We start from the raw sequence: 57,671 nt of genomic DNA on the forward strand, positions 1-57,671 counted from the left end.
AACAACGTTGACTTGCTAAAGGCTTTCGTTCCTACGTTATAGCAAAACGATACCAATGCCGCGAATTGATTATCCGTTAACGAAACCGTTACCGATTCCTCAACCGTCTTCTCAAATTGCTTTAAGTCCTCACAAAGGATTGTTTCTGCTTCCTCTTGACTAATACGCATGCCTTTTTTGACAAACAAAGGACACATGAACCTTGCCATCAGCCCCTTCCTGTAAATGCTTTTCTTCCTCTGGCGTTAAGTAATGATATAGTGGCTGTGGATTTCCATGGCTATCTCTTATAGGATTTCCATTTTCATCTTTTGCATAGATGACATTGCCATCTTTATCATGTTCAACGGTCGCCAGGTGATGCTCTTCGTAAAACATGTTTTCGAAGCCATGATCAACGATTTTAATTCCTTCTTCCAGTATTCCTACTGGTCCACGGCTCATTGTAGTGGCTATATTTTCAAGCTTTGCTACGTCTATTGGTACGACAGCCTGATGGGCTGTTGCAGTATTGCGGTTGAGAGAGCCAATGATTTCTCCAGCATCTTGCCCCATCGCTCTTTGGTTGCTTTTACCCGTTAGGATGATAGTCCAATCACTGATAGCAGATTTGGTTTCTCCTTCTGCGCCATCCTTGGCTTTGCCATGGTTTAAAACATTCTTGGTAATATTTTTTATCGTGTCATTTCCAGAAAGGCTAAAACCATGGCTGCTGGCTGTCGCATGGGCACTGTTGGTGATATCACTGGTGCTGATGCTTCCGGTGGTCAGACTATTTTTATCCGCTGAGGCACTGCTCGCAATAATGCCTCCGGTCAAGTTTGTTGTCCCCGTGACTGTAATATGAAAGCCGCCTGCCTCTGCTTTAATGCCTGATTGCTCTACAACACTGTGATAATCACTAGAGGATTTATCCTTTTGGAAAGAGGCGCTCATTGAACCTTCACTACCCGTTGCTCCAGTACCAAAGCCAACATTCTCATTAAAGTGCTTTGCGAATGATTTTGCGTTGTTAAAGTTTGCATTCAGGTTGTACTGGACTTCTTTTACAAAACGGGCTGTTTAAACGCTTCTCAACACTTCGCTTCGGAATAACAGCACCAGGACGACATATGGGAAGATCGTCCAATTTATGGTTCTCACACCATTCTTGTATGGTAAAGCTAGGGCGAAAACCTGATTGCCCCATACAAATTTCAATACTGGCAAATTGATTCAAATCTAGCGCCACAACCTTATCAAGGTCCGGTACGCCACATTCTAAAAGTATTTTCTGTCTCCATAATACTGGAGAAAGTGAGGGAATTTGATTAACACGTCCAACCGTACTTAAAAAAGCTATGCAGCTCAATAGTTTTAAAGTTTTCTTCATTTTCCCCTCTTTCAATGGATTGCTTGAGGTAACAATCCCACATGAGTATGGGAATACATAAATATGGGAATTGTTTTCATCAGCAGTAAAATTTAAGGATAGCATTCATATTGTTCCGGATGCTTTTTACAAAAAGGGCTGTTTAAGCGCCTCTTAACACTTGGCTGTAGGAAGACAACGCCAGGACGACAATTGGGAAGGTTGTCTTCTTTAAAAGTATAACACCACCCCCCCCTCAACTCTATTTTTATTGCGAAAACCTGATTGAACCATGCAAGCATCAATGGCGACCATGTCATTAGGAGTGAGCTTTTGAGTCTCTGGATCAACATCATAAGGGGTTGGTATACCACATTCTAACAATGCTTTTCCTACCTCCGTAAAATCTGCTCCTGGTTTCTTCCACATAGCTATGTACCCTGGAGCAGGCTTACCTAAATTACATGCAGTCATGCTTAACAGAATTAGCCCACTTAATAGTTTTAAAATTTGTTTCATTTTTTACTCCTTGATTTACTTACATCAATTTGTATACTGTGAGGCATCCCATAATCGCTTTGACACTCTTTACTTGCATAACCATAACACGCATGGACATTGGGATAGCTTGTCATCATTTTCCATGCCTCTTTCCACCAATTACTGCCAGAGGGAACCTTGTAGAAAGTACTTGGATTGCCACCAATCCCAACACCAACAAAGTCATCTACATGATTTTCCAACTTAATAGAGGTTTGTTCGCCATCACTCAAATAAGATAACAGACCGGCTGTAGCCCAAGCATTAGCCGCTGGACCAACAAATTTGATTGTTGTGTTTTTAGCTATTCCATGCACGCCTTCTTGTTTTAAAGAATTCATCATATTCAAGTTTATCAAACTGCCACGACTATGGGCATCAAAATGCAATCCTGTGTTCCCATAGCGAGACATCAGATCTTTTGCTTCTTGTGTGGAATTGGTCAGACCCCCAAAATTATTTTCCAGAAACTTCTGATAGCCTGCTACCAGAAATTCTGAAATGGCAGAATCGGCTTGGGGGAACACAACAAAATAAAGTGGTTCATTTTTATCCTTGGCATGTTGCTCTGCATAAACAGCAGCTTCATAGGGTGGCGTAAAGATGCCATTAAAGGAGACATGCACCCTGCCATCAGCCCCTTCTTGTAAATGTTGCTTGTTGAAGGAACAATCCCGTACAAACATGAGAACACATGGAGGTGGAGATTGTTTCCATCAACAGCAAAACTTAAGGTTTACATTCAGGTGCGTTTTTATACTTTTTACAAAACGGGCTGTTTAAGCGCTTTTTGACACTTCGCTGTGGGATGACAGCGCCTGGACGACAAATCGGCAAGTTTTCAGCTTTATGATTTTCACACATAGTCCCCCCCCACTTTATCACGGAAACCTGCTTGAATCATGCATGCTTCAATGGTTCCTATTGCATTGTTACTTAGCTTGCTGCTTTCTGGATCGCGATCATAAGGAGTTGGCATGCCACATTCTAACAAGGCTTTTCCTATCTCTGTAAAATCTTCACCCTGCTTCTCCCACACACTTAAATACCCTCCAGGAGGTTTATTAAATTGGCATCCAGTTATGATCAACAAAGTTATTGTGCTTAATAATTTTAGAATTTGTTTCATTTTTTACTCCATAATCTAATTCAAGGTTTTTGTTCTAGATGAGATGAGCCGTAAAGTATCCTACACTTATTTCCCGCATCTCCAAGACAAGTATAGACACTGTTGGGATTTGTGAACATTTTCCATGCTTCATTACAAGCGTTACTGCCAGCAGGTGCTGTCTCGTAAGTATAGCCATTGCCGCCAATCCATCGGCTTACAAAGTCATATTTATGTCCATCACAAGCAATGTTTAAGGTTCGCACTCAGGTGCAGTTTTATATTTTTGACAATAAGCACTCTTTAAACGTCTCTCAACACTTCGCTTTGGAATGACAGTACCTGGCACACAAATGGGAAGATCTTCGGCATTATAATTTCTACACCGATCTCTCCAATCCCATCCTAATTTACTATGAAAGCCTGCTTGGCTTAAGCATGCATAAATAGATGTATTCGCATTTATGCTTAACTCTCTATTATCTATCATATAAGCGTCATGAGGATTTAGCATTCCACATTCTAAAAGTACTTTTTTAATCTCAACCTTATCTGCTCCTAGCTTCTCTAATGCATCCAGAGCCTGATGAGGACCTGGAGCACATCCAGCTATAATAAGCAAAACTAATCCACTCAATAACTTTAAAGTTGTTTTCACTTTTCCTCTCCTTCAATGATCTTTTACGAAGTGCTTATAAGCTGTATAAGCTTGTTGATGTTTTTATGTTCCTCCGTCCATACCAATTTGAAAACACGTTGAATGCCGAGACAATCGAACCATACGCTTAGTGCAAAAAATAAAAAGAACTGAGCATTACTCTTAATCATACCAACATCAAGAAACTACGGTAGACATTCAGGTTTGTTTCTATTTATTTTACAATGGGGACTGTTTAAACGTTTCTTAACACTTCTTTGAGGAATGACAGCACCTGGACGACAAATCGGAAAACGAGCATCAAAAAACTCACACGAACTCAAATATCCGGATTTATACCTAAAACCTGCTTGAACCATGCAAGCTTCAATTAATGCGTTCGCATTTCCATCTAACTTCCTGTTGTATTCATCATGAGAATAAGGGGTTGGCATGCCACATTCTAACAGCGCCTTCCCTATATCAATTGTATCGGCACTAGGCTTATCCCATAATTCCCAAGCTGATAAAGGAACCTTAGCTTTATACTCACATCCTGCGACAATAAGCAAAGCTATACAGCTTAATAGTTTTAAAGTTTTCTTCATTCTTCCCCTCTTTTAATGGATTTCGTTACTATAAAAAATGCCTAAGCCTGTTAATCTTTTATCCAACATGTAGGACTGAGTTGAGATAATGTGTTGATGGAAAAATCCCGCACAATTATGGGAACACATGAAAGTGGGGATTGTTTCCATCACAAGCAATATTTAAGGTTTGCACTCAAGTGCATTTTTATATTTTTTACAAAACGGGCTGTTTAAGCGCCTCTTGACACTTCTCTGGGGTATGACAGTACCAGGACGACAAATCGGCAAGTTTTCGGCTTTATAAGTATAACACCACCCTCCCTCATGTTCATTTTCATAATGGAATCCTGATTGAACCATGCATGCATGAATTGTTGCTATTGCATTAATGCTTAGCTTTCTGTTTTCTGGAAAGACATCATAAGGGGTTGGCATACCACATTCTAACAAAGCTTTTCCTACCTCCGTAAAATCTGCTCCTGGTTTCTTCCACGCTGCCACCTCTCCTAGAGGTGGCTTATTAAACTGACATCCTGCAATACCTAACAAAGTTACAGCACCTAATAGCTTTAGAATTTGTTTCATTTTTTACTCCTTGATTTCTTTAAAGGAAATTGTTCTAGATGAGATGAGCCATAATCATATCTACATTTATCACTCGCATTTCCAAGACAAGTATGAACACTGTTGGGATTTGTGAACATTTTCCATGCTTCATTCCAAGCGTTACTGCCAGCAGGTGCTGTGTCGTAAGTATAGCCATTACCACCAATCCATCGGCTTACAAAGTCATATTTATGCCCATCAAAACCAACAGTGGTTTGTTTGCCATCACTCACATAACCTAACAGACCGGCTGCAACCAAAGCATTAAAGGCTGGCCCATAGAGATTGATATTCATGTTTTCGTTGGCTATTCCATGCACGCCTTCTTGTTTGAAAGAATTCAGCATATTCCCCAATGTCATGCCACCGCGGCTATGGCCGTAAAGCTTTAACCCTGTAAGACCATAGCCATACACCAAATCTTTTGCTTCTTGTGTGGAATTGGTCAGACCCCAAAAGTTATTTTCAAAAAACTTCTGGTAGCCTGCTACCAGAAGTTCTGAGATGGCAGAATCGGCTTGGGGAAACACAACAAAATAAAGCGGTGCATTTTTATCCTTGGCATGTTGCTCTGCATAAACAGCGGCTTCATAGGGTGGGATAAAGATGCCGTTAAAGGAGACATGGACCTTACCATCAGCCCCTTCCTGCAAATGCTGCTTTTCTTCATCCGTTAAATAATGAAACTGAGGTATTGGTTGTCCACGAGCGTCTTTTATAGGTACCCCATTTTCATCTGTTTTGTAGATTACATTGCCCTGTTCATCACGGTCGACCACAGCGAGAGGATGTTCTTTAATAAACATGGTTTTATAGGAGTCATCGCTGTATTTAAACCCTTCCTCCAGCAATTGTGTGGCCATTTCACGGTTTTCGTGGACGATTTGTTCCAGCTTGCCTACATCGAGCTGTTGGACACCCTTATGGGCATTGACAGTATCGCGATTAAGAGAAGTAATGGCTTGTTCGCCATTTTGCCCTGTCAGTGCTATTTGCCCTGCTTCATCGGTGAGCACAATGGTGCTATCGCTGATATCCGATTTGGTATAGCCTTCCTCAGAATCTTTAGCTTTGGAATGATCTAAGATATTTTTGGCAATGTTTTTTACAACGCCATATTTGCCTTGATGCATCGGGCCCCCCGCTGAAATGCTATAGCCTTTGCTGCTGGCTTGAGCTTCAGCACTGTTGATGATATCACTGGTTGTAATGGTTCCGGTGGTCAGTTTGTTTTTGTCTGCCGGTGCGCTGCTGTCAATAATGCCCCCGGTCAGCGTTGTTTTGTCTTTAACGTTGATCTCAAAACCGCCAGCACCGGCTTTGATGCCTGATTGCTCCACAACATTGTGATAATTGCTAGAGGATTTATCCTTATTCAAGGCAATATTGGTTGAAGCTTTATCGTCCTTTTTTCCACCATTATAACCAATAGAAAAAGAGTTTTGCTTGCTGGTGCTTTTTCCCCTATCGCTCTGGCTGGTAATGGTGAAATCACCCCCAACACCCATCTCTACACGATTTCCAGAAAGGACTGCCCCATTCAGTGTGGTGTTTTTTCCACTGTTGGTATGAACCGTGCCGGTGCCCACAACATGGCTGTTCTTGTGCTGTACTTCCTCACTAGAGCCCTTGCCTTTCCCAAAAGAAGCATTGCCCATCCAGCCATGACCACTGGTGCCATGAGTGTAGCCAACATTCATGGAAGCACTTTGCGAATGATTTTGTGTGCTTTGCGTGTTTTGTGCACTTTCAAGCGTGATATCTTGGCCTGCGCTCAAATTAATGTTCCCGCTCTGTTCATCATTAATCAGAGGGTTTGTGCCAGCAACTATATCCACCCCTTCACCATAGATGTTGCCCTCATGAGCGTTTATGTTAATAGCATGCCCCCCTACTATGTGATCTGTGACCGCAGTGGACGTTTGAGACGATGCTTCTGCCTTATTCGACTGAAAGCCTGCCGTAATGCTGGCTGAGACATCAAGAGCATTACGAATGTCTTTTTGGGTTGCTCCACCTTTTATCCCACTGTAGAAACCTTTGCCTTTATTATAGAGACCATAGCCTTTCAAGCCACCAATTAAACCATTGCCGATTTTATGTTTTGTATCCCCATGACCAAAACGTGTGCCTGCATCCTTCACGTCTTGTATATCACCTAATATCCCTACATTGAAAGAACCTGTCACACCAGCAAAAAACTTTTCATGTTTTTCCTTCACATTAGAGGTATCATCAGCTGCTGAAAGCTTCACGTTATTGCCTGCATCAATATTCACATCATGCTCTGTCGAAACATTTGTCGCTTGTAAATTTGCATCATTGCCGGCTTTAAAATTCGTATCATTGCCTGCGTGGAAATTGGATGATGTATTGGTCTTTTCCCATTGCTCGCCTTTGTCCTTGCCGCCTGCAACACCAACCCCAACAGAAACACCGGTGTGGCTTTTGCCAAACTGAATGCCAAAGCCTGAGCGTTCTTCTTTTGAGTTTGTGCTATAGCTATTCTGCCACGGTAAAACATTCATATCATGGGCTACTGAAACATTAATATTTTCCTGTGCAGTAAAGTCAGAGCCCACGATATCCACATCTTCTTTTTTAGCGGTAATGGTGATATTTTTTCCATTGAATGAAGAGCCTTGATGTTCAAAACTTTCCTCATTCTTTGTCTTTCCCTCACTGCTATAGATTGAAGCAAAGCCCTTGCCTGACCCCACACCAAAACTCGTTTTATGGATTTCTGAATGGCCCTTATGATGGTCTGTCATGCCATCAACCGTCACACTTTTTCCGCTCACATTGATGTCTTCATTGGCAATCATATGAGAAGCCGTAATCGTGGCTTCTTTTTCGGCATTCAACACAATATTGCCCGTTGCCCCAAGAATAGAGGAAACCGTTGTGGTATGGGATTCAGCCTTATCGGAAGATTTGCTACTCAAAAAGCCACTTTTCGACGATTGTGCTTGTTGATCATAGTTTTCTTGCACACCTTTGATGGTAATCTTTTCCCCAGCGTGAATCGTAATATCCGCTTGTTTCTGATCTCGCGTTTCCCCCGCCTTGCCGGCTGTGAGTATCGAAGCGTCAACTTCCATGTTGTGTCCTGAATCAATGGCAACACCTTTGCCCCCCGATACAAGTGAACCGGAAACTTGGGTAGCATCAATCTTGCTATGCTCAGATTTGCTGCTGCTAAATACTCCACCCTTTTTATGGTATGACATCTCATAATTTAGACTATTTTCTGCATTGTTGATCAGAACATCGTGGCTGGCTTTCAGCCCCACTTTGCCATCCGCTGTAACGGAACTGCCTGTGATAGATAAATCATGGGGGTTGCCATCTTGCCCTGCTACAGCGGTGATATCCCCGCCAGCATTGATGGAAGAGCCAACGGCAATGGACATAGAACTGTCAACTTTCGTATTTTTATTTTGAAAATGTATATCCCTTTCATCTTTTTTCACCCCTATTGTGATCTCCCCTTGGGCACCAAGAGCAACATTGCCTTTCGCATCTATACTGGACGCAGAAACATGGATATCTTTTCCGGATATAACCATGGTATCTTTGCCAGAACTTAAATGAGAGCCATTGTGCACCGCAACATGGGAGTTTTGATCTCTCCGATGCTGATTTGCACTGTTGCGTGTAGCATCAATCGACACATTTTCTTTTGCTTGTAAGTGCAAATCATCATGAGCTTGAACTTCAGAGCTTAAAATATTCAAATCTTTTCCAGAGGAAAGTGTTGTTGAACCACCTAAATGCATTTCCGATTGATGATGCATTGTCGCATCACCCTGTGCATCATAATGATGTGTGGCTGCGGACCCTATGGTCAAGTTTCCTTGTTCTGTCGACATGGCAAGATCACCCCCTGTGGTAACCTTTACCCCTGAGGTTGTGATATCTTGTTTGGCTATCACGGCTGCATTGCCCCCAGCAGACAAGGCATTGGTGTTTAACACTGTCTCCACACCGTCAACGCTTGTGCGCCCTGCCTCCAAACGAATATTGTTCTCTGCAAGCAAAACGGCATCATTTCCGGCGGCAAAATGCCCCCCTTGACCCCAAATATTCTCACCCTTTACAGATAAATTATGGGTAGCACTGATCCGCCCTGAATTGACCAGATCTTTGCTGGTTATATTGACATCATCACCCATCATCAAAGCCCCAGCAGAAACAAAGGAAGCTCTGTCTTTTTCTGGAATGTAAAGCACCGGTGCATAAACATCCATGCCTTTGACTTGTTGACGGACATAAATCACCATCGGGGCTTCTAAGCTTGCCAATTGTTCTTCACTTAAAGGCTCACCAAAGGGGAGATTGTGGGCTTTGGCATAATCTGCCCCTCTATCCAGCAAGGTTTTAACTTGTTCAATCGAATCTTTTCCTGGAATAAACGAGCCTTTGCTTAAACCTTGTCCCACAAGATCACGCATTTGTTTTTCAATCAGTTGCTTTTCAAAATAAGCATCCCCTAAGAAAAAAATCTCCCGATCTGGCTTATAACCAATTCTATTTAAAAAATAGGCTGAACCATAAAACTTACCAACATCAAGAAAGTCTGCTCTGGTTTCATAAATAAAATTCTGTTGAGGCAAAGTCCCCCCAACACCGCCCGATTGGGGCTTTGGCAAAGGGAGCCCATCAGAAAGATCCCCCGCCCCATTGATGTCCACTTTGGGTGTAAAGAGCACCCCTCCTGCAGTCAAACCATTCAATGCCTCCAGCGGATTGCCCGAAACCGCCTTGGCTTCAAAATGCGCCTCCCCCGTAATGGCCCCTTCAACCGCCGTGTTGTTGAGTTTATCGACCTTCAGATTCAACGTGCCTCCTGCCTGAACAAGACCAGAAACCGTATCGAGAACTTCTGAGCCAGTTTGGCGATTCTTGCCATTGGCTATGTCGAGACTCGTATTGCGGCTGTCATCAGCGTTATAGGCATAACAATAAGCATCTGTATTGGCATGACAATGCATAAAGGTATTTTTATAAGCGGTCATCCCTACATTGGTCAGCACATTCGCATGGATATCCGCATTGCCCCCTGCTTCTATAATGCTGTAGTTATTCTCAATATCATCAGCGTTAATAATAAGATTGCCGTGAGATTGAATCATCCCTTGAGCCGCCGGTTTATGCGAAAACCCTTGCGTCACAGTCTCCTCGCTCATGTGGGAAGAACCATTCCATTTATATGTTTGCATATGATCTCGAGCATGCGCCCATCCTTTTACCCAAGTAAAAGCCTTATAAACTGTTCCATCTTGCAAAGTTGCTTTGCCGTATGATCCTTCCTTATTGCCAAAAAGTACTTCGTCCAAACTAAATAATGTATGCTCGATGTTAACACCGAGAAATGATTCTGGCTCTTCAATGTGTCCTTTTCCCCAAAGATTATACTTTGTATTATGATATAATAATCCATCTCTGCTCCAACGAAGCTCTTCCGGTCTTTGAAATGAAATGATCCTATATTCCTCTTTATCCTCCTTTTCAGGCTTGCTATCGGCTTCATTTTTCAACGTTTTGGTTTGGATCAATAAGTTTCCACCGGCTTGAATCAAGCCTGCTTTATTAACAAGGGAAAGGCTCTTTCCTGTGCCATCTGCATTGGTAAAAAATAAATCACCTTCTGCCATAATGGCACCAAAATCATTCAACAAAGTCCCATCAACTTTTAAAGCCCCATTCCCACCAGTATAGATCAGACCCGTTTTGTTGTTGGTCGCATTCCCTGTCACACTAAAGACTAAATTCTGCCCCGCTGCCAATTGACCGCTATTGCCTAACTTTCCTGTTTTGATGATAAAATCTTTCGCCGCTAAAACGGATGTCTCTTTATCAGCCATAACCCCTGGAGCGACAAAAAGAATATCGCCCGTTCCCCCTTCATCGGTAATGGCTTGTAGCCGTGCATGATGAATATCAAGGGCATGGGTGCTGTTAAAATCTAAACCACCATACGTTAATTCGCTCCCCGAAACATCAATATGATCCGCAATTAAATACAGCGTTTGAGGCGTATAAATATGAGAACGATTATTGCTTAAATCCAGTGTCGGTGCTGTCAACCTCACATCCCCCAGAACAGACAGCACATTCTCAACACTGATCCCGCCTGAAACGGATGTTAATGTCGCTGTGCCGTACCCTATGATCTGATCATAATAAATATCGTTGCCAGCAAAAAGTTCAATATTTTCACCACTGATAATATGTCCAACCTTTATACCTTTTTCAGCTGTGATCGAAAGAGAACCTTTATCATAAAAAACAAGATCACCGGAAGGATTCGAAGGGCTTGCTTCAGAGGCAACAAAATCAAAACCTGTCATCAGAGTGCCAGCATCAAGGCTGCCTACCTTCAAAACAGCATCCCCACCTGTCATCAGCGAAGAAAAGTCAACCACCCCGCCACGGATATCAGCTTTTTCATAAGCAATCAGTTGTCCAAAATGAACCCCAGCATTGGGTTGTGTATGAAGAGCTACATCGTGGTGTGAGAGAAGAGATTGAGAAACAAGTATCCCCTTATGAGAGCCTAAAGTAATATCTCCAGCGCCATAAATATTTTCTGCGGCAATACCCCCACTTACACTTTGAAGATCCACATCCCCTTGGCTGCCCAAAACAAGATTTCCGGTAGCTTGGGTCGCTGCCATATCAACCCCACCGGCTAAAAAATGCCCTTGTATATCCCCACCAGCATGTGCATTTAAATTACCCCCTGCCAAAACAGTGCCACCAATGGTCAAATCACCACCTGTTTCAAACGCCATATCAGCCCTTGCCCCTAGACCAGAGACATTAATAGCATGGCGCGCAGACAACTTCATATTGCCTCCAGAGGTCGCTTGTCCGGCAATGGTTAAAAGCCCTTCCCCCGCTTCTGCTGTAAAATGACCCTCAGCTCCAACAGTTTCTAACGTCATATCCTTGTGAGCCGCAATATCAATATTCTTTTTGGAGCTGATGTGCTTTGCCAACACACTCTGGCTTTTCGATTTAAGGACAACACCCCCGTGACCAAAAGCACTTTGTAGGGAAATTTTTCCATCAGCCGAAAGATGCAATTGCCCAGCATTGGCCGCCATATCATGGCGCATGCAAACCCCAACACCTTTTTCGGTTGCCACAAGTTTAATCTGATCCGCCTGGAGTGCCCCCAAAGCAGACCCATCTATCGCATATTCTGGTTTACCAGTAATATCGGTCAGCTCCTTCATCTGGCGAGAAGCATAGTCATAACTTCCCGTTCCAGCAAAAACCCCAATATCCTTTCCCGCAACAAGACCTTCAAAATGCACCGTACGAGAAACAATATCAACGATATCAACAGCCCTTTGGCCTGAGAAAAAATTAGCCCCGTGTGGACCAAAAGTGAGGGCTCCACCTCTGATCACAAAACCTTTCAGAAAACCAGAAGCATCAATTTCTGGAACACCGGTGGTTAATGTCGCATGGGGCGTATTGATAAACCCACAACCATCACAAGTTATTCCATTGGGATTGGCTATAATCACATCTGCGGGGCGCCCAAAAACCTCTCCTGGACCATTCAAAGCACTGCGTTTGCTACTAGTTACTTCATTTAAAATCACCTTCGCTGAACCCATCACACGCAAATGGGGATTGCCCGGCATAATGCCCCCCAATTGTGATTGCCCTACTTCCTGCGCATGATTGTTCCAAATAACCCCGGAATGACCAATATTAAAATCATTATATTTATTGTGCGATAAACCACTGCCATTGGGGGTTACAATATCTATGGAAGAAACCCCATTGGGCGCTGCCACTATATCAGGGCGATGGGCGGCACTCGCGTTAGCATCAACTGCAATTTGCGCCTGTAAAGCTGAAGGGGCTAACAAACAAGAAAAACTAAGCCCTCCAAATAAAACCTTTTTGAGCATCGTACTAGAGACTAAAACACCGAATAAAGCGGCTCTTTGTTCTCTCTTCTCATATCTCATGCTGTACTCCCCATCGCTATCCTTAAAGATCCATTGTTAATGTCATTAAAAACGTGTCTGACTTTTTATGCTTGACTGTGCTCCAGAAAATACTGGAATAACTGGCATCAAGAGAAATCATGCCCCCCGAAAGCTTGACACCCGCGCTCCAACCTGCAAGCTGCTCATTGGTAAAACCATACAAAGGTTGTGCAAAAACACGACCATAATCCAAACCAACATAGGGGCGAAGTTCTCCAAAAACCTTTTTGAGCGTCGCGTTGTTGCGCCATGGAATAGTGCGCAGCATCAAATCATTACGGATAAAAAAGCCGTTATTGCCAAAAACCAAACTTTCACGCGTACCACGAACATTGGAAGCGCTCCCCAAAGATATCTGCTCTGCAGCTAATAAATTATGCGGTGAATATTGCCCACTGAAAAGATTGCTTAAGACAAAATTCCACCCACTCACCTCAAAGGGTGTCATGATATTGAGAGTCCCAGTAAATTTGGCAAATCGAGGCTCCGCATCCCCTGCTCCTGGAGCATGTTTTTTAACCGAATGAAAAAGCGGAAGTCCTTGCAAATAACTGATATCAAAGGTCCAAGTCCCCCCTAACAACTGACGAGAATGCGAAATCCCAAAATTGGCAACACTATATTGACGACTCCCCACTTCAATCTTATTGCCAAGAAGGTAGTTGTTGGTTCTTCTATAAGAAAGACCTAAATTCAAAGTCGTCAGAGAAACACTATTGCGGTGGAGTACCCTGCTTGTACTGGCGTGTAACTCACTGGAATCCCCCGTCGTTTCAATATCTGAAAAATTACCCTTGATAATGCTTTGATAATTATAAGCATAGCCATTTAAACCAAAGGTCCAATAACCATAGGGGATACTCACACTTGCTGAAATGTTATTACTATGACCCTCTTGCTGGCTCCCGCCCCAATAATCCGTTTGACTACGTTGATAGCTAAAATCCCATGCATCATTGAGACCTAAAATATTTTCTAACTTTAAGCCTGCACTATAACGGGCATAACCCGTGGAGGATTGTCCTAAATTATCATGGGAAACACTAACCTTGAAAGCTTTATCCGGTTGATTGTTAATATTGACAATGGTGCTCCCCTCTTCACGACCTGGTAGAAGCTCACTTTGAGCATGTGCTGAAAAAAGCCTGTTGATTTGATCAAGCCCCTGCTCAATATCGCGCATGTTGAGAATATGCCCTTCCAAACCCGGAAAAGCACTCCATACAACATGATTATGAGGAGAAGCCGGTAAACCATTGTAATAAATCTCTGACAGTTTGCCCTCAATAACAGCAAGCTTTAATGTCTTACTGCTTTTTATATCTTGATCGGGGATATAAAAACGCGCTGTGACATAGCCTTGATCCAAATAGATTTTGGTTAACCGCTTGATTAAAAGCTGAATATCGACAAGACCTATACATCTTCCAACATAAGGTTCTGTGACCGCTGCTATAGCACGCTTTTTGATGTGATAAACCCCATCAACAATAATATCATGAATTGCAAAACAGTACCCACTGCCCCAAAGTGCTCCCTGTTTTTCGTCAGCAGGCGTTGGAATGCCTTTGGGCGTTAAGGCACGTAAATTCTTAATTCTCTCTAATTGCTGCTTCTCAGATTGTTGGCGAGAAAAATTATCTGCTGGAGAATGAAAAATAGCCGATGACTGCGCATAAACAGTGACGCCTCTAAACATGCCAAAAAACACGAAAATAGCAAGAAAAAGTCTTAAAAAACACTCTCGACGTAAAAAGATAAATAACACGATAGATTTTCCCCCCGCTTTTGTCATTTATGAAGCATTATATCGCTTCATAAACTCTTGAGAATACCACTCAAAACACTCATTATTCTATGACGATTTCTAACAACAGAGCACATCGCTGCGTCCAAATAAAAATGCACTAAAATCCTGATTTTTATTTCTGAAGACCTCTCCCCGCACACATATATGGAAAAGTCTTTAACCAAAACTATTTAACAAGTCAATGTTCACAATGCCTCAATATCCCCAGTCAAGAAGCACACAAAACTCTTTTAAAGAGTATTAAGCAACCGTTCTCCAAAGAAAATGATCTGAATGACCTTATAAAAAGAGTTTAGTCAGTTCACTCTAGCCCCTATAGCATTTTTTTTAAATGAGAGGAAATAGAAAACATTATATTTCAATACGTTAGTATTTTAATGATACAACCCTTATTAAGATATAACCCATAAATTCAACTCATAATATATATGTGTCAGTTATCTGTCAGTAAATTGAACTGACACAAATACCCTTTTCAATGCTTTATAAAACTTATCAAAATAATCATTATGATATTTTAAGCGCCCATAGTGAATTTGTCTTGATTAACACATCAAATGAATAGCAAATTTCACTATTTTGCTGATCTGATCTTTCTCATAGGCTGTTGATAAGTATCCTTTTAAAACCTCTTTTGAAAAAATTATCGGCTTTTTTAGCAGTTTTTCCCCATTTTTATCGATATTTGTTTTAAACGCATTTAATTGAATTCGTTTTGATTCTTTTGATGGTTATTGATCATCTTATAAGACAAGGGATTTTTATTGTAATATGCTGCAATCTGTTAAGTCTGATAATAAACACGTCACGCTACGCTCTCTGTTGGACTATTATCGTCAACGAGCAAAATCACCCCGTGAATTGGGAACCCTTTTTGAAAATCTTGTGAAGGATTATCTGTCTGAGGACCCTCTTCAAAAGCAAGAATACGAAAAGGTTCAAACTTATTTGGAATGGGCTCAAGAGCATGATGAAGATGGGCGTGATATTGGCATTGATCTGGTCGCTACAATCCGTGATGACGGCGGCTATGCGGCTATTCAATGTAAATGCTATGATGCTTCTCACATCATTAAAAAAGAAGATATTGATAGTTTTATCGCTGCCTCTGGGAAGAAAATATTCACACGTCGCATATTGGTTGATAGCACTGAAAGCAATTGGAGTGATAATGCGAACAACACATGTGATGGTCAAGAAGTTCGTATTCAACAGATTAATCTGTTTGATTTAGAAAACAGCCAAATTGATTGGGGGGCTTATAAAGAAAGAGGACAAGCCGTCCTTAAAGAGCAACCGAAAAAAAAGCTTTTAGATCATCAAAAAGAAGCTCTTGAGAAAGTCTGTGAAGGTTTACAAGAAGCAGACCGTGGCAAGCTTATTATGGCATGTGGGACGGGCAAGACTTTCACAAGCCTTAAGATAGCAGAGACCATGGCGGGAAAAGGCAAGCGTGTGTTGTTTTTAGTCCCTTCTCTTGCTTTGATGTCACAAACAATCCGTGAATGGACCCTTGATACAGAAATTCCTTTACGTTCTTTTGCGGTGTGTTCGGATACACAAGTAGGAAAACGTCGTAAAGGGAAACATGATGATGAATCTGGTCTCGATGCTTCTGATCTTGTTTTACCCGCTACCACGGATTCACAAGAGCTTGCACGTAAAGCCAATAAAACCTCTCTTGATGTGATGACAGTCATCTTTTCAACCTATCATTCCATTCAAGTGATTTCGGATGCACAAAAGGATTATGGGTTACCCGAGTTTGATCTGATTATTTGCGATGAAGCTCATAGGACGACGGGGGTTGTATTGGGAACAGACAAGCATGAATCTGAATTTATCAAGGTTCATGACAACAGCATCATTGGCGGCAAAAAACGTCTATATATGACAGCAACGCCTAAGATCTTTGCTGACAATGCTAAAAAACAAGCTCATGAAATGAATGGCATTCTGGCGTCTATGGATGATGAAGCGCTTTATGGAAAAGAGCTTTACACCTATACATTCTCAAAAGCCGTCCAGAATGAACTCTTAGTTCCTTATAAGATTATTATCTTGGGTGTTGATGAGGGGGAAATCAGTGAATCCATTCAACATCTGATGACCGATGAGAATTATGAACTTATCCTTGATGATAAGACTAAGATTATAGGCTGTTATCAAGCTCTGAGTAAAATAGATTTGAAAGTTGATTTGAGTGATGACCCCAAGCCTATGCGGCGGGCTTTGGCTTTTTGTAAAGATATTAAGACCTCTGAACGTATCCGTGATACATTTAACTCTCAAGAAATCCAGAAAGAATTGTCTAATCTTCATAAGCTCTATAAAGAAACGCCGCCTCTTCAGTGTACCTTTGCGCATATTGATGGAACACAAAGTGCCAAGAAACGTAACGAAGCTCTTGATTGGTTAAAGGAAGATGCGGGGGAGCATACGTGTCGTGTGTTGACCAATGTGCGTTGTTTGTCTGAAGGTGTTGATGTTCCTGCTCTTGATGCGATTATGTTTTTACACCCGCGCAAAAGCCAAGTGGATGTGATACAGGCGGTGGGGCGTATCATGCGTCGTTCCAAGGGCAAGAAGAGAGGTTATATCATTTTACCCGTTGGGGTACCTGCTGGGGTTTCTGCTGAAGAGGTTTTAAAATACAACAAGAGATACAGTGTTGTCTGGCAAGTGATCAATGCGTTGCTTTCCCATGATGAGAACTTTGAAGTAACCCTTAACCAGATGATTTTAGGTCAAGATGTTAGTCATACTTTAGAGATTGCTGCCTTAAAGAGTATGACGACGGTTGAAGATAAACTCCATGTTTATGAGAAACCAGAAAGCACGGGTCTTGATATTGGAAAAGCAGCCTATGAACCACAAAAATACATTCATAGCGTAACAGGAAGATTACCCTTTTATAAAGAGTTTCCTAATGCCCTTAAAACTCTTCTGGCTAAGAAATTTACCCTTGCGGATTATTGGGGCATCTGGGCTGGCAATGTTGCTGAGATTGCGCAAAATTATATCAATCATCTTAAAGATATCCTATCCGATGAAACCAGTGAAGCCTATCATGCTTTTGAGAGCTTTCATAAAGAACTAAAAAACAACTTAAACAGCGACATCAAACAAGAAGAAGCTCTAGAGATGTTAGGACAACATCTTGTAACGCGTCCCGTGTTTGAGGCCTTGTTTGATGGAAATGAATTTGTGCAAAACAATGCCATTTCACAAGCGATGGAAAAGATTTTAGCTGAATTGGATAAAACCAATATCAAGCAAGTCTCTAAAGAATTACAAGAGTTTTATGACAGCGTAAAATTCCGTGCCTCTGGAATTACAACCCCCCAAGCAAGACAGAACCTTATTATCAAGCTTTATGAAGATTTTTTTACCAAGGCATTTAAGAAAACCACGGATAGGCTTGGGATTGTTTATACCCCCGTTGAGGTTGTGGATTTTATCATTCACTCTGTTGATGATGTTTTACGCAATGAATTTGGTAAAAGTCTAGGATCACGGGGTGTTTCTATTCTCGACCCTTTTACAGGTACTGGAACCTTTATCACACGGTTGTTACAATCAAATCTCATCAAACCAGAAGATATGGAATATAAGTTCCGTCATGATATTCATGCTAATGAGATTGTCTTGCTCGCCTATTACATAGCCGCGATTAACATTGAATCGACCTATCATAGTCTTATGAAAGGTGATTATATCCCATTCAAGCATATTGGTTTAACCGATACGTTTCGAATGCTTGAAGAGAAAGATCTTATGGAAGGTATACTCAAAGAAAACAGTGAATATTTAGAACATCAAAAGAAACTGGATATCAAAGTTATTTTTGGTAACCCTCCTTATTCCATAGGACAAAAAAGTGAAAATGATAATAATGCTAATATAACCTATATTGCACTTGATACAAGAATTCGTAATACATATGCATCAAGATCTCAAGCAACACTAAAAAGAAATCTGTATGATAGTTATATCCGTGCTATCCGCTGGGCAAGTGACCGTATAAAAGACCGTGGTGTTATTGGTTTTGTTACAAATGCAAGTTTTGTAGATGCAAACGCTATGGCTGGCTTACGAAAATGCCTCGTTGAGGAATTTAGCAGCCTTTATATTTTCCATTTACGGGGGAATGCACGAACGTCTGGAGAGCAGCGTAAAAAAGAAAGTGGGGGAATTTTTGGTGAGGGATCTCGAGCCCCTATAGCTATTTCCATTCTTGTAAAAAATCCAGAATCTGAACAACGTGGCAAGATATATTTCCGTGATATTGGAGATTATCTTAAAAGAGAAGAAAAACTTACGATAATTGAATCCCTTGGAAGCATTGATGGCATCACACGGAGTGAACAAGGTTGGAAAATAATTACACCAGATAAGCACGGTGATTGGATCAATCAACGTGATGAAAGTTTCAAATCATTTTTAGTGTTAGGTGATAAAAAGGTTGGTAATAAAAAGCTTTTTGATACTTTTTCTTGTGGTATTGTAACAAGTCGCGATGCATGGGTTTATAACTCAAGCCGTGAAGCTTTAGCGAAAAATATGAAATCTATGATCACTTTTTATAATAGTGAAGTGGAGCGTTTTAATGATACTTATGCACATGCTGAACGTAAATCACGTGTAAAAGTTGTAAATGATTTCGTAAATTCAGATGTGAAAAAAATTAGTTGGAGTTTTAGTATTAAACAGCAATTAATTAGAGGAAAGGTTTTTGACTTTGAAGATACATGCCTTATGCAAAGTTCATATCGCCCTTTTACACAACAATGGCTCTATTATAATCATACCTTTAATGAAGCAATTTATCAAATGCCGCGTATATTCCCAATAGGGCAAGCGGTTGATAATAAGGTGATACAACTTACAAGTACAGGAGCAACAAAAGACTTTTCTGTCATCATGATTAAGAAAGTACCTGATTTTCATGCAATAGATACTAGCCAATGCTTTCCACTATATATTTATGAAGATGTTACAGCCTTAAAAGATAATAATCAGTCTTATTTATTTACGAATTCTATAGAGAAAAGCAAAAATACTGGTTTACAGAGGCGTGATGCCATTACTGATGAAGGACTAGACCATTTTAAAGCTACTTATCCGAATGAAAAAATTACTAAAGATGATCTATTCTATTATGTTTATGGGATTTTGCATTCGGAAGATTATCGTACCCGTTATGCTGATAATCTCTCTAAAGAATTGCCTCGTATCCCTTGTGTAAAAACTGCTGATGATTTTTGGAAATTTGTTACAGCAGGACGTGAATTGGGTCATTTGCACGTCAATTATGAAACTGTAGAACCTTATCCAGTCACATTTAAAAAAGGCAATCCAAAATTAACTGATATTCCTAATCCAGAAGAATTTTACTACGTTACAGAAATGAAATTCGCAAAAGTTAAGAATAGTAAGGAAAAGGATAAAACAACGGTTATTTATAATAGCAATATCATTATGACAGATATCCCTCTAGAGGCTTATAACTATATCGTCAATGGTAGACCTGCTCTTGAATGGGTTATGGGGCGTCAATGTGTAAAGACTGATAAAAAAAGTGGTATTGTGAATGATGCCAATCGCTATGCTGTTGAGACCATTGGCAACCCTGCTTACCCTCTAGAATTGTTTCAAAAGGTTATTACCGTAAGTTTAGAGACAATGAAAATCGTGAAAAAACTACCAAAATTAGAACTTAAAGAAACTGAATAAGCTTATTAAGGTATGCTCATATAATGGGTATGCTATCTTATAAGGGGTATAGAGTCTTATAATCATAATCTATACCTCTTTTATTAAGTTGATTAGATACAATCTTAAAAGGAGTGTTTATATGTGTTCTTCTAAAAAGAAATCATTTGCACTTTTAAACACCCTTATTTGTATTGCTTTAAGACTTTGAAGAAATCCACTCTTAAATAGAATACGCTTCTTTTGGATTACCTTTAAGAGATTATACCGTAATCTAAAGTGATAGCTTTATCCTTTTCAAAAGCTTTGTTTAAAGAGAGTTACATATATTCATTTTGCTTATAGGTTTTGAAGGTTCCTAACACTCTCAAAACACCTTCAAAATATATTATGAGTTGTATTTATAGCTTTATAATATCACTATAGGTTGTTATTTTTAAACTTAATAAAAATTAAGATATTGAAATATAATAACTTTTATTTTTGATTAAAAAATATATAGAAAGGGGGGGCTAAAAAGAACTGACAAGACTGACAGCACTGACAAAAGTCTATTAAAAGGGATTTTGCTCATCTCTATAATTAACAATCTCTCTTTAGATGTTTTCATAACAAGCTATAAATCACAATTATCCTATTTATAATCTCTCTTATGAAAATGAAAAATGATGCGGTGGCTATAAAGATTATAACAGCTATAAAGCACGCGTGAAAAAAGCAGGGTTTCATAATCATAATGCATTTTCATAATCACAATGCAAATGAAAGCATGATTATAAAGACAATCCCTATAAAAGGCTGTTAAGTTGCAAATGTGTTATAAAAAGAAATTAACAGAAATCTTTAAAACCATTTAGTAAAAAACAAGATAGGTTATAAAGTTAAAAATACGCATGATGAGAGCGTTTATAAATATTATAAATGTATAGATTCAAAAAATAACGCAATTGTTTAAGAAAGCACATAATATAGCTTTAAAAGCATATAATAAAAAAGAAGCAATTCATAATCATATGATAAATATTTATACACAATGCATTTAAAAAAATCATAAAAAATATCAAAAAATATAAAATATTATTTGACAATAAATACGTATTTTGTTATATAAATAATCAAGTGATTAACAAACACTTTCGTTAAGCGGATAGGTTACGAAACAACCTCTCTTATGCTTTTAAAATACTGGCTGTTTTTTATGTGTTAATTAGCATATAATGACTCTGTCGGGTGTGCTTACACCATACAATACCCTTATGGGAAAAGTGTAAGCAACGGACTTAACGCCGTGTTTGTTAGCACCCGATGCTTGTTAAGAGTGTCAATAACAAACAATTTTACGTTAAGGTTTTAATTATGACAAATATATCAAAAAACACCCCCGTTATTTCTAACATTTCAAATGAAACCGCTTCTATTAACAAACAAGAGCCTGCAAAAAATACGAATTTATTGATGATTGTGAATATATAGATGGTCATTTCTTAAAGCGAATTAGAGCTTTAAGAGATTTTGATGATGTCAAAAAAGGCGACCTCGGGGGGTATATTGAAAGTGAAGATAATCTCTCTCATGATGGCAATTGCTGGGTTTATGATAAAGCACGCGTTTTCCAAAATGCTAGGGTTTTTGAGAATGCTAAAGTAAAAAGCTTTTTTGTCGATGTTTATGGCAATGCTAAAATTTATGGCAATGCTATTTTTCAAGGCATGGCAATAAATGATTATTGTGAGGTTTATGGCAATGCTCATATTGAAAATGCCGTTATAATTGAAGGAAATGTTAAAATTTATGATAACGCCCGTGTAAGTGGGCATGCGCATATTTCTGATATGTCTGTTGTTTGTGATAATGCTCATGTCGGTGGCAATGCAAAAATAAGTGATGGTGCTTATATATGTGATTATTCTTATGTTATTGATGATGCCGTGGTTTGTGGTTCTTATGTATCAGGTTCTTCTTGTGTTCATAGCGCTGCCTCTTTAACTTCTGATGATCAAATTCATGATGAGGCAATTCCAAGATTTGGTAGTAAAGATGATTATTATCGTCATGAATATTATGATGATTATAGCTATGATGATGACAGCGCATATGAAAGTGACGCTGCTTAAATAAAGCACGGGCGCGGCGGGGGCGCCTGCTTTCTAACCAAATTCTTTCATTTTAAAAATTGAATCTTCTTTATAAAGGAATTGTGCTATGCAAAAAAAGTTTGCACTCACAAATGAGACACGTGTATTAAATAATCAAACTCTTTATCGTATTAAAGCATTAAGAGACTTTGCTGATGTTAAAGCCGGCTCTTTAGGTGGCTTTATTGCAAATGAAAGTAACCTCTCTCATGATGGCAATTGCTGGGTATATGATAAAGCTCTTGTTTTAAATACTGCCTATATTTATGAAAATGCAAAAGTTTCTAATAACGCTATTATCATGGGCTTTGTTTATGGCAATGCGCATGTTTGTGACCGCGCCCGCGTTTATGCAAATGCTCATGTTTATGACAATGCGCATCTTTCTTATAACGCTTGGGTTTATCAATATGCAAGGGTTTATGGGAATGCAAAATTGTCAGGAAGTGCTCGTATTCATAGCAATGCCGTGGTTTATGATCATGCTGTTGTGAGTGGCGCTGCAAAAATATATGGCAAGGTTTATGGTAATGCTAGCGTGGGGTCTCATACTGATGTTTATGGCTCTGTTTATGGGAATGCGAAAATCTCTGATTATATCGTGATTAGAGGCAAGGTCTATGGCAATGCAAGGATAAAAAGACATAGCGGTTTATGTTGGGTTCCCATAAATTGTGAGGTTTATGAAAGCGATCACGTTGTCAAGATTATTGAAAACAAAGCAGCATAAATAAAAGCAGCGGCGCGGCGGGGGCGCCCCCTCTTTAAAACATTTCATTTAAAAATTTAAATCTCTTTATAAAGGAATTGTGCTATGCAAAAAAAGTTTGCACTCACAAATGAGACACGTGTATTAAATAATCAAACTCTTTATCGTATTAAAGCATTAAGAGACTTTGCTGATGTTAAAGCCGGCTCTTTAGGTGGCTTTATTGAAAAGGAAGATAACCTCTCTCATGATGGTAATTGCTGGGTTTATGATGAGGCTCTTGTTTATGGCTATGCTCATGTTTCTGACAATGCAAAAGTAAGGCATTCTTCTCAAGTGCGGGGGCGTGTCTATGGCAATGCTGAGGTTTATGGCAAGGCTGTAATCACTCGATATGCAAAAATTTATGACCATGCTTGTGTCTATGACAGTGCTCATGTCGCAGGGAATGTTTATGGCAAAGCTCATGTGAGTGGTTGCGCCCGTATTTATAGCAATTCCCATATTTATAATCATGCGTGCGTTTCTCATGATGCTTTTGTTTATGATCATGCAAGGATCTATGGTCATTCAAAGGTTTCTGGGTCTGCTTGTATTTACAGCAGTGCAAAAATTTATGGACAAGCTGCTATCAAAGGCTTTGCAAAGATTTATGGCAAGGTCTATGGCAATGCTATAGTGAGTGGTCGTGCCGCGGTTTATGGCTCTGTTTATGGGAATGCGAAAATCTCTGGTTATGTCAAGGTTTGGGGTCGTGCCTATGGAAGAGCAAAAATAGATACACAAAGTAAAATAAGATTGGTTCCCGATAATTATGAGGTCTATAAAAGCGATGAGGTTGTAAAGATTGAGAAATAAAACAAATAATAGTATGTGAGTGCCTTCTTTATGGCTATAAATGCATTATAAGCATTGTTTAAAACGTATCATAAAAGAGAGAATTCAAAAAGAAAGCCGTGCCAAATGATATGACGCGGCTTTCTAATTCTGATTCTAATGATTAAAAATTAATCACCCACAATGGAGTAATGCATGCCTATATACAAAACGTATTATATTGCAAGCGCTTTCTTGTTTTTATGAAAACTTATCAAAAGGAACATAAATGATGGGTATCATCTTGATAGCATTCATTTGAATGAGAAAAACTATAAACGCTTGTTATGGCTATCAAACGTATTAATAAAATGCCCTTTTCTTTAAAGAGATTCATTTGAAACGAAGCACATGATCAAAATGCTTCTTTAGAACGTTTTAAAATACTAAGCTCAAAATTGAGTTGAGTGAATTCAAATAACTGACATTCTAAAATAAAAACGTATTAAAATGCTTTGTAGGTTTATTAAGACAATCAAAAGAAAATGTGTATTAAGTGAGTGTCTATAACACCATTTACGAGCGTTAGCTTTTAAAGCAGCTTTTCTATAAGATAAATAAACAAACGCTTTTTAGAACCCAAGTTTTAAGATTTGCTCTGCTGTGAAATCTAAATCTTTGCTTTTTGATAAATGAAACATTCTTAAAAGAAAATGATAACTGTTATAAAACATCAGTTTCAAACGATTACTCTTATATCTTTAGATTTTGCGCTCGCCAATTTTGGCGAATGTTAATTTGTTCCTTTATACGACTAACAATCCAATCTTTAAAACAAGCTATGATTTTTAAACGTATGTTATCGATAATTTAAAACGATGATTAAATTTTAAAACAATGCGAGTTGTGAGTGATAAAAACGTATCATAAATTTTATGAACTGTTATGAATGATAGCTGCTTTTCATTTCATTTAAATGACACATGCGTTATAATATTTACGTCATGATTTTGCTTTTTATGCTCTATTCATACATGGCAATTGTTTATAAAAATGGTCAATTTAAACATGCATAAAAGTGTGGATTCATATAAAATAATTGTACTCAACATATTGACTTTATTGTGTTTTTTGATATTATGTTTCTTCTTGCACAGGCGCCTCCACTTTTAAACGTGCAAATGAGTAGTTTTAATTGTTTCAACATGGAAATAAGTTTAAAATAAGAAAATCTTACGATATTCTGGAGTCGCATTCAGGATGAATGATACGAGATTATTCTTATAAATCAATATATTTTCAATGTTATCATCGAAGAAAATTCTCATAAAATCGTATGAAAATTCTTCTCAAATAAAGCACGCAAATCATCTTAAGGATTGGAAAATTTTTTTCCCATCACAGCAACAATAAGCCATCGAGCGGTAAGGGCTGGTTTTTTTAACTGTTCCACTTCCACTGTAACCCCATAATGGAAAACCACCCGACCAGAAGGGCGAATTTCTGCATCATCGAGTACAAAACGCGCCCGTATCCGTGTTCCTGTTTTCACAGGACTCATGAAGCGTACTTTATCAAAACCATAATTAATCCCCATTGTAGCCCCTTCTAACTCTGGAAGAGCCTCATAAGCAAGCGTAGATAAAAGCGATAATGTTAAAAACCCATGAGCAATCGTTCCCCCGAAAGGTGTCTTTTTAGCCTTTTCCTCATCAACGTGTATCCATTGATGATCATCTGTAGCGCATGCAAATTGATTAATCATATCCTGTGTAACAAGACGCCACTGCGATAATCCCATTTCTTTTCCAATAAAAGTAGTGACATCTTGTACTGTGATTTTTTGCTGCATAACGCTAGTCCTATTTTATTTTATAAAAGCAATCCCCCCTTGCTTTTATAAAACCCATTGATTAGAGCATCAAGAATAAAAGATTAATTGTCTTAAAAACAAATACACCTTATGAATGAGAATTTCTTTTTAGTAGAATAGTGTTCAAATGGGAAAAAAGAATGGCAAGCAATGTAACCCTAACAGGTTTAGCGCATGATTTGAAGCAACGTGCGGAAAACCATCCCCCCATCCGTATTGGACTGATTGGTTGTGGAGAGATGGGCACAGATTTATTATCAAGTATTGCGCAAATGGAGGGAATAACCGTTGCTGCTGTAGCCACGAGGACACCGTCACGAATTTTTGATGCTGCAACACTTGCCTATGGCGAAGAGGGACATGTCTGTGAAGTTGAAAATACTCATGCCCTCACGCAAAGCATTGAAAAGGATTTGATTGCGGCAACAGATGATATTGACCTTGTTTTACGCCATGAACAAATTGATATTATCGTTGATGCAACAGGCTACCCTGAAGCGGGAGCAGAAATTGGCTTTAAAGCGCTTGAAAACAACAAACATCTTGTCATGATGAATGTTGAAGCTGATGCTACGATTGGCGTGTATCTGAAACATGAAGCAGAAAAACGAGGACTTATTTATACCCTTGGTGCTGGTGATGAACCGACTTCCTGCATGGAACTCATCGAGTTTGTTTCAGCTCTTGGGCATAAAATTGTTGCAGCGGGAAAGGGAAAAAATAATCCTCTGCTCTTTGATGCCACACCCGATGCTTACGAAGAAGAAGCATTACGGCGTAATATGAATGTGCGCATGTTGGTTGAATTTATTGATGGTTCCAAAACGATGGTTGAAATGGCTGCCATTGCCAATGCCACTGGACTTCTCCCTGATTGCCCAGGAATGCATGGCCCCCAAGCGGCACTGCAAGATTTAAACAAAGTCCTTATTCCAAAACAAGATGGCGGTATTTTGCAGCAATATGGTGTGGTGGATTATTCAATAGGTCAAGGTGTTTCTCCAGGTGTCTTTGTCATTGCAGAAATAGCACACCCACGTTTACGCGAACGTATGGAAGATTTAAAAATTGGTCAGGGACCTTATTTCACCTTTCACCGCCCCTATCATCTCACAGCAATGGAAATTCCCCTCACCTGTGCACGCGTGATGCTTTATGGTAAAAAAGATATGGTTCCTCTTAACCACCCCGTAGTAGAAGTCTGTGCTGTTGCTAAAAAAGATTTATACCCCGGCGATCAGTTAGATTTTATCGGTCTTTATACGTATCGCGCTTGGATCATGAATATTGCAGAAGCACGCACCCACCAAGCCATTCCTTGTGGTCTTTTAGAAAAAGCAACAGTCACAGCTGCAATTAAAAAAAACGAACTCATTACAGTACATAATACAACTATTCGTGAAGATCAATGGATTGCACGTCTTCGTGCCAAACAAGATCTTTTGCTTGATTGCTCTTTTCCCACCAAACTATAAACATCCTCTTCTTACCCTAACATAAAAATCCACCGATGTATAAAGAACAACGTTCCCTTTCTACAGGAGAGTAATGCATAAAAAATAAACGCATTCTGGGTTAAAAACAACACTTCCTTCGTGAAGATCATCACGTAGATTGCAAATCCTTATTCAAAACAAGATTTTATGCTTTCTTTCCCTTTCCTTCCATTCATGCATTCCCTTCTTATCCCCTTCCTTAATATCCCCCTTCCCTTGCGCAACAGAATACCCAGAATACACTTGTATTACACATTCAGGTTTCTGCTTGAATAAAGACATTTTCCAACGCCGTCCATCACCACCTCCCTCTCACAAACAAGTGCGCATCAATGTCATACCAAAATCCCCATGAGGTGGTCTAAGATTCGTTATGTACCACTCCACTATCTTTACGCTATAAAGATACGAAACCAGCATCATCATTTATTTTCCTATATTACGATAGCCCTTAAGCCTTACAAACTAATTCATGAGAAAATTTTTACCCTTTTCTTAAAGAGTTTTTACCCATACACAAATGCAACTTGCGATATGCAAAAAATGCTTTTGATGAATCCAACATACACAGATTTAAAATGGTAAATATTTATAAAACAATCAGTTTATTTTTAATTTAATAGTTTGATTTATAATGATAACTTACCATCAGTCACGCACATTAGAAGAGAAAATACAGAAATTTTTTATTTTATCTCTTCTTGTTTGACCCTTCTAAAAAACATTTTAAAAAAGATAAATATACCTTTGATGAATAATCTTTATATAGCAATATTAAAAAGGCTAATAAAGAGGATGAAAGTGTTAAACCTTATGACGAGGGAATAACCATAAACTATAAAAAATCTGGTTGCACCACTTTGAAAATAAAAAACATCAATTGCAGGATATTGAACTTTAATAACATCAACAAAAGATATATTTAGTATTCATAATAGTGACTTTTTCATCCAATAGAGCATAACTAAGTTTAAATATTGATTTTTTCAAAATAAGGAAATGAAAGAAGAACTCATCGACAAAGTCGATGAGTTCTTCTAGTAAAGTGTACAGAATATTCCTAAAAAGAGACAACAGCTCCCACTATATCTCCAACACATAAAGAAGCAAGAAGCGAGAAAACACCTATCCCACTCCAAAAGACTGAACCTGAATATGCAGAAACTTTTTCAATTTTTCCAAAAGCAACGCCATCTTGTTCCTCAACGCCGTAAATAATAGTTCTATCCGCAGCTTTAATAACTGCACTGTTGTCTACTGTAGAAACAGAAATTGCCATTCTCTCTTTAAATTGATTTTTTACAAAACTTGCATTCCCCTCTATAATTTGTACAAAAAAAAGAATAAGGAGTGTAAAAGTAAATGAACATACACGATTTTTAAATATTTTAAACATAGCTTCATTTGCTCCTCTTTTTCTTCAGTGAAAAAGTGAAAGAATATTTACATATATAAACACAAATAACACAATATGATATATTATATGTAATTTTATATTAAATATAATACATTATGTATTGCATGTAAAGATATAAAAACAACATAATTTAAATTTTAAACATAAATACTGATGAATTCAAAATAATAACAACAATACTAGAAAATTTCTAAACAGCCCATTTAATAAAATTTACTTTAAAATCAAATGACTATAAAACACGGCGAACACAATTGAGCATCGCCTCACATTACAAAAAATCTTATCAAAGTAAGATATACTATTCAACTATTATTACCTAATATTTTAAAAATATTCATGAAGATCAAGAATATTTTCTTATTTTTACAATAGAATCATTTATGCTCTTAAATTAAGAGGACAAAAGTAATATTTTTTATCAATATACTTCAAAATAATAAAAATTTATCAACTTTCACAGAAAAATAAAGCTTAAAAAATAAATTCATTTAAAAAATATAGACTATAAATTTTATAAATACACTGAAATGACAATAAACTTTAAAAATATCAATATAAAAATACTTGTCTATTATCGAGATCAGAGAAAGATGGAAAGCTCTTCAAGGATCCTTTATTATATCTTATATCACTCATCGATATGGCACAGGTTTACTCTCGAGAATGTCGAGCAATAAAATCGCGAGCAAATAAAAACAGCGATCTAAAATAAATATATTTTCATCAATAAACCTTAAAAGTCTATCCTATTTTTAAACAAAATGCTTATAAAGCATAAAAGATTCATCAAGAACTCTATTTTCAAAATTGATAAAATGCACTTATAAAATGAATCAACTTATTAGATTTACAAAAACATTATAAGCAACATAAAAGCGCTAGAAAACTACCTAAAACCAAATACTAAGATATTCATGAAAAATAAGATTATTCCCCAAAATGCTGAAAAAAAACTCTCTTGCCTAACTTTCATAAAAGTTAGCTAATTTTTTTCTTTAATAGGATAGATCACAGCCCTATCTATATTTCGAGCTACTATATTTTTCTCTTGATTAGTAAAAAAATTCTCTTTGAAAGAACTCTTTCGCAATATCTATACGACTTTCTGCACTTGTGAAAAAAAGAATAGATGCTATAAAAATATATAAATAAAATTTAGTTTTAAATATTTTAAACATAAATTTATATTACCATATTTTTATTTAAATAAAAAGTAAAATAATAATAAAAACTGTAAAAATAAAACTTATTTTCTAACAATTTATTTTTATACATACAATAATATATATACTATATTTAATATAAGCGTGATTAAAATTTGAATAAAAAATCTTATGATTTTAGAGACTTTATTCAACATGAAAAAATAAACACTCTTTATAAATCAATATAGTGTCATTATGTAATTTCATCTCATGTAAATTCTTCTCATTATATTCACTTTTTCTTCATGAACACTAAAATCTGTTAAGACTCTTCAAAGTAAAATGAGTACAAAAATATTTCTATTCTTTTGTAAGACATCTATATAAACTTGAATTCAAAATGCAAAAATCCTGATTGAAACAAAAGGACACAATCAAAAATGCTTACAGAAATTACCGATCTTTAAAATGGTTGCCGCATATTACTTCAAAAATTGAATTGGCTTTTCTCAAGAAAACCTTGCACTATTTTTAATAAAGCTCTCATTTTTAGAATTTCCCTATGAATGTAAAAATACACCTATTTGCGTTTCTCTTATAGATAGATTAAATAGTGATAGCATCTTTGATCGCTTTAATCTGTATGAACTCCTCTTTTGGGCAATAATTTATGGTATCTAACACACCTTTTCTCGCTCTTTTACCTTTGGGCGCACATGAATATCATGGAGAGCACCTTCCCTTTGAAACCGACTGGATTATTGCTGAAGCTTTTGCAAAAGCCCTCACGTTAGAAACAAAAGAACAATTTCATATCACCCTTTTACCTGTTGAAAAAATTGGCTATTCTATAGAACATATGGATATCATAGGAACACAAACCCTAACCTTTTCTGATGCGATTAAGCGCTGGATAAAGATTGGTGAAAACTGCTATCATAAAGGGATCAACCGTCTTCTTCTTCTCAATGCTCACGGAGGCAATTCACCTTTAATGAGCATTGTTATCACCGAATTGAGAAGGCGCCTTTCCATGCTTGCTGTAGCAACAAGCTGGAGCCGTTTTGGTTTGCCAAAAGGTCTGATAGAACCTTCTCAACAGCCTCTTGATATCCATGGTGGTTTTATCGAAACCTCTCTCATGCTCTATTTAGCCCCAGAAAAAGTCCATATGGAAAAGGCAAAAAATTTTCATAATAAACAAGCGGATATGATTGCCAATTATCGCCATTTACGCGCTTATGGTCCTCATGCTTTTGGCTGGACAATGCGTGATCTCAACACGCAAGGTGCAGCAGGAAATGCAAGCAAAGCAACCCCCCAAGCTGGGAAAGCAATCTTTTCTCATGTTCTTTCTCAGCTTCGTGATTTACTTGATGATATCAAGCGATTTAACATAAACACATGGCAATAAAGAAGAATAAAAGGTCTCTCCATGGAAACGACACCCCCAAAAAAACTTCCTGTTACGGTTCTCACAGGCTATCTTGGTGCAGGAAAAACCACCCTTCTCAACCGCATTCTCAGTGAAAATCACGGCAAGCGTTATGCTGTCATTGTCAATGAATTTGGTGAAATTGGGATTGATAATGACCTGATCATTGAATCAGATGAAGAAATTTATGAAATGAATAACGGCTGTGTTTGCTGCACTGTGCGGGGTGATCTCATTCGCGTTCTGGAAAGTTTGATGCAACGCTCTCATCGATTTGATGCAATTATTATAGAAACAACAGGGCTTGCTGATCCCGTTCCTGTTGCACAAACCTTTTTCATGGATGATACTGTCCATGAAAAAACAACACTTGACAGTATCATAGCGGTCGTTGATGCAAAGCATTTGCCCTCTCAACTGAAAAACAGTCGTGAAGTTGAAGAACAAATTGCCTTCGCAGACATCATTCTTTTAAATAAGATTGATCTTGTCACGGCACAAGAGCGAGCCCATGCAGAGTCGCTTATTCTTGCCATTAATCCTCGTGCTATACTCTATACAACACAACGCACCAATATTCCTCTTGATAAACTTCTCAATCGTGGTTTCTTTGATCTCCAACGGACTCTAGACCATGAGCCTCATTTTCTTGACCACGAACATAAAAACCAACCTGAAGATCATGTATGTGGTCCCGACTGCCATCACGACCATCATCATCACACATCCAGCATTCATGATATTACCATCACTTCTATAAGTTTAAAAACAGGCCCCCTGCAACCAGAGAAATTTTTTCCTTGGATCCAACAGCTTACGCAGCGACAAGGACCTGATATTTTGCGTCTTAAAGGCATTATTGCTTTTCAAGGAGATGATGATCGTTATGTCATTCAAGGCATTCATATGCTTCTTGAAGGACAACACCAACGTCCATGGCGTGAGGATGAAAAACGAGAAAGCCGCCTTGTTTTTATCGGACGCTCTCTTGATGGCGAAAAATTAAAAACTGATTTTGAAAATTGCGCATAAAATGAATGACAATGCCAAACATAACCCATTATGATCTCCAAAGTTACTGCCTTTCCTGTGGTTTTATAGGCAATAAACCAGCCTTTGTTTCTGTGGAAGGTTTGATTGTTTTTTTAACTCCAACCCCGCAAGTCTTTGAAGTTCACAAAGGAATAATTTCAAGTCATTTTTCCCATGACAATACTGCGATCATCACAGGAGGAGAAGATGGAAAAGTCTGTCAAACAACAGTAGGTGGTCACACAGAACTGCTCAGTCAAAAAGAACGCAAATGGATAAATAACGTTGCTTTTGGTCCCCAAAAAGCTTTTGCCTTTTCCTCTGCACGTCTTGCATTTGTACATGTGGGAAAAGAACAACAAGAGCTCCCACATGAGCACAGTATAGAAGGTTTGGCTTTTTCCCCAAAAGGTTTACGGCTTGCCGTTGCTCATTACAATGGCGTTACGCTTCATTGGCTCTCAACACAAACATATCCCACTACATTGGTATGGAAAGGCGCTCATTGTGGTGTTACCTTTTCACCAGACAACCGCTATGTCATTTCCACGATGCAAGAAAATGCCTTACACGGCTGGCGTCTCACCGATCATCAACATTTACGGATGAGTGGCTACCCAAGCAAAGTCAAAAGCTGGTCTTGGAGTGCAAAAGGAAAATGGCTCGCAACATCAGGTGCTTCTGCTGCAATTGTTTGGCCCTTTCATACAAAAGATGGCCCCATGGGAAAAACACCCTTAGAACTTGGAACACGAGCAAATGCACTTGTTAGCACCGTTTCATGCCATCCAAGCAAAGAAATTGTCGCCATAGGCTTCAATGATGGAATGATTTTAGCGGCATATTTTCGTGATGGAAAAGAAGTCCTTCTAAAAGGGTATGGGAAAAGCGCTATTTCAGCACTCAATTGGGATCAAACAGGGCACAACCTCACCTTTGGCAGTGAAAATGGTGAATGTGGTATGATCAATATCACTGATTAAGCCAAGCACCAACAAGTACAAGCATCCCCGATAACAATACCCACGCAATTCTCTAGAAATCTGAGCCCTCACCCATCTCTAGAACTCACAGAAATCTAAACACCCTCCCCAAAATCCCCAAAGTCTTTATAATCATGAAGCCTTCCATTTTGCTAGCTCCTCCTTTTAGACAAGAAAAGACCTCTTTATTCCTACGATCAAAAGAAGGAAACTCAACACTATTTTTCCAAATAAAATTTTTTGACCGCCGCTTTATACCCCAAAAAATAAAATTCTCTACCAGTTCTGATCGACAATCCGTTTTTTTCTAGACATATCAAATTGATTTAATAAAGGGTGTTCATTGTTTTACACGTAAGAATGAAAGCCCTTCAAATCATAAAATTCTCTCGATTCAAATCTGTTTATATTGAATCAACCAAAACCATTTGCTTGTACATGACAAACAGAAGAAAGCCCGTATCAATACAAAACATTTAAGAAAAGACTAAAAATACTTCTTATAAATATTTTCGAGTGCTAAAGTCACCGCAATATTGGAATCCTAGAAAATAGAATGACGATGCCCACTTATTAGAGCAATAACAATACTCTATATCTTATAAAAGTTGCTCTTTGTCTATCATTTGCAAAAAAGAAACAACACCCCTAAAAACACGATCAAGCATCCTTTACTTTTTATGATCATTTAACCTCAAATTCTTTCAGTCTTTTCTAAAAAGACAAGTATTTCTCTAATATCCTCAAAGAAACATCTTAAAAAAGAAAATAAAAAATATACATATTGACGGATATAAACATGAATACAGTTTATATTTTCTTCTTCTCTAAAATAAAATTCAAAACAATGTATAAAGATCACAAAATCTCAACGTATGATCTAAAAAAATGAATAAAGAAACGGACAAAAATAACCCTAAAAACTCTTAAGAAAAACGCCTAAAACCATTCTCAGCCCACTTTAATATTAAAAAAACAACCATCAATACCGCCTCTTTTGAAAGATTACGCAATCAAGCATTCAGTATAAAAGACTTTCACATTCATAATGAAATCTCTCCTCATATCACAACATTAAAACTTGTAGAAAATTTCTCATTACTTAGAAGAAGGCATCTTGAGTAACTTCAAGCATCAATCAAAGAAATCATTTATAATAACCTTTTATACTTTAAAAAATAACCATATATTGATGAAGAAATATAATTAAGAGATTAAAAAGGCAGAAAAATCTTCTGCCTTTCATATAAAAATGTACAATGGACCTCTTTTAAAAACGGTAGCGCAATCCAGCAGAGAAACTCGCACCAGAAAACCCAACTTTTTTAAGCCGATGCTGATAACTGACATCCCCATGAAGAGAAAGTTTTGAAGAAAGACGCGCATTAAATCCAAACCCTGCTTCCAAAGAAGAACCAAAAGAACCTAACTGAAAATCATCTTTAAAAGAAACAAATTGCTTATCTTCAAAATTATGCAAATAAGAAAACTTACTATAAAAAGAAACCTCTCGTCCCTCTTCCACAACACCAAGCGTCTTGCTTAAACGCCCACCAACACGCCCCATCCATTGATGAAATTTCCCCAAATCAACATCAATATGGTCAACATCATATGCCTGATTAAACTGAAGATGCTGATATATAACCTGAACCTGTGGATCAAAAACAACACCTTTATAGCCTATTGCAAACGTTTTGCCACTCGTTAAAGATCCACTAAACTGTTTTCCCTTTAACGTCAAAACCTTGCCTCGTGCAAGCGTCAAAATATCTCCCTTAAAAAAACCATAGGATAACACCCCATCGATATAAAAACCCGTATCATGCTGTAGACTTCCATAGGCTCCAATAGACCATTTCCCCAATGAGCTTTTTGTGCTTTGTTCAACATTCTGCGGTGCTAGAGAAAGATTTCCATAGTTTCCCAAAGCTCCAAAGAATGTACGCGTATATAAACTCTCAATCTCGTTTAATAAAATACCTGCTTGGAACGCATCATAATCAAGCTCAGCACCATAGCCATATTCAAAATCAGATAAATTGGAAGCATAATGATGACTTGCCCCATAAGCATGCAGAAAAAAGGCGGTGTTTTTATCATCTCTTCCAAAAGAATAAAAAGCACCCCGCATTGTCTCTAACATCTTATTTTGCGTAATCATCTCCATCAACCCCGCATGGAATAAAGCATTTGGCAAAAGGAGATAAGTTGGCAATTGAGGCACAACAGCTCTAATTCCTTGTTCAGTCCGCCCATCAAACGGGACAGAAAGATGAGACGAAGGCTCAACAGGAGCAGAAGGTTTAGAAGGCTTTGGTTCAACGGGGAGAGAAGGAGAAACAGCATCTGTAGATGAAGGAACGATCGGAACAGATGGCTTAGATGGCATAACCTCATCAGTAGAAGTTTCAACGGGAACAGAAGGCATAGGCACAATAGAAGGATCCTCTGGAACCGTTGGTACAGAAGGAAGCTCAGGAAAAACAGGTTTAAAAGGAGTAAGTGTAGAATCCGTAGGAGAAAATGTTTCAGATGGTTCAGATCCTTCCGGCAAAGAAGGTGTAGATGGTATAAGGGGAGGCTCAACAGTAGGCGGTTGTTCAGGCGAAATAGTCTCTGTTGGTCGCTCAGAAGGGATTTTTTCTTCTTCGGATTGAGGAGGAATAACCGTAGGCGTCGGTTTAGAAGCAGATTCAGAAGAATCTAACTCAGAACCAATGTAAACACTTTCGAGACGAAAGTCCCAAAAATCCCCTTTCCCTGCAACCAATCTATTTTTGGGATCTGCATTTCCAGCAGAAGAACTTGGACCATAGCCACGAAGTTTATATTGATAAGGAAAACCATTTACCGTCGTATAACTGTTGAGTAACTTAAAAGAATTTTCCTCTGCCGTCCCTGCAACTTGAATAAGTGAAACACTTTGACTCCCTTCACTGCCCGCTTCTTTATCTGAAGTTTTTTGAAATTTTTCCATCCCAATGAGGGTGGTTCCCACAACATCCCCATAGATCAAAATGCGATCCGTTTGTTGAGGATCAAATAGACCATCACTATTCATAAATGTGCTCATCTTAATCTGAGCATTTCCCTCCGCACTGTATACTTTATTGGACACGTCATCCATAGCAGCTGTTTTATTGTTATTGTCTAATGCATGAATATCGTCTCCATTGTTTATTTTGTTTCCAATATACAATGTTTGATAATCTTGAGAGACATATTTTTCAAAAACAACGGTACTATCCAAAAGGCTCAAAGTAGAAAGCGATGAAACCGTAAAGTCCGCTTCTTGTGAGCCTTGATATTTACTCTTAGTAAGATACCATGTTGAACTATTTCTCAACTGCAAATCAATATGAGACCTACTCTCAATGCGTGCTCCCCCTGTAAGAGTCGAAGAATAGGCTTGAACACGAAGAGAAGAATTATTTTCAGCTTTTAACAATAAATCACCAGAGACTTTTGTATTTTCCGATAATTCAAGGGTAGCTTCAGCCCCATAACCAGCATCTCCCGTACCATAAATGGCAATCCCCTCTGGAACTAAAAAATTTGTCTTTGATAACTGAACAGATGTCTTTTCCAGAGCAACGCCTTGCACTCCCAGAACTCTCATATTGCCCCATACATCATTGGAATCTAATCCATAAAAATACAGACCATAGGTTTCCTTCCCCTGAACAGAAATATTGGATTTTTCAATCTTAATATTCGTCTTCTTAAACGCATCAGCTAAATTAAATCCTTGCCTCAACAACCTATCTTCATTATTCACATTCCCTGAAGAACTTTTAACCCAAAAACCATGCATATCACTCAGTTCCATAGAACTATTATTCAATTGAACAAAACCACCTTGAGAGATATCAAAAGCTTCTGGTAATTTATTGACACTTTTCTCACCAACGATAACAGTTTTTTGTTTTCCTTTGCCCTGAATGACAGAACTATCGAAACTATACTCTCCCCCAAAAAGTGATAAAAACGGGCCTTTCCCATTAAAAATAACGGTACTCCCTGACAGCCTAATCTTTGAACCCAAACTGCTAATCAGAGCAGTCTCTTCTACACCATTCAATTCTTTTGGTGTCTTTTCTTGTGGTGTCGTTTCAATCTTGACACGCACTAAAGCAATATCTGTTTCTTTACCCAATGCAGAAATAGCGTGAGCCCCCCCCGTAATAGTGCCATCTGTCATGCGAATAACCGCACTTTCAGCATGAAGAGCAGGTATATTCTTAAAATTTGAATCTTTTAGATTAAGATGAGCTCCCTCTTTTGCTAATGCACCATAGCCGTATAATTCATCTGCGCTATCACCTGTAACAGTTATCTGCGATGCATCGACAACTGTACCTGCTTTTTCTACATATAAAGCTGAAATAGGAGTAGTAACAGAAATATATTGTTGAGAATATTTTAAATGATAAGTTTTATTTTTAATCGTATGTTTTTTACCATCATTGCATTTATAAAACTGAGCATTTGAATCACAGAGATTTCCTAAATTATGAGAATTTGCATTAACACTCACGATTGGCAAAAAAGAAACAATAGCCGTTGTGATAAATAAAAATCTATAATCTCTTAATACATTAATCATAATTCTATTCCCAATTTTTTCTTCCGCCCCCTTGACTTAAAAATAAAAAATACGCGCAATAACGCTCACTTAAACAAACGAATAGTGAGAAATATAAAACTTAGATATTCATTTTATATTGCATAAAACATTATGTGTCTTATATAAAATTCAGACTATATTTCATAGGTCCCTAAAAATGATAGCGTAACCCGTCTAAAAAAATCCTCTCCATACAATACAAAGTTTGAGGACAACTGCGCATTCAACCCCACTCCAGTTTCTAGAAAAGAACCCAAAGCCCGCAATTGGCATTGATCTCCAAACTGCACACATTGTTTTCATCTAAAACTAATGGCAATATGAAACTTTCCATTGAATATCATTGACCGTGTTCTTAACACTTCCAGTAACGGGAACTTATCCAAAACACTCTTCCATTTTTTCTTGTGCAAGTACCCCTGATGAAATTTTATCAGTGTTTTTTTACGGCAAAACCCCATCAATCTGCAAACTTTCTCTTTCCTCACCTTAATGCTTACCTAACCAAACTTTTTTGCCTTCGAAACACCAGAAAAACTGCTATCAGCAGTATCTGAACAAGTATCACGTCCCCCCCCACACACGCCTCAAAAGCATCACATGAATAGGACTTTAAAAGAAAACGACACAAAAGCTCCTCTTGCACATTCACATCTATATTATGCATAAAGAATAAAATAGACATCGTAAGAGCACATAAAGATACATGACGTTTTAATACTTCCATCATTATTGACTCTAAACTTCCCTTACTTCATCTTCATTAAAAATCGAAAAGACTCCCCACCTCATCGATAGATTATTCCTATTATGTGCTATCCGAATAATTTGTTTTGGATTATATGTAAAGTTAAAAACAGAAAAACAACACAATAAAATCATGTTTTGTACTTATAATTTTCACAAAGAGTGCATTATAAAGGAAAAAATGTAACTAAAAATGATAGCTTAATCCACCAGAAAAATGCGTTCCAGAAAAGTCAGCTTTTTTAAATTTATGCTTATAAATCAGATCGCTATGAAAAGTAATTTTGGGGGATAATTGCGAATAAACACTCAATCCAGCTTCTAAAGAAGAACCAAAAGAACCAAGCTGAAAAGCATCTTTAAAATACACAAATTGTTTATCATCAAAATTACGAACGAAATGAAGCTTACCATAGAATGAAAGAACCTGTGCATCTTTCGTTAATGTCAGTGTTTTAGTTAAATGCGCCCTAAAATACGCATTCCCCAATGATCTGGTCTTCGCATATCAATATTAAGATTATCAATATCACACGTGTTATGAAACTGAAGATTTTGATAAACAAATTGAACCTGTGGTTCAAAAATAAAACATCGACAACCTATCATAAATGTTTTACCAGCCGTTAAGGAAAAACTTAAGGGCTTGCCTCTCAATGCAGCCGTCTTACCTCGCTCACGTGTAAGAACATTGCCATTAAACAAACCATAAGAGAAGAGACCATCCATATAAAAAACCGTATCATGCTGCATACTCCCATATGCTGTGATTGTCCATTTATCAAATATACTTTCTTGACGTTGTTTCACCTTTCGAGGCAGCAAAGAAAGCTTGCCATAATTTCCCATAATCTCAAAGGATGTTGTACTGTATGCACTTTCAATTTTCTTAAGTAAAATACCTGCTTTTAGTGCATTATAATCAAGGTCGCTTCCATATCCATATTTCAGTGCAGACAAATTGGAAGTATAACGATGATGACCTCCGTAACCACGCAAAAATAAAGCCGGATTTTCATTAGTTTTCAATAATCGACGAGAAAGAGTTCGCAGTGTTTGCAACTGCTTATTTTGATAACTAATATCCACCAATCCAGTATGAAACAAGGTATTTGGCACAAGAATATAAGTCAAAACCTGTGGAACAACGGCTCTCACATTTGGCTCAAAATGAGAAGAAAGTTCAAAAACAGGGGGGGGATAACAGAGGAATCAGATGCAGATGACACAACAGAAGAAGGTGGAGCAACAGATGGTGGGATATATGAACCAGATACAGGAAGAGAAACAACAGAAGGAGTGTGAACTACAGACGGCGATACAGATGAACTAGACGCAGAGAAAGAAACAACAGAAGGAGTACGAGCTACAAACGGCGATACAGGGGAACCAGACGCAGAAGAGACAACAGAAGAAGTGGAAGGAACAGACGGCGGGATAGGGTAACCAGATGTTGGCACAACTGGATGAGATTGAGTCATAACTGGAATAACAGGTGCAAGAGAGGGAGAAACAGGAGAAGGATTTGGAACATCCAGCATAAAAACATCGGAAGCATCAGATATAGTCTTAAGATGGGAATCCCTATCAGGAGAATCTACAGGAGAAGAAAGACTTGGCTCTTGAGATTTCTGCTGAGAATTAGGATCGATAACCTCCTCTTCACCTCCAGTCATATTAGGATGAGTTTTAGGAAAAGCAGGAACCTCATCAGAAACAGGAGGAACAACAGCATCAAGAACAGGAAAAATTTCAGTGGGATCAAGAGAGGAAGAATCAACCATTTTACTTTCAAGGCGGAAATCCCAAAATGTTCCAGTGTTTTTAAGCACTCTTTGATTGGAATCTGCCGTCCCTAAAGTAGAGCTTAGACCATAACTCTTAAGATGATACTGATAAGGGGAATTTTCAAGTGTAACATACCCGCCCTTTAACTGAAAAGAATCTTCAGCAGCTTGTCCATAAACCTGAATAATGGAAATCCCCCGATCATTACCGCCCTCTCCCGTCAATGCCCCTGGGCTTCCAGGAACCTTATAAACACCAACTGTTGTTTTTTCTGAAAGATCACCATTGATTAAAAGCCGATCCGTTTTCTGCTCTTCAAGCCTTCCTCCTTTATACAAATATGCATTAAGATAAAGATATGCATCACCGTGCGCTTTATAAACCGTCCCTGATCCTTTTCCAATAAGAAGTGTCTGATAAACATCTGTTGTCTTGGATTTGAGTTTCTCAAAAATAAGAGAACTATCCGTAATTTTGACTGACGAAATAGAAGAATAATCCCCTAACTTAGAACCAGACACATCAGAGTTTTGTAATTGTCCAACTTTTGGTGGTGATAAAATCCACTTTGAATCATTTTTTAACACTATCTTGGCTGTAGAACTTTCATCAACATATGCGCTTCCCTGTAAGGTAGAAGCATCAGCTTCAATTTTGATATTGGAATTTTCAACAGCTTTCAGAAGTGAATCGCCAGAAACTTTTGAATTTTGTAAGAGTTTAACAGAACTTTCGAATTCGCGGCTATAAACAGCTGTACTGTCTGGAGCTATAAAAGTTGTCTGGATCAACTGGACCGCTCCTTTACCAGGTATAATTCTTTTTGTCCCATCCAAAACAGCTTCCCCAAAAAAGTGCATGCCATGAAATGCATTCCCTCTTACAAAAACATTGGAATGTTTGATATGAGCAGCATTATGATTATTCCCTTGCAATACAAGTCCATGAGCATTATTAACATGAACATTGCCTTTCTGAGAATGAATTATACCTTTGCCCTACAGCATACTAAAAGCAGAACCTTCACGAGGTTTATCTGTATTTGTTGGCTGTTTCCCGTTTCCCCTAATAGAAACACCCTCTAAATTAATTTCTCCCTCTCCGCCTGTTTGAATGGCAATACCATCAGCAAAGTTAATTTTTCCTCCTTTCATATAGATTTTTGCCCCATTATGACTCAAAAGAGCTATCGCACCAGCAGATGTCTTAATCTCTGTTTTGGTCAAAGAAACAAATGACTTCTTACTCGAAACACTGATCCCCATTCTGGTTGCTTTAATCACCCCGTTCTACATTTCAAAAGCGCCATCCTCGTCAATATCAGCCCCTATCGAAACGTTATTTAACATGAAGTCGAACAGAGCAACACCTCCCCCCTTTGAGGTTTTTACAGCTGTTGTCCAAACGCCCGTTCCGGAATGGTCACTTGCATTCGAAACACCGTTAATGATTATAGCCTTTCCTTCAACGAGGGTATTTTCCCCGGATGCCTCTAAGGTTGCATCCAAACTTTTACCCGTGAGTTGATAAGTTTTCCCAGAAATTTCATGCGGTTAACCATCGTTACAGTGATAAAATGAAGCACTTTCATTACAGGAATATTGCTTCTTCTGAGAAGAAACTTCACCAGCATCAGCATTGTGTACAAAGAAAAAAATAACAGCTGTAAAACGACATAAAGAGAGATGATTTTTAAGCATAATTTTCTACAAACTTTCTTCCCCTTCTCTAAAAACAAAAAAAACACGCGCTCTATTTAACAACTTTGGCTACGCGTGATAATTTAAAATACGTTTTATGTTTTATGTATCTACTTCACACTTTATGTAAAGCCATAATCTACAAATATAACAATTAAAATTGTATTATTTATAAAATAACGCGTAAAAATAGAGAAAATTATAGCCCCCAAAGCAGTGATCTCAAGAGAATTTGTAAATTGACACAAAAGGAGATGACATATTGCCTCACAACTTTATGTTTATCGCGTTCTCTAAGAGAGTCACAACCATCACGAAGAACCAAACACCCCAAACAGAATATAGGCATGTTGCCAATTTACGTGCTTATTTTAAAAAGACATCTCTCAACACATCGAAGTTCATTTCGCGATAGCGCCCGTAGAAAGATATAATGGTCAATTCATTGAGCATCCCATCTTTACACTGATGAATAAGTAAGCCGATATATCCCTCACGTTACCAACCCTAAAATGTTGCAACAGCCCTTGGACCCTTGAGGCGATTCATAAGAGACTTTTTGGCTCCTTTCTTATCCTCATTTTTATTCACACGACCTCTCCCTTGTAACGTGTAAACAAATGATTTTGATTGATTCAACGTGGCCCAGATCTAAAATAAGAAAGCCCGACGATACTCATATTTTTTATTCAAAATAAAAAACAATGCATTATTATAAAAAAATATCTTTCATAGAGGAAAAAACAGCAAAAACGGAGCCTCAGAATGCTTTATCTCGTTTCTAAAAAGAAACAAATTTTCTCATGCAAAAAACATTCTTTAAAAAAGCTTATCTTCAAAGTTGCAAGCAAAATAATAACAAAAAAAACCACAAGCGATGCTTGTGGCTTTTTTAAAAAATTAACCCCAAAGGCAATCATCCTAAAAACGATAGCGCAATCCACCAGAAAAACTGATTCCAGAAAAACCACCTTTGCTCAACTTATGCTGATAAACCAAATCCCCATGAAGCGCGAAATTTTGAGACAAGCGAGCATTAAGCCCCAATCCCGCTTCTAGAGAAGAACCAAAAGCTCCCAACTGGAAAGAATCTTTAAAGCGCACAGATCTTTCTTTGCCAAAATCATGAGCAAAATGAATTTTCCCATAGAAAGAAACATCACGATCCTTTTCAGGCGCAGCAAGTGTCTTCATCAAACGTCCACCAACACGCACCATCCATTGATCAAGCTTATCCATCTCGATATTGAAATAATCAATATCGCGGGCCTCATTAAACTGAAGATATTGATAAACAACCTGAGCTTGTGGATCAAAAACAACACCCTCATATCCTGTGTCAATTTTCTGACCACTCATCAAGGAAACACTTAAAGGATTGCCCTCTAATGTTGCTGTCTTCCCCCGTACAGTTGTCAGAACATCGCCCTTAAAAAAACCATAAGATAAAAGACCATCGACATAAAATCCTGTATCGTGCTGCAGACTACCATAGACTGTAGCAGTCCATTTATCAAATGTACTTTTTTGGCTTTGTTCAACATTCAAAGGTTGCAGAGAAAGCTTTCCGTACGATCCCATAACCCCAAAGGATATGGTACTCTCAACGCTTTCAATTTTTTGTAGCAAAACACCTGCCTCTAGAGCATAGTACCCTAGATCGCCTCCATAACCATATTCAAGCGCAGACAAATCTGAAGTATAACGGGAACTCCCCCCATAACCACGCAAAAATGAAGCAGGATTTTCACGAATTTCCAACATTTCACGAGGATGAGCACGCTGTATCTCTAACTGCTTATTTTGATTGCCGATATCCATCAAACCAGCATGAAACAAACTATTCGGCAAGAGGAGATAAGTTGGTACCTGCGGAACAACCGATCTTACACCGCGCCCAGATAGAGAAACAGTTTCAATCTTAGAAAGACTATCCGCAGAAGATACCGAAACAACATCCGCAGAGAATGCTGAAACAGAATCCGCAGAGGACGCTGGAATAATATCCTCAACAGAAGCATGTGCAGGAGGTGTCCGATTAGAAACCATAGGAGTGTCTCTATAATCAGCAAACGTTTGAACACATTCGTTTTCTAAACGAAAATTCCAAAATGTCCCTCCGTTTTGAGCAAATCGCTGTTTAACATGTTCTTCCCCTCTAGTAGCGTTTGGTCCATAAGAACGAAGAATATATTTATAAGGTGCGCCATCCAATGCAACATATTGCCCATTCAGTTGAAAAGAGTCAGGCGATGCATCTCCATAAACTTGAATAATTGAAACACTATGCGCTTTTTCATTTTTTTCTCCTAAGCCTCCCGCAACCCCATGTATATGCACTATAGTCTTTCCCTTAACATCACCATGAATGAGGAGCCGATCCGTTACTTGATGGTCACTTGTATCATAGGGATTTAAACGTGCATTCAAATGAATCCAAGCATCCCCTGATGCCTGATAAGCAACACCACTTCCTTTTCCGATATAAAGCGTTTGGTAGGGATGAGCAGTGCTGGATTTTGGTTTTTCAAAAACAATAGAACTATGAGAAAGATCAATCGATGAAATAAATGAAACATCTTTATAATCAGGATCGTGTAAACTTTGATGTCTTGGTCGCAACAAAGCCCACTGTGAATTATTTTTCAAAACAAGGTCGGCTACAGAACCATTATCAACCTGAGTTTGACCAGCAAGCGCAGAAGCATCAGCAGTAACCTTTATAGAAGAGCTACCTTCAACTTTCAGCAACAAATCCCCAAAAAGCTTTGTGTCCTTTAATGATATGTTAGATTTCCCCAATTTACTGCTGTAAAGAGCTATACTCTCTGGAACGACAAAACGCGTCTTTTTCAAATAAACGCGCGATAATCTTCCCTCTAACTGCCCCTCTGATGCTGGCTGACCTTCAAAGTACATACCATAAACTGCATTCCCTTTCACTGTAACATTGGAATCCCCAATATCAATCTGAAGATCTTTATTTCCCAGCAATAAAAACCCATGCGCATCATTCACATCAACAGAACCTTTCATAAATTCAACATAACCATTTCCAGATATATGAAAAGCAGCATGATCACCCTGATGACCTGCATTCTGCCCTTGTCCCCCTTTGCCAGTACCAGCCTTACTATTCATAGAGACACCCTCTAAAATAAATTGCCCTTTTTCTCCTGCTTTAAACCCAATACCACCGAAATTCACTTGAGTATTTGTTAAATGAACTGAACTTTGAAATTTCCCTCCTGCCAAAGCTCCCACTTCAATTGCATCAATCGATCCGCCAGATATTGCAATGGAGCCACCTTGAGATTCAACCCCCACTAAAACCCCACTCAACGTGGAGTCTGCCAGAGAAACTACCGCCTTTTCTGATACCTTTACGCCATATTTCCAAAATTTCTTTTCCAAATTATTTTTTTCATTCAAAATACCCTTAACAGTTATATTCTTTCCACGAAGAGATGTATTTGCCTTAGACGCCTCTATCGCTCCATGAACACCATGAGCATTTTGATCTGTGAGCAAATAAATTTTATTATTAATTTCATGCGCTTCACCATCATCACACTGATAAAATGCTGCATTCTGACCACATGAAGACGGCTTTTTCCTAGAGAGAACTTGAGATTCAGCATTGTGCGCAAAAACATCAACATGGTGTGTCAAAAAAAGAAGTGCGGTTGTTAAAGTATATAAGGAGAAACGTTTTTTAAATAGATTGACCATAATTCCACCATAATTTTGCCCCCCTTACTTAAGAGAAACATTCAACATATAAAAAATTTAATACGTTTTGGTTCGTATGTATTGAGATTATTAATATTTTTTGTGTTTTATGTAAATGTAGAATTAGGAAATAACTAAAGAATACAATCTAAATTTGTCATTTTTACAAAAAAATTATAAAAATAGAGCTGCAAAACAAGAGAAAAATCACCTTTAAAATCGCTCTCTGCAAAAACAGTTTTAATCGGTTTGCATGCATTAAAAATGCCTATTTTAAACTGCTACCTCATCAATTCCCAGAGCCTGTATAACCAATATCCTTGCAATAAATATTCTATTGAAAAAATGTATGCTCCGTAAGCAGACAAAACATATGCCAAAATTGGAAAACAAAGGGGCATATACATCTGCTTTTAGGCAATCTTTAGGGTAAGACAGCTGAATTTAGAAAGAATAAGAACGTATAAAATAAAATCAGCTCCTATTTTTATCATCTTCTTATTCAACTTTACAACATTGAAAAGTAGTCCAGAACCCTATCTTCAAAAAACAAAGATTACATGCGTTTTCTTTTATTTATCGCATTCTTTAAAGAAAACACATTTTCAAAAACAATATTAATATCTCTCATTTTTTCCAAGCTCATTTCACAATGATGCCGAATATAATATAAAGCTGATTGAGATACAATGCTCATCATGTTTTCGTAAAATGGAGTAGCCTCCTTTGACCAACTTCTAATAGTGTAACTCCCCTCCTCTCGACACAATTCACAAAACGATATGGGCCGCTTTTCTTCAATGACTTTTTTCTACCTGCCGATCCTTCCCCATGCAAACGACAGCTTTTTATGAATTCAAGAGATTGAAAATATTTTTAGCATTCTCAATTAAAAAATATCTTTATCAATCAGCATATTATAAACAATATGAAAGAAATTCTGAAAGACGCGTTTTGAAACAATAACGCACCATTTTCTTTCAAGAAAAATAAAAGAAGTCCAGTCCCAAAACATATTAAAGAAATGCAAAACTCATACTCTATAAAAGGCGATAACAACAAAATGCATAGAGAAACAAAAAAACCACAAGCATAACTTGTGGTTTTTTCAAAGATTAAACAAAAACAGTAACAACACTAGAAATGATAACGCAATCCACCAGAGAAACTGGTTCCAGAAAAACCAGCTTTCGTGAGCTTATGCTGATAAACCAAATCACCATGAAGCGCAAATTTTTGAGACAATTGGGCATTAAAACCTAATCCAGTTTCTAATGAAGAACCAAAAGCACCTAGCTGAAAAGCATCTTTAAAATGCACAAATTGTTTTCCTTCAAAACCATGAGCAAGATGAAGCTTGCCATAGAAAGAAATAACTTGAGCCTCATCAGCGGCAACCAGCACCTTTGTTAAACGCCCTCCAACACGCCCTACCCACTGATGAAGCTTTCCTAAATCAATATCAAAGCCGTCCACATCACGCACTTTATTAAATTGAAGATATTGATAAACAACCTGAACTTGTGGATCAAAAACAAAACCGTCCTCTCCCACCATAAATGTTTTACCACCCGTCACTGAAGCACTTAAAGGATTTCCTTTTAATGTTGCCGTCTTGCCACGTGCTGTTGTCAACACATCCCCTTTAAACAAACCATAAGACACAAGTCCATCAACATAAAAGCCTGCATCATGTTGCATACCACCATATGCCGAAACTGACCATTTATCAAAGGTACTTTTTTGACTCTGTTCAACATTTAAAGGGTGCAAAGAAAATTTCTCGTAAGACCCGATAATTCCAAAAGAAGTGGTTCCATACATATTTTCGATTGCTTTTAGCAAAACACCTGCCTCTACAGCGCTATAATTAAGCTCGCCACCATAACCATATTCAAGCGCAGAAAGATTTGAAGTATAACGATGATTGCCGCCATAACCGCGCACAAAAAAGAGAGGATTTTCGCGACTTTCTAATAAGCCACCAGAAGCAATTCGCAAAGCTTCTAACCGCTGATTTTGATTGCTAACATTCATCAAACCAAGATGACGTAAGGCATTAGGCAAAAGCAAATAAGTCGGAACCTGCGGAACAACAGCCTTAACGCCCGGCTTAGGACGAGGCTCTGGAGCCGGTCCTGGAGGAGGTGTCGGACCAGGAGGGGGGATTGGACTTGGATCTGGTTCAGGTTTAACATCATCAATAGATCGACTCTCAAGACGAAAATCCCAAAATTTTTCGCTTCCTCCAACTAATCTTTGAGCAGAATCCGCCTCCCCTAATTCAGAGCTTGGACCATAACCATAAAGCTTATACTGATAAGGTAATTCGTTTAACGCTACATATCCCCCTTCCAACTGAAAAGAATCTTGCTTTGCTTGTCCAGAGACCTGAATGATTGAAATACCTTCATTACTCCCTCCCCTTCCCGTGTATCCTCCCGGACTTCCTGCAACAGCATGCACATGGAGCTTTGTTTTCCCAGAAACATCACCATGAATTAAAACACGATCAGTCTTTTGATGCTCAAGAGAACCACCACTATTCAGATAGGTATTCACAGAAATAGAGGCACCTTCCCGTGCTTTATAAACTTCACCCTTTCCCTTTCCAATATAAAGGGTTTGATAATCATCAACAGAAGAAGGGTCTTGTCTTTTAAAATGAATAGAGCTCTCCCCCATAAGACTGACGAGTGAAATAGAAGAGCTATTTGCATCCTCATGTTGATCTGTTGGCAACTTTTGTTGTAAAATCCACTTAGAACCACCTCCCAAATAAAGTTTGGCATTCGAGTTTTGATCAACGTATGTACGACCTTCAAGCGTAGAGCCATCAGCCAAAACGGTTATAGAAGCCCCTTTCTCAGCTTTTAATAAAAAATTCCCTGAACGAAGCGTGCTGTTCATCAAACTCACCACACCAGAAATGAGGTTTTCGCCATAAATTGCCGCATCATCTAAAACAGAAAACTTTGTTGTATCCAAATTAACAACTTCTAATCGTGGTGGTACTTTTTCATCCCCTAATGAAATCTCCTCCTTTTTATCCCCAGCTTCGCTCCATGGTTTTTCTCCCTGAAAATAGATTCCATAAGATCCCACACCCTTCACAGTAACAGAAGAAGACTTAAAATTAGCCTCCGTCACATAAAAGTTATTCGATAAATCCTCAACGTCATCTACGGTTTCAGATTCTTCTTCAGATCGTTCTGGTCCAGAATATAAAGGCTTGACTGAATTTTTTAACAATATACCATGCGCACCCTCAGCTTTAATATCCCCCCCTTTAAACTCAACCTTTCCCCCTTCATCCATTAAAAAGACCGCATGGTTTTCACCTTTTTTCCCCTTTCCAGTAACAGTAACACCATCGAGAAAGACCTTTCCCCCTAATATTGCAGAAACACCGTGACTATTCATAAAATCAACGGATCCACCTAACATCCGAACTTCTGAATCCTCATAACTTAAAAGACTGGCAATCCCATCAGCCGTCTTAATGTCTGTCTCTTCTAAAAGAACAAACGACTTGTCTGTTGCATCAACCCCCTCTTGACTTTCCTCAATCTTTCCTTTGCTTACTTCAATCACTCCATTATTTGTACGAAAGGCGATAACAGTGTTTTTAAGAACTGGATCTTTCAAAACAACCTTACCGCTATCTAATACGTGCACCCCCATTAGAAAAGTTTCATCAGCAATTTCACTGCTAACTGCTACATTTTCTCCCTCAACTTTGGTTCCTATACCCTTCACCGTTACAGCAGTAGGACTAGGAGGATAAGCATTTTTATTCGTAATCTTATAAGATTTATTATCAATTCTAGCTTCCCCACAATTATCGCATATATAATACAATCCACTATAGTAATAAAACCCAGGTTTCATACCTCTTTCATCAGAGTCCGCATCTCTAACCCTGTTATTGACATCTTTCTCATGCTTGTTCTCTCCTTCCTTTCCACTCAGCTTACGATAATCACTCCCCCCACGAATACCTTCATCATTATTACCAACATGAATCATACTAGGAATATAGCGATTATTCTGCCCACTCTCTCCACTAAGAGGAGGCTTATACAGATTACTTCCACTAAGATGACCACCAGAGACAGGCCTCCCACTGATAACATTACCATTAGGAAGAGCGCTAATAGGATATCCGTCAATGCCACTCGTAGGAGGTGTTACAATAGGATACCCTTCAACGCTACTGGGAATATAACCCACATCTGAAGGAATAAAGACAATTGGGATGGTGTTGTTATAGTTACTATTATAAACACTTGCAGCAATCACCATTCTATTTTGAAGCAAAGAAAGAATAGCTGTTGTACAAGCACATAAACATACATGATTTCTAAACACTTTAATCATAGTTCCCTCGAAACTTTCCTTCCCCTCTCATTAAAAATAAAAGCACTCGAAAAACATGCCGCTCTGCACCTAAAATACGAATGGTGTAACCATTAAGATATGTCTCTCATGCTCATTTGAACTGTGCAATGAATTACCCCTATAAACTTGGCAGAAGCTCTACGCATAAAACTATCTATAAGAGAATAATGACAAAACACAATTTATAAGTGTATAATGCATTCTGTATTTCGTGTAAAGAGAAAATGAAATCAGTACGTGCAATTAATTAAAGACACAATTTATTCTTGTGCAATTTTAAAAATTAATCCACAAAGAGATGAATGAAAAAAATGATTTAAATCAGTGAAAACAAACGCTCAAAAACGAGCTTTAGAAAGCATCAAATATGATATTAGAGTATATCAATACGGCACTAAAAAAGATATCATAACACATACTGGACTTCTGAACGCTTAAAAAGCCCATACAAATGTATCACTCTATCGCATCATCATCAGCGAAAGTTTTAAGAAAATTCGCTTTATCGTAGAAAAACGCGCTCGTGCGCACAATAAATATGTCTTTTCTATTCATATCAAGAAGACGAGAATCTTTTAGAAACAACACAAGTTGTTATAAAGAAAAAGGCAGCACAATGTGCTGCCTTTTTTTAAAAGGTACATCTTGTACCTTATATTAAAACTGATAACGCACGCCTCCGGAAAAACTTGCTCCAGAAAAACCAGCTTTATTAAGCTTATGTTGATAGAGAATATCAGCATGCAGAGAGAACTGTGGCAACAATTTGGCATTAAATCCTACCCCAGCCTCTAATGAAGAACCAAACGCCCCTAACTTGAAAGCATCATTGAAATGCACAGACTGTTTTTCTCCAAAACCATGAGCAAGATAAAGCTTACCATAGAAAGCAACAGCATTCACACCTTCAGAGCCTGTAGGAATCTTGGTTAAGCGTCCACCAACACGTGCCACCCATTGATCAAGGTTACCCATTTCAATATCAAAATTGTCAATATCGCGGGCCTTATTAAATTGGAGATGTTGATACACAACCTGAACCTGCGGATCAAAGACAAAACCTTTATACCCTGTTGCAATTGTCTGGCCACCGATCACAGAAACACTCAAAGGATTACCTTTCAATGTTGCTGTCTTACCGCGCGCAAGAGTGAGAACATCACCTTTGAACAGACCATAAGATAAAAGACCATCGACATAGAAGCCCACATTATGCTGCATGCTACCATATACCGTAGCAGTCCATTTATCAAATGCACTCTTTTGACTTTGCTCAACATTCAAAGGCTGCAGAGAAAGGTTTCCATACGTTCCCATAACCCCAAAGGATAGAGCACTATCAGTATTTTCAATAGTTTGCAGAAGAACACCGGCCTCTACACCACGATAGTCAAGATCACCATTATAACCATATTCAAGTGCAGATAAATCTGAAGCATAACGGTAACTTCCACCATATCCGCGTAAATAAAGAGCAGGATTCTCACGAACCTCTACCATTCCCGTAGAAGTCATCCGCAATGTCTCCAACTGCTTATTTTGATTGTTAATATCCATCAAACCAGCATGGAATACACTATTAGGCAAGACAAGGTAAGTTGGCACTTGTGGAACAACAGACCTGACAAATTGATCTGGAAGGGCAGAAGATCCAGCAGACTTAACATACTGATTTTCTAAACGGAAGTTCCAAAATGCTCCACCATCCTTAACAAATTTCTGCTGAACATGCTCCTGTTTCAAAGTCGCTTCTGGACTATAAGCACGAAGAGTATATTTATAAGGTGAATTTCTCAGCGCAACATAATTACCATCGAGTTGGAAAGAATCTTTCTCCGCTTGACCATAAATCTGAATAACTGAAACACTATGAGCAATCTTGGCATTCGCTTGACTATTTGCTACATTGCCTACATCGCCTCGTACATGTATTTTCGTTTTTCCAGAAACATCACCATGAATGATAAGCCGATCCGTAACTTGCTGATCACTTGGATCATGCGGGTTTAAACGTGCATTGAGATGAATGACAGCATCACCTTGTGCCTCATAAACTATGCCTTTCCCATTTCCAATATGGAGAGTTTGATATTTTTCTCCAGATTCCGAAGATCTAAAATCAATAGCACTATTTACAAGTCTCACAGAAGAAACGCATGAATCCACACACCCTGCATCTGAAGCATCCAAACTCTTCTGAACACTTCTTTTGAGAATCCACTCTGATTTATTGGCCAAGTCTAATTTTGCATAAGAATCTTTATTAACGCGAACACCACCTGTAACAATAGAATTATCAGCCGAAACCGATATATTAGAATTATTCTCAGCCTTCAACAACAAGTCACCAGCGAGAGTTGTTTTATTTTCTAATGAAACATGACCAGTAGAATTATTACCATAGATCGCTATACCCTTTGCAACTTCAAAATCAGTCTTTTTCAACGAAACTGTCCCCGTTATACCTATAGGCATATCCTGTATGGGTAAAACACTTCGCTTAACAACACCTGCTTTCTCAGTCGCTAAATTCTTACTCTGATTTTGTTTCCTCTCTTCCTTCTGTATGAGCCCATCAAAATAGATACCATAGGTCCCATCACCTTCTACTTTAACAGTAGAAGCCTCGATATTCGCGTGATTGACAGCAGAACGAACCTCAGAAGATCTTCTCTTCCTAAAAGTCCCCGTTTCAACCATATCATCACCCTTTCTAACCCACAAAGCATGTCCATCAGTCACAACATTTCCGTTCTTAAAATCAACAGAAGCATTATTTCTTAACAGAAAAGCCGCACGTCCAAATACCTTTGCAGAATCTGATGTCCCTGCTTCTTTTTTCACAGTAATGTCAACTTTGTCTAACGTAATACTTCCTCCAGATTCCGACCTCACTGCCACGCCCTTTGCCAAATTAATAGCTCCAGTATTCATGGTTATCTGACCAGCTTTACTTACCAGACCAGCTGCAGCAAAATTCCCCGTAACGTTAATTGTCGTATCCTTTAAATTAACAGATGATCCAGAACCCGCTAACGTACCTACATAATGAGCATTAACCGTTCCACCAATCATCTCAACCGCCCCACTTCTTTGTGCTTCCAGCCCAATCACAGAAGACTGAATTGTGGAGTTTTTATCTAAAACAACTTTTGCATTGTTTTCTGCAAGCACAGCACTCACAGCCTGTAATGTATTAAAACCAACATTATTTTTACTATCAGAAAAATCCGCAGCAATAATTGTGCTTCTCTCTAATTTAATAACCGTATCCTGATTTTTTGCATGCATAGAATGTTGAGTTTTATCCGTTGTCTTTAGTGTTTGGCCTTGTACGGTATGTGATTGACCATCACTACATGAATAAGCAACTTCAGATTTCTCCGCACCATTTCCCTTTGTAGTTTCAACACACTGTGAAGAAACAACTTCCTGAACCACATTATAAACAGGTACAGCAGGGAGTACCTGAGACCTTCCTAAGGAGACTACAGGTTGCGTAGAGGAAACAGCCTTAGACCTCTCCGTAGAAGCTGAAGACAAATTTATAGATACAGTAGGCGAAGTTCCCGCAGATGCATTAGTATTCTCAGATAGAAGTAAAATACGTTCTCGTCCTAAAGTCCTAGTTGCTTCCTCCTTAGGTGTAGAATCCCTTCGCTCAGATGCAGTAGAAATAGCCTTAGATACTTCCTTAAGAACAGGGGGGACTAAAGGCTTTGTGCCCTCCGATACAGGAGATTCAGGAGAAGAGATGCGTTCACCTTCAGAAGAAGCACCAATTTCAACATCTGTAGCAGCAAAGTTTTCTACATTCTGATTTCCTCCACTTGAAACAACAGGTTTACTTGAGCTAACAGGACTCTCAGTAGTAGGAACAGCTAATGTAGAAGATAGGGTATCTCCCTCCGTTTCAGCAATTGAAGAAATTTCATCTAGAGGACTTAAGTCTACATAAGAATCATCTATGTCAGATCTTGCAAGCATAGAACTCTCTGTCGTAATAGATTGAGGAGAAGAAAGTATAACAGTCTGGGGCGGAATTAATACATTCTCTGTAATATCACCTTCTCCTTCTACTATATTATATCCTACATCATCCAATTCCCCACTTGAATTATCAAGAAGAAAAATACTTACATCTCTATCACTTGTTTCTAACTCGCTATAATAATTAAAACCTCCCCCCAGAATATAACGATCCGTTTCCCTTCTTTCACTTCCATCAACAGTCTCCTCAGTTGTCAAGGTATGTAGAGCAGCAGATGAAGGATCTGTTATTGCAGAAGACTCATTTTCACCCTCTTCATGACTGGTATTATCTGTATCAGCTCTCCCTAAAGAATTTGGTCTTACTGGTCTTAAGTTAAGCTCTGTGGAACCTGCAGAAACAACATCTCCTGTACCGTCCTCATTCTCTTTTCTAACTTCAAAATTATTAAGATTCTCGAAATCAAAATCTATATTAAAGAAATGAGGAACAGAAATTGTATATTCCGCTAAGACTATTTCCGATGCCAAAGGAGGTTCTTCCTTAGTACCATTTGCAGCTTCTATTTTACTCTCTAAACGGTAATCCCAAATCTGTCGACTTGTTACCAATTTATTATCAAAATACTTCATCTTCGAAGGAGACGTTGGACCATAAGCACGAAGAATATACTGATAAGGCGAACCATCTATCGTAACATACGCATCATTCAGTTTAAAAGAATCTTCCCTCGCTTCCCCATAAACCTGAATAATTGAAATACTCTGAGGTTTATAACCTTGAGGATTCTGATCTTGTTGATCTCTACCGCTTTGTCTAACTTTAGACACATGCACCTTAGTTTGACCAGAAACATTACCATGAATTAAAAGCCTATCAGATAATTGAGACTCCGCTGATGCATTAGCCTGCACAGATGCACGTAAATGAATATGAGAATTCCCAGAAGCGACGTAAACTGTGCCGTCCCCATTTCCTATGCGAAACGTTTGATAATTATGGTCTTGTTGACTAGCATCATTTTGCAAAGGCAAAAACGAAATAGCAGAATCGTCAAGCCTTAAAAATGAAATACATGAGTCCTCACAACTGTCACTACGCTCTCCAAATTCACTTCTTCTCGTTAAATGCCACTCCGATCCATTGAACAAAAAAATCTTACCCTGAGAACCTTTTTGAACATAAGCAGGACCTTTAATTATAGAATCATTAACAAGAACAGACACTTTAGAAGAAGATTCAGCATGCAAGAATAACTTACCAGAAACCGTCGATCCGCTATCTATAAGGACAGAGCTTTTCATATTGTTACTTGAAACGGCTACACCATCTGGAACATTAAAGTTAGTTTCCTGCAAAAAAACTAAAGATTCCTCATTTTGTTGCGAATCAATGAATTGATTATTAAAATATATGCCAATAGACGTCTGACCATTCAGGTTAATAGTTGAAGATTTTACAACAGCCTTAAGCTTAAAGTCCGTTTCATAGTTTCTTGCCTCTGTCTCTTGTCCTAAAATTTTTGGTATAAGATAGTTAGCATAATCCGAAGAAGCAAGAAATTCGCTAGGAGGCCCATCTATTTGAATACTATTCGGGACTGAAACACTGCTTCCTTCATGACTGCTTTCTTCATCACTGCCAAACAACAATACACCAATAGAATCTGAAAGACTCAAGTTTTCATTTTTTAAGGAAATAAAACCTTCATCTATAAGTAAAAGGCTAGTCGTATACTCTAATTCATTGCTAGATTTACTTTCATTTATTTTAATACTGACATTATCTAGTTGAATGAATCCTCCGCTTTCTGCTGAAACCACAACTCCACGTGCTGGGAAAATAATTTCTCCCCGTTTCATGTCTATTACTGACCGAGCGGTGGTACGCAAACCAGTTACGCTTTCATTGCCGTCCTCGTATTCGCCATCCTCGTATTCGCCATCCTCGTCTTCGCCGTCCTCGTCTTCGCCGTCCTCCCATTGTTGGCCCACCACATGAATCTGTGTATTGTTCAACATAATAAATGATCCACTTTCAGCCTCAGCCCCCATATTTGCACTATAGCTCCCCCCATTTTCCATAACGATCTTTCCACCATATAAAGCGTAAAGCCCAGTGTCAAAATGATGAATCCATGTGTCTTTTAATTCAACCACTCCATCTTGTGATGCAAATACAGCACTCCCATAAATCCCATAACCCGGCACTGCTCTATCCTCAGCCCCCTGCTCTCTCACATTAAGCAAATGAACTTGATTCCTAAGAGCTGAATTGCGCAATTTAATAATTGTCGGTTCTTTTTTAACAACATAATCACCGTTACTAAAATCAACCCTTCCCGCTGCTACAGCATTATCGCCATTCTTCTTCAGCATAACCGTAGCATACTTCACCAAGTGCTCTTTGCCATCTTGACAAACTATAGATGTCAAAGGGCTACCATAATCTTTATAACTACCTACAGTACATGCATTGACACCATCACCATTGGCTATAGAGGCATCGACACCTTGTAAAAAGAAGAAAGCACTTGTTGTCAGTGCGTACAAACGTGTACGCTTTTTAAATACATTGATCATATGTCAAACTTTCTAAATAATGTTGCAAAAACACTAGAATTAAGTGAAAATGAGGTAAGTGAGCAGTTTGTAACATATGTTAGTCAACTTTACAACATAGTGTTATTTACGATCGCATCATTTTGTGCACAAAAATGCCTAAGTTAAGGTTTTTAAGTGTGCAAACCCTTGTAATATAAGATAAAAGGATAAAATCACGATGATAAAATATATGAAATCCGTGACTTCTATTTTACTGGTTGTAATCTGCTTTGCAACGGTTTTATGGACACAAACGAGTATGGCAAAGAAAAGTACTCAAACAAATATAATGATTAATCATGTTTCAGGCACAACTTCTGTTCCCGCTTCTCCGCAAAAAGTTGTTGTGTTTGATCTTGCATCGCTTGATAATATGAATCATCTTGGGATTAAAACGGTTGTTGGCATTCCTGAAGGAAAAAAACCTTCCTATCTGCAACAATTTGATGATGCAAAATATGAGAAAATCGGCACTGTTTTTGAACCAGATTATGAAAAAATTGCCACTCTCCGGCCCGATTTAATTATTATTTCCTCCAGAACCCAAGCAAAATATAACGATTTATCCAAAATCGCTCCAACCATTGATCTAACGATAGGAAACGAAAATTCTCTTGAAGATATTAAAAGAAATGTGTCCATCCTTGGAAAAATTTTTGGCAA

The 57,671-nt window shown here is 38.2% G+C and carries 24 protein-coding genes and 4 pseudogenes (2 of these 28 running past the window's edge); 9 read left to right on the forward strand and 19 right to left on the reverse strand.

The genetic code is table 11. The features are described from left to right. The 12 genes and pseudogenes from NNJ85_RS02040 to NNJ85_RS02095 form a co-directional block, all read right to left on the reverse strand. Positions 1-197, reverse strand: the 5' portion of a protein-coding gene (locus tag NNJ85_RS02040) for a lysozyme (RefSeq protein WP_254473147.1). 349 nt of this gene lie to the left of the window's left edge; 197 of the gene's 546 nt are visible here — the first part of the coding sequence; the start codon lies at positions 195-197; its stop codon lies beyond the left edge, outside the window. Beyond that, positions 160-936 (reverse strand): hypothetical protein, encoded by a 777-nt coding sequence (locus NNJ85_RS02045; protein ID WP_254473149.1) that lies wholly within the window; start codon positions 934-936, stop codon positions 160-162. Before NNJ85_RS02045 ends, NNJ85_RS02040 begins: the two co-directional genes overlap by 38 nt. A 76-nt stretch (positions 937-1,012) precedes the next feature. After that, entirely contained in the window at positions 1,013-1,372 is a 360-nt protein-coding gene (locus tag NNJ85_RS02050; protein WP_254473150.1) for a hypothetical protein, read from the reverse strand. A 92-nt stretch (positions 1,373-1,464) separates the two neighbouring features. Beyond that, positions 1,465-1,870, reverse strand: a pseudogene (locus tag NNJ85_RS02055) (hypothetical protein). Then, positions 1,867-2,577 (reverse strand): filamentous hemagglutinin, encoded by a 711-nt coding sequence (locus tag NNJ85_RS02060; protein ID WP_254473152.1) that lies wholly within the window; start codon positions 2,575-2,577, stop codon positions 1,867-1,869. Before NNJ85_RS02060 ends, NNJ85_RS02055 begins: the two are co-directional and overlap by 4 nt. Positions 2,578-2,620: 43 nt before the next feature. Further along, positions 2,621-3,020: pseudogene (locus tag NNJ85_RS02065) on the reverse strand (hypothetical protein). A gap of 20 nt (positions 3,021-3,040) precedes the next feature. After that, complete coding sequence (locus NNJ85_RS02070) at positions 3,041-3,265, reverse strand: hypothetical protein (RefSeq protein WP_254473154.1); 225 nt, start codon at positions 3,263-3,265, stop codon at positions 3,041-3,043. Continuing rightward, positions 3,253-3,657, reverse strand: coding sequence for a hypothetical protein (locus tag NNJ85_RS02075; RefSeq protein WP_254473155.1), 405 nt, complete (start codon positions 3,655-3,657; stop codon positions 3,253-3,255). Before NNJ85_RS02075 ends, NNJ85_RS02070 begins: the two co-directional genes overlap by 13 nt. A gap of 185 nt (positions 3,658-3,842) precedes the next feature. Beyond that, a complete protein-coding gene (locus tag NNJ85_RS02080) occupies positions 3,843-4,244 on the reverse strand; it encodes a hypothetical protein (RefSeq protein ID WP_254473157.1) in 402 nt (133 codons plus the stop codon). 162 nt (positions 4,245-4,406) lie between these two features. Continuing rightward, positions 4,407-4,811, reverse strand: coding sequence for a hypothetical protein (locus NNJ85_RS02085; protein WP_254473159.1), 405 nt, complete (start codon positions 4,809-4,811; stop codon positions 4,407-4,409). After that, the gene (locus tag NNJ85_RS02090; protein ID WP_254473161.1) at positions 4,808-12,826 is read right to left on the reverse strand and encodes a hemagglutinin repeat-containing protein; all 8,019 of its coding nucleotides are present in this window, start codon (positions 12,824-12,826) and stop codon (positions 4,808-4,810) included. Before NNJ85_RS02090 ends, NNJ85_RS02085 begins: the two co-directional genes overlap by 4 nt. 22 nt (positions 12,827-12,848) lie before the next feature. Beyond that, a complete protein-coding gene (locus NNJ85_RS02095) occupies positions 12,849-14,642 on the reverse strand; it encodes a ShlB/FhaC/HecB family hemolysin secretion/activation protein (RefSeq protein ID WP_254473163.1) in 1,794 nt (597 codons plus the stop codon). Between the two features lie 786 nt (positions 14,643-15,428). Here NNJ85_RS02095 and NNJ85_RS02100 point away from each other — a divergent pair. The 4 genes and pseudogenes from NNJ85_RS02100 to NNJ85_RS02115 all read left to right on the forward strand — a co-directional run bounded on the left by NNJ85_RS02100 (position 15,429) and on the right by NNJ85_RS02115 (position 24,074). After that, positions 15,429-20,393 (forward strand): type ISP restriction/modification enzyme, encoded by a 4,965-nt coding sequence (locus NNJ85_RS02100; RefSeq protein WP_254473165.1) that lies wholly within the window; start codon positions 15,429-15,431, stop codon positions 20,391-20,393. A gap of 1,335 nt (positions 20,394-21,728) precedes the next feature. Continuing rightward, a pseudogene (locus NNJ85_RS02105) lies at positions 21,729-22,486 on the forward strand (hypothetical protein). A gap of 88 nt (positions 22,487-22,574) precedes the next feature. Beyond that, positions 22,575-23,237: a hypothetical protein gene (locus tag NNJ85_RS02110; protein WP_254473166.1), complete on the forward strand. Its 663-nt coding sequence runs from the start codon at positions 22,575-22,577 to the stop codon at positions 23,235-23,237. 84 nt (positions 23,238-23,321) lie between these two features. Further along, a complete protein-coding gene (locus NNJ85_RS02115) occupies positions 23,322-24,074 on the forward strand; it encodes a hypothetical protein (protein WP_254473168.1) in 753 nt (250 codons plus the stop codon). Between the two features lie 1,330 nt (positions 24,075-25,404). On the opposite strand, the gene NNJ85_RS02120 is transcribed toward NNJ85_RS02115, so the two are convergent. Beyond that, entirely contained in the window at positions 25,405-25,884 is a 480-nt protein-coding gene (locus NNJ85_RS02120; protein ID WP_254473170.1) for a MaoC family dehydratase, read from the reverse strand. 161 nt (positions 25,885-26,045) lie between these two features. Here NNJ85_RS02120 and NNJ85_RS02125 point away from each other — a divergent pair, with 161 nt between their 5' ends. Further along, on the forward strand, positions 26,046-27,380 hold the full coding sequence (locus tag NNJ85_RS02125; protein ID WP_254473172.1) for an NAD(P)H-dependent oxidoreductase: 1,335 nt from the start codon (positions 26,046-26,048) through the stop codon (positions 27,378-27,380). Between the two features lie 1,081 nt (positions 27,381-28,461). Here the strand turns inward: NNJ85_RS02125 and NNJ85_RS02130 are convergent. Beyond that, the gene (locus NNJ85_RS02130) at positions 28,462-28,797 is read right to left on the reverse strand and encodes a hypothetical protein (protein ID WP_254473174.1); all 336 of its coding nucleotides are present in this window, start codon (positions 28,795-28,797) and stop codon (positions 28,462-28,464) included. 1,839 nt (positions 28,798-30,636) lie between these two features. Here NNJ85_RS02130 and NNJ85_RS02135 point away from each other — a divergent pair. Genes NNJ85_RS02135 through NNJ85_RS02145 form a run of 3 tightly spaced genes read left to right on the forward strand, consistent with a single transcriptional unit; the run spans position 30,637 to position 33,416 of the window. Then, positions 30,637-31,380 carry a creatininase family protein gene (locus tag NNJ85_RS02135; protein ID WP_254473176.1) on the forward strand — a complete coding sequence of 248 codons (744 nt, stop codon included), beginning with the start codon at positions 30,637-30,639 and terminating at the stop codon, positions 31,378-31,380. A gap of 21 nt (positions 31,381-31,401) precedes the next feature. Further along, complete coding sequence (locus NNJ85_RS02140) at positions 31,402-32,433, forward strand: GTP-binding protein (RefSeq protein ID WP_254473178.1); 1,032 nt, start codon at positions 31,402-31,404, stop codon at positions 32,431-32,433. A gap of 11 nt (positions 32,434-32,444) precedes the next feature. After that, the gene (locus tag NNJ85_RS02145) at positions 32,445-33,416 is read left to right on the forward strand and encodes a WD40 repeat domain-containing protein (RefSeq protein ID WP_254473900.1); all 972 of its coding nucleotides are present in this window, start codon (positions 32,445-32,447) and stop codon (positions 33,414-33,416) included. Between the two features lie 1,270 nt (positions 33,417-34,686). Here NNJ85_RS02145 and NNJ85_RS02150 read toward each other — a convergent pair. The 5 genes and pseudogenes from NNJ85_RS02150 to NNJ85_RS02190 all read right to left on the reverse strand — a co-directional run bounded on the left by NNJ85_RS02150 (position 34,687) and on the right by NNJ85_RS02190 (position 56,987). Beyond that, on the reverse strand, positions 34,687-38,025 hold the full coding sequence (locus NNJ85_RS02150; RefSeq protein ID WP_254473180.1) for an autotransporter outer membrane beta-barrel domain-containing protein: 3,339 nt from the start codon (positions 38,023-38,025) through the stop codon (positions 34,687-34,689). A 955-nt stretch (positions 38,026-38,980) separates the two neighbouring features. Next, positions 38,981-42,281, reverse strand: a pseudogene (locus NNJ85_RS09720) (autotransporter outer membrane beta-barrel domain-containing protein). Positions 42,282-43,202: 921 nt separating this feature from the next. Then, complete coding sequence (locus NNJ85_RS02180) at positions 43,203-46,013, reverse strand: autotransporter outer membrane beta-barrel domain-containing protein (RefSeq protein WP_254473188.1); 2,811 nt, start codon at positions 46,011-46,013, stop codon at positions 43,203-43,205. 1,137 nt (positions 46,014-47,150) lie between these two features. Then, positions 47,151-50,393 carry an autotransporter outer membrane beta-barrel domain-containing protein gene (locus tag NNJ85_RS02185; protein WP_254473190.1) on the reverse strand — a complete coding sequence of 1,081 codons (3,243 nt, stop codon included), beginning with the start codon at positions 50,391-50,393 and terminating at the stop codon, positions 47,151-47,153. Between the two features lie 678 nt (positions 50,394-51,071). Further along, positions 51,072-56,987, reverse strand: coding sequence for an autotransporter outer membrane beta-barrel domain-containing protein (locus NNJ85_RS02190; protein WP_254473192.1), 5,916 nt, complete (start codon positions 56,985-56,987; stop codon positions 51,072-51,074). 199 nt (positions 56,988-57,186) lie between these two features. On the opposite strand from NNJ85_RS02190, the gene NNJ85_RS02195 reads away from it, so the two are divergent. After that, positions 57,187-57,671, forward strand: the 5' portion of a protein-coding gene (locus tag NNJ85_RS02195) for a siderophore ABC transporter substrate-binding protein (RefSeq protein WP_254473194.1). It continues 466 nt past the right edge of the window; the window shows 485 of its 951 coding nt (coding positions 1-485); it begins with the start codon at positions 57,187-57,189; its stop codon lies off the right edge, out of view.

Origin of the sequence: Bartonella sp. B1098, from assembly GCF_944896145.1 — a bacterium.
GTDB lineage: Bacteria > Pseudomonadota > Alphaproteobacteria > Rhizobiales > Rhizobiaceae > Bartonella.

Bases quoted from the DNA above. Each gene is read 5' to 3' on its own strand.
- NNJ85_RS02045 (WP_254473149.1), bottom strand. From the start codon at position 936: ATGAGCGCCTCTTTCCAAAAGGATAAATCCTCTAGTGATTATCACAGT.
- NNJ85_RS02050 (WP_254473150.1), bottom strand. From the start codon at position 1,372: ATGAAGAAAACTTTAAAACTATTGAGCTGCATAGCTTTTTTAAGTACG.
- NNJ85_RS02060 (WP_254473152.1), bottom strand. From the start codon at position 2,577: ATGTTTGTACGGGATTGTTCCTTCAACAAGCAACATTTACAAGAAGGG.
- NNJ85_RS02080 (WP_254473157.1), bottom strand. From the start codon at position 4,244: ATGAAGAAAACTTTAAAACTATTAAGCTGTATAGCTTTGCTTATTGTC.
- NNJ85_RS02085 (WP_254473159.1), bottom strand. From the start codon at position 4,811: ATGAAACAAATTCTAAAGCTATTAGGTGCTGTAACTTTGTTAGGTATT.
- NNJ85_RS02090 (WP_254473161.1), bottom strand. From the start codon at position 12,826: ATGAGATATGAGAAGAGAGAACAAAGAGCCGCTTTATTCGGTGTTTTA.
- NNJ85_RS02095 (WP_254473163.1), bottom strand. From the start codon at position 14,642: ATGACAAAAGCGGGGGGAAAATCTATCGTGTTATTTATCTTTTTACGT.
- NNJ85_RS02100 (WP_254473165.1), top strand. From the start codon at position 15,429: ATGCTGCAATCTGTTAAGTCTGATAATAAACACGTCACGCTACGCTCT.
- NNJ85_RS02110 (WP_254473166.1), top strand. From the start codon at position 22,575: ATGCAAAAAAAGTTTGCACTCACAAATGAGACACGTGTATTAAATAAT.
- NNJ85_RS02115 (WP_254473168.1), top strand. From the start codon at position 23,322: ATGCAAAAAAAGTTTGCACTCACAAATGAGACACGTGTATTAAATAAT.
- NNJ85_RS02120 (WP_254473170.1), bottom strand. From the start codon at position 25,884: ATGCAGCAAAAAATCACAGTACAAGATGTCACTACTTTTATTGGAAAA.
- NNJ85_RS02125 (WP_254473172.1), top strand. From the start codon at position 26,046: ATGGCAAGCAATGTAACCCTAACAGGTTTAGCGCATGATTTGAAGCAA.
- NNJ85_RS02130 (WP_254473174.1), bottom strand. From the start codon at position 28,797: ATGTTTAAAATATTTAAAAATCGTGTATGTTCATTTACTTTTACACTC.
- NNJ85_RS02135 (WP_254473176.1), top strand. From the start codon at position 30,637: ATGGTATCTAACACACCTTTTCTCGCTCTTTTACCTTTGGGCGCACAT.
- NNJ85_RS02140 (WP_254473178.1), top strand. From the start codon at position 31,402: ATGGAAACGACACCCCCAAAAAAACTTCCTGTTACGGTTCTCACAGGC.
- NNJ85_RS02145 (WP_254473900.1), top strand. From the start codon at position 32,445: ATGCCAAACATAACCCATTATGATCTCCAAAGTTACTGCCTTTCCTGT.
- NNJ85_RS02150 (WP_254473180.1), bottom strand. From the start codon at position 38,025: ATGATTAATGTATTAAGAGATTATAGATTTTTATTTATCACAACGGCT.
- NNJ85_RS02180 (WP_254473188.1), bottom strand. From the start codon at position 46,013: ATGGTCAATCTATTTAAAAAACGTTTCTCCTTATATACTTTAACAACC.
- NNJ85_RS02185 (WP_254473190.1), bottom strand. From the start codon at position 50,393: ATGATTAAAGTGTTTAGAAATCATGTATGTTTATGTGCTTGTACAACA.
- NNJ85_RS02190 (WP_254473192.1), bottom strand. From the start codon at position 56,987: ATGATCAATGTATTTAAAAAGCGTACACGTTTGTACGCACTGACAACA.